The organism is Aliidiomarina maris (genome assembly GCF_003987335.1).
Classification (GTDB): Bacteria; Pseudomonadota; Gammaproteobacteria; order Enterobacterales; family Alteromonadaceae; genus Aliidiomarina; species Aliidiomarina maris.
This window is the reverse complement of record NZ_PIPK01000001.1, coordinates 115,344-173,014: the sequence shown is the minus strand read 5'-3', so window position 1 is coordinate 173,014 and position 57,671 is coordinate 115,344. Positions and strand designations below refer to the sequence as shown.

The 57,671-nt window shown below is 50.5% G+C and carries 52 protein-coding genes (2 of these 52 cut by a window edge); 39 read left to right on the top strand and 13 right to left on the bottom strand.

The features are described 5' to 3' along the window. The 3 genes in view from CWE07_RS00795 to CWE07_RS00785 are tightly spaced (at most 4 nt apart) and all read left to right on the top strand, a layout consistent with a single transcriptional unit that may run on beyond the window. On the top strand, positions 1-818 hold the 3' portion of the coding sequence (locus CWE07_RS00795; protein WP_111568032.1) for a lipoprotein-releasing ABC transporter permease subunit. 424 nt of this gene lie to the left of the window's left edge; the window shows 818 of its 1,242 coding nt (coding positions 425-1,242); its start codon lies beyond the left edge, outside the window; its stop codon occupies positions 816-818. 4 nt (positions 819-822) lie between these two features. After that, a complete protein-coding gene (gene lolD / locus CWE07_RS00790; RefSeq protein WP_111568031.1) occupies positions 823-1,506 on the top strand; it encodes a lipoprotein-releasing ABC transporter ATP-binding protein LolD in 684 nt (227 codons plus the stop codon). Then, complete coding sequence (locus CWE07_RS00785) at positions 1,503-2,747, top strand: lipoprotein-releasing ABC transporter permease subunit (RefSeq protein WP_111568030.1); 1,245 nt, start codon at positions 1,503-1,505, stop codon at positions 2,745-2,747. The genes lolD and CWE07_RS00785 overlap by 4 nt, the downstream gene beginning before the upstream one ends. A gap of 26 nt (positions 2,748-2,773) precedes the next feature. Here CWE07_RS00785 and CWE07_RS00780 read toward each other — a convergent pair whose 3' ends face one another. Further along, positions 2,774-3,316: a DUF2062 domain-containing protein gene (locus CWE07_RS00780; protein ID WP_111568029.1), complete on the bottom strand. Its 543-nt coding sequence runs from the start codon at positions 3,314-3,316 to the stop codon at positions 2,774-2,776. A gap of 30 nt (positions 3,317-3,346) precedes the next feature. Here CWE07_RS00780 and CWE07_RS00775 point away from each other — a divergent pair, with 30 nt between their 5' ends. From CWE07_RS00775 to kdsB, 5 genes are all read left to right on the top strand, one after another. Continuing rightward, positions 3,347-5,752 (top strand): DNA internalization-related competence protein ComEC/Rec2, encoded by a 2,406-nt coding sequence (locus CWE07_RS00775; RefSeq protein ID WP_111568028.1) that lies wholly within the window; start codon positions 3,347-3,349, stop codon positions 5,750-5,752. A 74-nt stretch (positions 5,753-5,826) separates the two neighbouring features. Then, the gene (msbA, locus tag CWE07_RS00770) at positions 5,827-7,581 is read left to right on the top strand and encodes a lipid A export permease/ATP-binding protein MsbA (protein WP_111568027.1); all 1,755 of its coding nucleotides are present in this window, start codon (positions 5,827-5,829) and stop codon (positions 7,579-7,581) included. A 21-nt stretch (positions 7,582-7,602) separates the two neighbouring features. Then, positions 7,603-8,652, top strand: coding sequence for a tetraacyldisaccharide 4'-kinase (gene lpxK, locus CWE07_RS00765; protein WP_111568026.1), 1,050 nt, complete (start codon positions 7,603-7,605; stop codon positions 8,650-8,652). Continuing rightward, complete coding sequence (locus CWE07_RS00760) at positions 8,636-8,836, top strand: Trm112 family protein (RefSeq protein WP_111568025.1); 201 nt, start codon at positions 8,636-8,638, stop codon at positions 8,834-8,836. Before lpxK ends, CWE07_RS00760 begins: the two co-directional genes overlap by 17 nt. Further along, the gene (gene kdsB / locus CWE07_RS00755; protein ID WP_111568024.1) at positions 8,833-9,603 is read left to right on the top strand and encodes a 3-deoxy-manno-octulosonate cytidylyltransferase; all 771 of its coding nucleotides are present in this window, start codon (positions 8,833-8,835) and stop codon (positions 9,601-9,603) included. The genes CWE07_RS00760 and kdsB overlap by 4 nt, the downstream gene beginning before the upstream one ends. On the opposite strand, the gene CWE07_RS00750 is transcribed toward kdsB, so the two are convergent. The 4 genes from CWE07_RS00750 to CWE07_RS00735 form a co-directional block, all read right to left on the bottom strand. Beyond that, positions 9,600-10,940 carry a KamA family radical SAM protein gene (locus tag CWE07_RS00750; protein ID WP_111568023.1) on the bottom strand — a complete coding sequence of 447 codons (1,341 nt, stop codon included), beginning with the start codon at positions 10,938-10,940 and terminating at the stop codon, positions 9,600-9,602. The two genes, kdsB and CWE07_RS00750, sit on opposite strands and share 4 nt — an antisense overlap. A gap of 100 nt (positions 10,941-11,040) precedes the next feature. Further along, complete coding sequence (locus tag CWE07_RS00745; RefSeq protein WP_111568022.1) at positions 11,041-14,088, bottom strand: efflux RND transporter permease subunit; 3,048 nt, start codon at positions 14,086-14,088, stop codon at positions 11,041-11,043. Further along, entirely contained in the window at positions 14,085-17,351 is a 3,267-nt protein-coding gene (locus tag CWE07_RS00740; protein WP_111568021.1) for an efflux RND transporter permease subunit, read from the bottom strand. The genes CWE07_RS00745 and CWE07_RS00740 overlap by 4 nt, the downstream gene beginning before the upstream one ends. 11 nt (positions 17,352-17,362) lie before the next feature. After that, complete coding sequence (locus CWE07_RS00735; RefSeq protein ID WP_157983191.1) at positions 17,363-18,430, bottom strand: efflux RND transporter periplasmic adaptor subunit; 1,068 nt, start codon at positions 18,428-18,430, stop codon at positions 17,363-17,365. A 336-nt stretch (positions 18,431-18,766) separates the two neighbouring features. Between CWE07_RS00735 and CWE07_RS00730 the strand changes: the two genes are divergently transcribed. Then, the gene (locus CWE07_RS00730) at positions 18,767-20,056 is read left to right on the top strand and encodes an O-acetylhomoserine aminocarboxypropyltransferase/cysteine synthase family protein (protein WP_111568019.1); all 1,290 of its coding nucleotides are present in this window, start codon (positions 18,767-18,769) and stop codon (positions 20,054-20,056) included. A gap of 3 nt (positions 20,057-20,059) precedes the next feature. Here CWE07_RS00730 and CWE07_RS00725 read toward each other — a convergent pair whose 3' ends face one another. Then, positions 20,060-21,046, bottom strand: a complete 987-nt coding sequence (locus CWE07_RS00725) for a homoserine O-acetyltransferase/O-succinyltransferase family protein (protein ID WP_111568018.1) — start codon at positions 21,044-21,046, stop codon at positions 20,060-20,062. Positions 21,047-21,139: 93 nt separating this feature from the next. On the opposite strand from CWE07_RS00725, the gene CWE07_RS00720 reads away from it, so the two are divergent. Next, on the top strand, positions 21,140-22,666 hold the full coding sequence (locus tag CWE07_RS00720; protein WP_111568017.1) for a sensor domain-containing diguanylate cyclase: 1,527 nt from the start codon (positions 21,140-21,142) through the stop codon (positions 22,664-22,666). Positions 22,667-22,682: 16 nt separating this feature from the next. Here the strand turns inward: CWE07_RS00720 and CWE07_RS00715 are convergent, their stop codons facing one another. After that, positions 22,683-23,156, bottom strand: coding sequence for a hotdog fold domain-containing protein (locus CWE07_RS00715; protein ID WP_111568016.1), 474 nt, complete (start codon positions 23,154-23,156; stop codon positions 22,683-22,685). A 159-nt stretch (positions 23,157-23,315) separates the two neighbouring features. On the opposite strand from CWE07_RS00715, the gene CWE07_RS00710 reads away from it, so the two are divergent. Next, positions 23,316-23,780, top strand: coding sequence for a CopD family protein (locus CWE07_RS00710; protein WP_126818948.1), 465 nt, complete (start codon positions 23,316-23,318; stop codon positions 23,778-23,780). 2 nt (positions 23,781-23,782) lie between these two features. Here CWE07_RS00710 and CWE07_RS00705 read toward each other — a convergent pair whose 3' ends face one another. Continuing rightward, a complete protein-coding gene (locus CWE07_RS00705; protein ID WP_111568014.1) occupies positions 23,783-24,265 on the bottom strand; it encodes a DUF2231 domain-containing protein in 483 nt (160 codons plus the stop codon). Between the two features lie 136 nt (positions 24,266-24,401). Between CWE07_RS00705 and coxB the strand changes: the two genes are divergently transcribed. From coxB to CWE07_RS00660, 9 genes are all read left to right on the top strand, one after another. Beyond that, the gene (gene coxB, locus CWE07_RS00700; protein WP_198679870.1) at positions 24,402-25,070 is read left to right on the top strand and encodes a cytochrome c oxidase subunit II; all 669 of its coding nucleotides are present in this window, start codon (positions 24,402-24,404) and stop codon (positions 25,068-25,070) included. Then, a complete protein-coding gene (ctaD, locus tag CWE07_RS00695; RefSeq protein WP_111568013.1) occupies positions 25,067-27,565 on the top strand; it encodes a cytochrome c oxidase subunit I in 2,499 nt (832 codons plus the stop codon). The genes coxB and ctaD overlap by 4 nt, the downstream gene beginning before the upstream one ends. Continuing rightward, positions 27,562-27,900 (top strand): hypothetical protein, encoded by a 339-nt coding sequence (locus tag CWE07_RS00690; RefSeq protein ID WP_111568012.1) that lies wholly within the window; start codon positions 27,562-27,564, stop codon positions 27,898-27,900. Before ctaD ends, CWE07_RS00690 begins: the two co-directional genes overlap by 4 nt. Next, entirely contained in the window at positions 27,900-28,712 is an 813-nt protein-coding gene (locus CWE07_RS00685; protein ID WP_111568356.1) for a cytochrome c oxidase assembly protein, read from the top strand. The genes CWE07_RS00690 and CWE07_RS00685 overlap by 1 nt, the downstream gene beginning before the upstream one ends. A gap of 128 nt (positions 28,713-28,840) precedes the next feature. Next, a complete protein-coding gene (locus CWE07_RS00680; protein ID WP_111568011.1) occupies positions 28,841-29,539 on the top strand; it encodes an OmpW/AlkL family protein in 699 nt (232 codons plus the stop codon). A 157-nt stretch (positions 29,540-29,696) separates the two neighbouring features. Continuing rightward, positions 29,697-29,999 (top strand): Rho termination factor N-terminal domain-containing protein, encoded by a 303-nt coding sequence (locus CWE07_RS00675; protein ID WP_111568010.1) that lies wholly within the window; start codon positions 29,697-29,699, stop codon positions 29,997-29,999. Positions 30,000-30,055: 56 nt separating this feature from the next. Next, positions 30,056-30,847 carry a glutamate racemase gene (murI, locus tag CWE07_RS00670; RefSeq protein ID WP_111568009.1) on the top strand — a complete coding sequence of 264 codons (792 nt, stop codon included), beginning with the start codon at positions 30,056-30,058 and terminating at the stop codon, positions 30,845-30,847. Next, on the top strand, positions 30,834-31,448 hold the full coding sequence (locus tag CWE07_RS00665) for a uracil-DNA glycosylase family protein (RefSeq protein WP_111568008.1): 615 nt from the start codon (positions 30,834-30,836) through the stop codon (positions 31,446-31,448). The genes murI and CWE07_RS00665 overlap by 14 nt, the downstream gene beginning before the upstream one ends. A 68-nt stretch (positions 31,449-31,516) precedes the next feature. Then, the gene (locus CWE07_RS00660) at positions 31,517-31,987 is read left to right on the top strand and encodes a hypothetical protein (RefSeq protein ID WP_111568007.1); all 471 of its coding nucleotides are present in this window, start codon (positions 31,517-31,519) and stop codon (positions 31,985-31,987) included. Positions 31,988-32,068: 81 nt separating this feature from the next. On the opposite strand, the gene CWE07_RS00655 is transcribed toward CWE07_RS00660, so the two are convergent. Both CWE07_RS00655 and CWE07_RS14445 read right to left on the bottom strand, forming a co-directional pair. Beyond that, positions 32,069-33,349 (bottom strand): citrate synthase, encoded by a 1,281-nt coding sequence (locus CWE07_RS00655; RefSeq protein ID WP_111568006.1) that lies wholly within the window; start codon positions 33,347-33,349, stop codon positions 32,069-32,071. A 269-nt stretch (positions 33,350-33,618) separates the two neighbouring features. Next, a complete protein-coding gene (locus CWE07_RS14445) occupies positions 33,619-33,810 on the bottom strand; it encodes a hypothetical protein (RefSeq protein ID WP_241974014.1) in 192 nt (63 codons plus the stop codon). On the opposite strand from CWE07_RS14445, the gene sdhC reads away from it, so the two are divergent. From sdhC to CWE07_RS00610, 9 genes are all read left to right on the top strand, one after another. Continuing rightward, positions 33,752-34,087 (top strand): succinate dehydrogenase, cytochrome b556 subunit, encoded by a 336-nt coding sequence (sdhC, locus tag CWE07_RS00650; RefSeq protein ID WP_241974003.1) that lies wholly within the window; start codon positions 33,752-33,754, stop codon positions 34,085-34,087. The two genes, CWE07_RS14445 and sdhC, sit on opposite strands and share 59 nt — an antisense overlap. Continuing rightward, entirely contained in the window at positions 34,081-34,428 is a 348-nt protein-coding gene (sdhD, locus tag CWE07_RS00645) for a succinate dehydrogenase, hydrophobic membrane anchor protein (protein ID WP_111568004.1), read from the top strand. The genes sdhC and sdhD overlap by 7 nt, the downstream gene beginning before the upstream one ends. A gap of 1 nt (position 34,429) precedes the next feature. Continuing rightward, positions 34,430-36,190, top strand: a complete 1,761-nt coding sequence (gene sdhA / locus CWE07_RS00640) for a succinate dehydrogenase flavoprotein subunit (protein ID WP_111568003.1) — start codon at positions 34,430-34,432, stop codon at positions 36,188-36,190. A gap of 12 nt (positions 36,191-36,202) precedes the next feature. Beyond that, positions 36,203-36,916, top strand: a complete 714-nt coding sequence (locus CWE07_RS00635) for a succinate dehydrogenase iron-sulfur subunit (RefSeq protein ID WP_111568002.1) — start codon at positions 36,203-36,205, stop codon at positions 36,914-36,916. 42 nt (positions 36,917-36,958) lie between these two features. Continuing rightward, positions 36,959-39,766, top strand: a complete 2,808-nt coding sequence (locus CWE07_RS00630; RefSeq protein ID WP_111568001.1) for a 2-oxoglutarate dehydrogenase E1 component — start codon at positions 36,959-36,961, stop codon at positions 39,764-39,766. A 13-nt stretch (positions 39,767-39,779) separates the two neighbouring features. Then, complete coding sequence (gene odhB, locus CWE07_RS00625) at positions 39,780-41,339, top strand: 2-oxoglutarate dehydrogenase complex dihydrolipoyllysine-residue succinyltransferase (RefSeq protein WP_111568000.1); 1,560 nt, start codon at positions 39,780-39,782, stop codon at positions 41,337-41,339. Between the two features lie 129 nt (positions 41,340-41,468). After that, entirely contained in the window at positions 41,469-42,638 is a 1,170-nt protein-coding gene (sucC, locus tag CWE07_RS00620) for an ADP-forming succinate--CoA ligase subunit beta (protein WP_111567999.1), read from the top strand. Further along, the gene (sucD, locus tag CWE07_RS00615) at positions 42,635-43,507 is read left to right on the top strand and encodes a succinate--CoA ligase subunit alpha (RefSeq protein WP_111567998.1); all 873 of its coding nucleotides are present in this window, start codon (positions 42,635-42,637) and stop codon (positions 43,505-43,507) included. The genes sucC and sucD overlap by 4 nt, the downstream gene beginning before the upstream one ends. A 124-nt stretch (positions 43,508-43,631) precedes the next feature. Beyond that, positions 43,632-44,399, top strand: a complete 768-nt coding sequence (locus CWE07_RS00610) for a DUF481 domain-containing protein (RefSeq protein ID WP_111567997.1) — start codon at positions 43,632-43,634, stop codon at positions 44,397-44,399. Here the strand turns inward: CWE07_RS00610 and CWE07_RS00605 are convergent. Further along, the gene (locus CWE07_RS00605; protein WP_111567996.1) at positions 44,396-45,298 is read right to left on the bottom strand and encodes a LysR family transcriptional regulator; all 903 of its coding nucleotides are present in this window, start codon (positions 45,296-45,298) and stop codon (positions 44,396-44,398) included. The genes CWE07_RS00610 and CWE07_RS00605 overlap by 4 nt on opposite strands. Positions 45,299-45,410: 112 nt before the next feature. Here CWE07_RS00605 and CWE07_RS00600 point away from each other — a divergent pair, with 112 nt between their 5' ends. The 10 genes from CWE07_RS00600 (at position 45,411) to katG (ending at position 56,383) form a co-directional block, all read left to right on the top strand. Beyond that, the gene (locus tag CWE07_RS00600; protein ID WP_111567995.1) at positions 45,411-46,643 is read left to right on the top strand and encodes an acyl-CoA dehydrogenase family protein; all 1,233 of its coding nucleotides are present in this window, start codon (positions 45,411-45,413) and stop codon (positions 46,641-46,643) included. After that, a complete protein-coding gene (locus CWE07_RS00595; protein ID WP_111567994.1) occupies positions 46,640-47,725 on the top strand; it encodes a phosphotransferase family protein in 1,086 nt (361 codons plus the stop codon). Before CWE07_RS00600 ends, CWE07_RS00595 begins: the two co-directional genes overlap by 4 nt. Then, positions 47,725-48,447 carry a histidine phosphatase family protein gene (locus tag CWE07_RS00590; protein ID WP_111567993.1) on the top strand — a complete coding sequence of 241 codons (723 nt, stop codon included), beginning with the start codon at positions 47,725-47,727 and terminating at the stop codon, positions 48,445-48,447. Before CWE07_RS00595 ends, CWE07_RS00590 begins: the two co-directional genes overlap by 1 nt. Before the next feature lie 36 nt (positions 48,448-48,483). Continuing rightward, positions 48,484-49,239 carry an SDR family oxidoreductase gene (locus CWE07_RS00585; protein WP_111567992.1) on the top strand — a complete coding sequence of 252 codons (756 nt, stop codon included), beginning with the start codon at positions 48,484-48,486 and terminating at the stop codon, positions 49,237-49,239. 122 nt (positions 49,240-49,361) lie between these two features. Next, complete coding sequence (locus tag CWE07_RS00580) at positions 49,362-49,742, top strand: hypothetical protein (protein WP_126818947.1); 381 nt, start codon at positions 49,362-49,364, stop codon at positions 49,740-49,742. A gap of 3 nt (positions 49,743-49,745) precedes the next feature. After that, entirely contained in the window at positions 49,746-50,492 is a 747-nt protein-coding gene (locus tag CWE07_RS00575; RefSeq protein ID WP_198679873.1) for a 5-oxoprolinase subunit PxpA, read from the top strand. A gap of 51 nt (positions 50,493-50,543) precedes the next feature. Further along, complete coding sequence (pxpB, locus tag CWE07_RS00570; RefSeq protein WP_111567989.1) at positions 50,544-51,248, top strand: 5-oxoprolinase subunit PxpB; 705 nt, start codon at positions 50,544-50,546, stop codon at positions 51,246-51,248. Continuing rightward, the gene (locus CWE07_RS00565; protein ID WP_157983190.1) at positions 51,248-52,186 is read left to right on the top strand and encodes a 5-oxoprolinase subunit C family protein; all 939 of its coding nucleotides are present in this window, start codon (positions 51,248-51,250) and stop codon (positions 52,184-52,186) included. Before pxpB ends, CWE07_RS00565 begins: the two co-directional genes overlap by 1 nt. 74 nt (positions 52,187-52,260) lie before the next feature. Beyond that, positions 52,261-53,943, top strand: coding sequence for a glutamine--tRNA ligase (gene glnS / locus CWE07_RS00560; protein ID WP_111567987.1), 1,683 nt, complete (start codon positions 52,261-52,263; stop codon positions 53,941-53,943). A gap of 247 nt (positions 53,944-54,190) precedes the next feature. Beyond that, positions 54,191-56,383 (top strand): catalase/peroxidase HPI, encoded by a 2,193-nt coding sequence (katG, locus tag CWE07_RS00555; protein ID WP_111568355.1) that lies wholly within the window; start codon positions 54,191-54,193, stop codon positions 56,381-56,383. A gap of 120 nt (positions 56,384-56,503) precedes the next feature. On the opposite strand, the gene CWE07_RS00550 is transcribed toward katG, so the two are convergent. Together CWE07_RS00550 and ygfZ are read right to left on the bottom strand one after the other, a co-directional pair. Next, positions 56,504-56,989, bottom strand: coding sequence for an FKBP-type peptidyl-prolyl cis-trans isomerase (locus CWE07_RS00550; RefSeq protein ID WP_111567986.1), 486 nt, complete (start codon positions 56,987-56,989; stop codon positions 56,504-56,506). Positions 56,990-56,999: 10 nt separating this feature from the next. Continuing rightward, positions 57,000-57,671, bottom strand: the 3' portion of a protein-coding gene (ygfZ, locus tag CWE07_RS00545) for a CAF17-like 4Fe-4S cluster assembly/insertion protein YgfZ (RefSeq protein ID WP_181452242.1). It continues 198 nt past the right edge of the window; 672 of the gene's 870 nt are visible here — the last part of the coding sequence; its start codon lies beyond the right edge, outside the window; it ends in the stop codon at positions 57,000-57,002.

Here is a 57,671-nt window from a genome sequence, read left to right as displayed (position 1 = left end):
TGCAAGCTGGTGAATTTGGCGTGATTCTTGGGCGGCCCCTTGCGTACCAGTTAGACGTGCAGGTGGGCGAGCAGGTGCGCTTGGTGGCGGCTAGTGGCGGTCAGTTTACCCCCGCAGGCGTGATGCCTGCGCAGCGTATGTTTCGCGTCATCGGCTTATTTGAGGTGGGCGCCGACATCGACCGTCAACTGGCGATTGCCCATGCAGACGATGTCGCACGCTTATTGCGCTACCCGCAAGGTGCAGTGGGAGGAATTCGCCTATATCTGGATGATGCATTCGCCGCTCAGCGGGTGGCAAGCCATTTACGTCAGCAAATAAGCCCGCAGCAAAGTTTGCAAGTAACCGAATGGAGTGAGCGTTATGGGCGCCTGTTTGACGCGGTGCGCATGGAAAAAGGCATGATGCTATTTATGTTGGCAATGGTGGTTATGGTTGCTGCATTTAACGTGGTGTCTGCTCTGGTGATGGTCATTCATGATAAGCGGTATGATATTGCTATATTACAAACCCTGGGCCTTAGCCGTGGGCAGGTCTATGCCATGTTAATGGTGCAAGGAGCCGCCAGCGGTCTCACCGGTGCATTGGTTGGGGTTTTGTTGGGCATCGCCTTGACGTTTGGTCTAAATCCAATCATGAACTTACTGGGGCTGCAAATTATGCTGTATACCGATGGCCAAGGCTTACCGTTTTTAATGCATGTGAGCCAAGTCGCCGCGATTGCAGGGCTCGCGGTCGCCCTAACTTTGATGGCAACTTTATATCCCGCCTGGCGTGCGTCGCGCGTGCAGCCAGCACAAGCTTTACGATACGAGTGATAGCATGACAGTATTATTACGGTGTAACCAAGTGAGTAAAACGTTCGACGATGCAGGGCGCTCGGTGCAAGTGCTGCAGGACGTTGATTTTAGTGTTCATTCAGGCGATATGATGGCAGTTATCGGCTCGTCTGGTTCGGGTAAAAGCACTTTGTTGCATATTCTGGGTAGCCTTGATGACGCCTCGTCAGGCCATGTTGAGGTCAATGGTCAGCCATTGCAGCAATTAACGGGTCGTAAACGTGCGCGCTGGCGCAATCAGAATTTGGGCTTTATTTATCAGTTTCATCATTTACTGGCTGAATTCAACGCGTGGGAAAATGTGGCAATGCCATTGTTAATCGCAGGGCAAAGCCCGCAGACAGCGAAACAGCGCGCATTGGAATTATTGCAACAAGTCGGCCTTGAACACCGAGCCGAGCATGCCCCGGCGAAACTGTCCGGGGGTGAGCGTCAACGGGTGGCGATAGCGCGTGCGCTGGTCAATAACCCTGCGCTGGTGTTAGCCGATGAACCAACGGGCAACTTAGATGAAGCCACTGCGCAAACGATTTACGAACTCATGCTGGCATTAAATCAACGTTTGCAAACTGCATTTATTGTGGTTACCCATGATCAGCAATTAGCTGCGCGCTTGCCGCGCCAAGCAACGTTGCACAATGGCTGTTTGCTTGAGGCGCAACCATGAGCAGTCTGGCTTGGACGCTGGCACGCCGTTTTCGCCGTAGTAAGCATAAAAATCGCTTCGTAAATTTTATCTCGGCCTCCTCAACCACCGGCATTGCGCTGGGCTGCGCGGCGCTGATTGTATTGTTGTCGGTGATGAACGGGTTTCAAAAGGCACTAGAGGAGCAACTTTTGTCCCTTGTGCCGCATGTAGAATTTCAAGCCGTACGCGACGGATTGCGAGATTGGCGAGCCATTGTCGAGACAGCAGAATCTCATCCGCAAGTGATTGCCGCTGCACCGGTGACTATCGTCAATAGTATGTTGCAGCAAGGGCGTACGTTTAAAGGCGTCAGTGCGCGTGCCATCGACACCGAGCTCGAACCCAAGGTGTCGGGGTTAACCCAATACACATCGAAATCAGACTGGGCACGTTTTGAGGCCAACCCAGACGGTATTTTGCTGGGTTATGGTTTGGCCGCAGACTTAGGTTTGCATGTCGGTGATAGAGTCACCTTACTAGTGCCGCGGGTTGAATCCGGACGCCAAAGCTTGCAAGCGCCACGCCGTGTGCACTTGGAGCTGGTGGGTACCTTTCGCTTAGGCGGTGAACTTGATTACCAGCAAGCCTATATTCACCTTGAACGAGGCCAGCAGGCCATGGGGCTTAGTAGTGAAGCCAATGGCGTGCGTTTGTTGCTGCGTGATGTCTACCAAGCGCCCATTGTGGCATCTCAGGTCGCTTCTGAACTGCGTGAGTTTGCTTATGTCAGTGACTGGACCCGCACCGAGGGGCATTTGTACCGTGATATCCAGTTGGTGCGCAGTGTGATGTACCTAGTGCTGGTGCTGGTGCTTGCGGTGGCGAGTTTTAATATTGTCTCGACGCTGGTGATGGTGGTGCAGGAAAAACGCAGTGCGATAGCGATTCTAAAAACCATGGGTGCTGATGACAGCGTCATTCTGCGCAGCTTCGTGCTGCAAGGCACCATGAATGGGGTGCTAGGCATTGTAATTGGTGGGGTTAGCGGGGTGTTGCTTGCGTGGCAATTGCCGACCATTTTTGTGTGGTTAGAGGCGACCTTTGGCTTTAGTTTATTGCCGGCCGACATTTACTTTGTCAGCGCAATACCAACGCAAATTCAACTCATCGATGTTGTTTTAGTGTTATCAGTAGCGCTATTAACCAGTGTCTTGGCGACCTTGTATCCGGCGTGGAAAGCGGCTCGGATTAACCCGGCGCGGGCATTATCCGGCGAGTAGCGTCATCCGCAATGTGGGGCAGAAGATTATTCGGAGCGCGCTTCCTTGCGTTTGCGCGCTCTTTCGCGTTGGCGTTCCCGCCATGCTTTGATAGCCGCTTGGCGCCATAAAATTCGAATTGTCACGAAAGACGTGATTGACGCCAACCCGCCCAGCAAAATACACCCTACAATGAAAGCCGGTGCGACAGAGCCCAGGCTTGCCATGAACCATGCCCATGACAACTCAAATAAGAATGGCTCGGTGTTGCGCCCTAGCACGAACGCGCCTGCTTGGTACGACGCATAAAATAGCGCAGGCATGGTAACTGGGTTACTAATCCAGACCAGTGCAACGGATAACGGCAGGTTTGCTTTGAAGTATATTGCTAAGGCGGCAGCCACCACCATCTGCATAGGGATCGGCAAGAAAGCCACAAATAAACCGATGGCGAACGCCCGAGAGGCGGAGCGGCGGTTTAAATGCCAGAGGTTGGCTGGTTGAGCAACGCTACCAAACATGCGTACTGCTTTCGAGGCAGCAATTTTACGCGGGTTAGGTAAAAAACGTTGGATCAGTTTTTTCGGCATGAATGCTAATACCTACTACGGGTTACTGCTATGGATGGGCTACTGTTTAGCTTCATACTTGGTATTTTTACATCACCTTGGATTGACCCGACCTGGCCATTGTGGCTGCTACCCGCAGGCGCAACCATATTTTGGGGCAGCGTGTGGGCGTGGCAGCGCATCTGTCCTTGCAAGCAGCAAGTGCAACAGCAATTAACTGTTTTCACTTGCTTAATACTGGGCGTATTGTGCGGCATGCAGTGGTCCTTAATCAATGCTAAATCGACGCTTTCTTGGAATTTGCCGGAATCTTACTTACGACAAACGATCTCTGTCCCAATTCGTATCACTAGCATAGTTGAAGATAACGGCCAGCGCTTGCGCTTTAACGCTGAAGTCGTTGCCTTAGCCGCACATAGCAAGGCCCCTGAAACTGCCGCGCTGCGCCCTGGTATGAAACTGCGGTTACAATGGTATGGTAGCCAATGGCACTATGGTGTCGAACCCAGCAGCCCCATGCCGACAGTCATCAACACCCCGCAATTGGGCGATATATGGTATGCGCAGCTGCGTTTGCGTCCGGTGTCCGGGTTACACAATCAAGTTGGTTTTAACTATCAGGCGTGGCTAACCAGGCAGCAGGTTGGGGCAACCGGTTATGTGCAGCATGGCGAGCTAATAGCGGGTAACCGTTTGGCCAAACGCCCCATTGATGCATTGCGACAACGTATTTTTGACCAATTTTCTGCAAGGAAACCTTGGTTACAGCACGCCGATATCTTACTGGCGCTAGCGATTGCCGAGCGACAATGGGTGAGCCCCGACACCTGGCAAGTATTACAGCGTACTGGCGTGGCGCACTTAATGGCGATATCAGGTTTGCATTTGAGTATGGTGTTCGCCGCCAGCACTTGGTTGCTACGTTGGTGGCTGGCAGCCTTGGTACGGCTATTGGCGCCCCGCTGGCAAGGTAATATTTGGCCTGCGGCGATCGTGCTAGGTTGGTTGTGCGCATTAGGGTATGCCGCACTGGCAGACTTCGCCGTGGCGACGTTGCGCGCATTGCTGCTGATCAGCGTGTTTATTATCCTGCGCTTCTATGCTTCCCATGTTTCACCATTACGCGTACTCATCAGAGCCGTTGCCTTGGTGTTGCTGCTCGACCCCATGGCTTGGCTTGATGCGGGATTTTGGCTCTCGTGTTTAGCGGTAAGTGCCATTTTCATCTGGTTGTGGCACCGTCCCGCACAAGGACTGATTGGATGGCGTGCCAAAACGTTACAGCTCTGGCGTTTCGAATTAATGTTGTGCGTGATGCTAATGCCAATAACGGTGGCGTACTTTCAAGGGGTCTCTTGGTTGGCGCCGTTAGTGAATTTGCTCGTGGTGCCAGTGTTTAGTCTGATGATCTTACCGTTGACGCTATTGGCTTTATTGTTATTGCCGATTTGGCCGGTGCTCGCCAGTACCTTGCTGAGTGTGGCCGATACCGTCGTAAGCTGGGTCTGGTGGGGGCTGCAAGGGCTTAGCGAGATTGCGTTTGTTGACACCCATCATGTTGTCGGAGCTTGGCTACTGGTACTGATCTTGGGTGTGCGACATTTGCCGGTACAACGTCATTGGCGGTGGCTATGGGCGCTACAGCTCAGTGTGAGTTGGACGCTGCTGACGTTAGTACAACCGCGCGTTGGTCAATTAGCCGACCCACGCTTATGGCTGCACATGCTGGATGTGGGGCAGGGCAGTGCCTTGGTGGTTGAGCGTCAGCGCCGCGCGATACTCTACGATACCGGTCCGGGCTATCAAGGCAGCCACCAGGGCCACAGCGTGATTGAACCATTCTTGCGACGACGCGGACTTGATTTGGATATGATAGTGCTGTCGCATCCGCACTGGGATCATATCGGCGGCGTCGATTATTTACTGACGCGCTATCCAAATGCCCTGCTGCTAGATACCGATGGGCGAGGTTTACCCTGTCAATGGGGGCAGGTATGGGGTTGGCAAGGTGTAACGCTTCGCGCATTGGCACCATTACCCATGGCGGTCTTTCAAGGCGTCAATAATCAAAGCTGTGTGTTGCAGCTTAGTTTTCAAGGGCGTCAGGTTTTACTGCCTGGTGATATTGAACGCTTGGGTGAGTTCCGGTTAGTCCGTTACTACCAGCAGCGCTTACAAAGCGATGTGTTGTTGGTGCCGCACCACGGCTCGCGCACCTCGTCACATCCGTACTTGCTCAATCAAGTACAGCCACACATTGGGCTAATTAGCAGTGGCTATTTAAATCGCTTTAATATGCCTCATCCTGAGGCCATCGCACGTTTAGAGGCGGCCAAGGTGACGCTTTACAATACCGCATGGGATGGTCAAGTGAGTGTATTGTGGTATCGTCAACGTTGGCATATCCGAACTCAACGTGGCGATTTTTCGCCCTATTGGTTCAATCAAACGCGCTAAACACCGCCAGTGCTGGTCACAAGGGGCTGGTTTCGGGTAAAATGCTGCGGACTTTTTCTATAAATGGCGAATGCATGGATTCAAAAACAGCAGTTCGACAGCAAACTTTCCGCCGCTTGATTGGGTATATGAAACCCTTTCGGATGGCTTTTATCACCGCTGTCATTGGTATGCTTGGGTATGCCGCAATCGACACGCTTTTCATTTCGAGCTTTCAACCCTTAGTGGACGACGGCTTGGGCGAAGGGAACTCAAGAATTCTTATCATCGGCGCAATTTTTGTGCCTTTCATGTTTATATTACGTGGCCTGTTTAATTTTATTTCGACGTATTTTTTAAGTTACGTCGGCTTCAAAGTGGTCACCGTGATGCGCCAGCAGTTGTTTGAGCACCTGATGCGTGTCCCTGTGTCTTACCATGACAAAGTGTCTACTGGTGATATGATTTCAAAAATCACTTACGACACCCAGCAGCTCGCAGAGGCTAGTAGCCGCGCCATTCTCACGCTGATTAAAGAAGGCGCATTTGTGATTGGCCTGTTGGCGCTGATGATGTATCACAGCTGGCAGTTGTCATTGGTGTTTTTGCTCATCGGCCCAGTGGTTGCCAAAGTAGTCACCGTGGTGTCAAAGCGTTTTCGTAAAGTCAGTAGCCGAATTCAAACCGCTATGGGGAATGTCACGACCACCGCTGAGCAAATGCTAAATGGGCATAAAGTGGTGGTGATGTTTGAAGGCCAGAAAAAAGAAGCGGAACGCTTTGGCGACATTAATAATGTGACCCGGCAGCAGAATATGAAGCTGGTTAACATTCGCGCGATTAGCACATCGGTGATTCAATTTATCGCCTCGCTGAGTTTATCACTGGTACTGATCATCGCGAGCTTCCCATCCATGCTTGAGCAACTGACACCTGGTGCTTTTGCAGCGTTAGTCACTGCGATGGTGATGTTATTGCGCCCCTTAAAGCAGCTTACCAATGTCAATGCTGACTTCCAACGTGGCTTGTCAGCAGCGGAAAGCATTTTTGCGGTACTTGACCAGCAAAAGGAAGTTGATACTGGCAAATTGGTGATTGACCGTGCCCGGGGTGACCTTGAATTTAAAGACGTGACCTTTAGCTATCAAGGCAGTGAAGGCCCAGCCTTAAAGCAGATTAGTTTCCGGGTTGAAGCGGGTAAAACGGTTGCCTTAGTGGGGCGTTCTGGCAGTGGTAAATCGACGATCTCGTCGCTGCTGACGCGTTTTTACGATTATGAAACCGGACGGATTGAGCTCGACGGTCATGATATACGCGACTACACATTGAAGTCCCTACGTCGTCAGTTCGCGGTGGTATCGCAAAGCGTGTCGTTGTTTAACGACACGATTGCCAATAATATCGCATACGGCTCGGCGGGTAAGGTCAGTCAAGAGCGGATTCAAGAAGCCGTGCGCTTGGCATATTGCGAAGAATTCATCAATAACATGCCCCAAGGTTTAAATACTGTGGTTGGCGAAAATGGCGTGATGCTATCTGGCGGGCAGCGTCAGCGTATTGCTATCGCCCGTGCCTTGCTGCGTGACGCGCCGGTATTGATTCTCGACGAGGCGACATCGGCGTTGGATACCGAGTCTGAGCGGCATATCCAAAAGGCTTTAGAAAACCTGCAGCAAAACCGGACGTCGCTGGTGATTGCACATCGCTTGTCCACCATTGAGAGCGCTGATGAAATTTTAGTGCTTGAGCAAGGGCGAATTCTGGAGCGCGGTGACCACGAAACCTTACTGGCCCTAGATGGGGCATATGCTCAACTTTATAATATGCAGTTTGGCGGCAGTGACGCGTAAACTCCACAAGGATTAAGGACAATGGCGCAGCTTTCAAATCGCGTGAATCGTTGGTGGTATCGGCGTTACTTACACCCCATGGGCTGGTTATTATTGCCGTTAAACTGGTTATTTGTATGCTTTAGCGGCTTGCGCCGTCTGGCGTTTTGGTTACGCTTAAAGCGTGTGTATCGCGCGCCGGTGCCAGTCATTGTGGTGGGTAATATCAGCGTTGGCGGTACCGGCAAAACCCCGTTAACCTTGGCCTTAGTCGATATATTGCAACGCCAGGGTTTGCGTCCCGGGATTGTCTCACGAGGGTATGGTGGGCAAGGGCCTTTTCCTCAAATGGTCAGTGAACACAGCGACCCCAGCCAAGTCGGCGATGAACCTTTGATGCTACACACCGTCAGTCAAGTCCCAGTGTGTGTGAGCCCTAAGCGTGCGCTTGCCGCACAGCACCTGTTGGCGCATAGCGATTGTAATGTGATTATCAGTGATGATGGATTACAGCACTACGCCTTGGCGCGTGATATTGAGTGTGTGGTGGTGGATCAATCACGCGGGTTGGGGAATGGCTGGCGCTTACCTTGTGGGCCGTTACGAGAACCGGCCAAGCGCCTGCGCAAAGCCGACTACGTGGTGTTGAACGGTTATACCAAAGCTAATGCCACCGCAGGCCGTCCAGTACCAGATAAATATTTAGGCACTAAGCAGGTTGCAATGCAGATTGCAGCCCAAGGTTGGCGTCGGGTGAGTAACAGCGAGCCGATTGAAACCCCCGATGGCGAGTCGGTGATAGCTGTGGCTGGGATTGGTAATCCGGCACGTTTTTTTGATTTGCTCGAGGCTGAGCAGCTGCATATTACAGAAACGCGGGTATTTGATGATCACCATGCGTATGTAGCGGCTGATTTCTTTGACGTAAGTAATTTATATCCTATTGTAATGACTGAAAAAGACGCAGTGAAATGTCGGCCATTTGCGCGCCCGCACTGGTATTACCTAAAAGTGGGTGCCAACTTGCCTAACGACTTTGAACAGCAAATTACGCAACAAGTGCAGGAGCTTATGCATGACAATCAACGCTAATTTATTGGCTGTACTGGCATGCCCTTCGTGCAAGGGTAAGTTGGTGTGGAATCAGCAAAAAACTGAGTTAGTGTGCCGCGGAGAACGCTTAGCTTACCCAGTGTCTGAGGGCATCCCTGCGTTGCTCGCCGACGCTGCACGAGAGTTAACGGCGCAAGAATTGGAAAAGGTAGATACATTATGAGTTTCACGGTAGTGATTCCAGCACGTTATGATTCAAGCCGTTTACCGGGCAAGCCGCTGGCGGATATTGCTGGTAAGCCGATGATCCAGCACGTGTATGAGCGTGCGCTACAAAGTGGTGCTGCGGAAGTTGTCGTGGCGACTGACGATAAGCGCGTTATGGATGCGGTGAAAGCTTTTGGTGGCAACGCCATGTTGACCTCAACGGAGCACCGCTCAGGTACTGAACGCTTAGCCGAAGTGATTGACTTGTTAGCCCTTGCCGATGACGAAGTGGTGGTCAATGTGCAAGGCGATGAGCCGCAGATCCCGCCGCAAATTATTCGTCAAGTGGCCGAGAACTTAGCCTCGCAGCGCAACGCGCCAATGGCGACCTTAGCGGTGCCAATTACCAGTGCAGATGAAGTATTTAATCCCAACGCGGTTAAAGTCGTATTAGATGGCAATGGTTATGCGCTGTATTTCAGTCGCGCGCCAATTCCTTACGATCGCGAGCAATTTATGACGCTACAGCCGTCTGAAGCCGGTCAACTAGCTATCAGTCAAGGGTATTTGCGCCATATCGGCATTTACGCGTATCGCGCTGGGTTTATTCATCGCTATGCGGAGTGGGACGCGAGCCCAATTGAACAGTTAGAGTCACTCGAGCAACTGCGGGTGCTGTGGTATGGCGAGCGTATTCATGTGGCGCAGGCGATTGCCGAACCAGCGGCAGGCGTAGACACACCTGCTGATTTAGAACGTGTGCGCAAAGCGCTGCAGGGTTAACCCTGCATCGCTTCGTACTCGTCTTGCCAGAAAAACTTGGTGTCGCCAAACGCGGGCACCAAGTCATTTAACCAAGTCGCGTTTTCATCAAACTTGGCGAAAAATGGGCGTTGCACCCAGTCAGGGTTGCGCGCTTGAATAAAGCGCAGCACGAACACCTTTTCGCCGTGTATTTCCGTCACGCCTTGTACTTCAACTTTACCCGGGCCTGCTGACATCGATGGTCCGCGTACGGTACGCGCCAACCCTGATACTTGCTTGTACGCATCGCGGAATATTTCCCAGCAACGATACAAGGGCACTTCAAAGTAGCGCTTCGCGCCGGTATCACGTTCCACAAACATATAGTAAGGCACCATACCTAAGCGCACTTGCTCTTTCCACATCGCGGCCCAGTCGTCTGGGTTGGTATTTAAGTGATTAAGCAATGGCGCCTGACAACGAATTTGTACCCCAGTCGCTCGAATTCGACGAATCGCTTCATGGGAGACATCCGTGCGCATTTCTTGCGGATGGTTGAAGTGCGCCATAAACGACACGTGCTTGCCTGCTTTAACGAGCTTCTCCAGCAAGGCTAAAAGTTCGTCGGCGTCTGGGTCGCTAATGTAGCGATATGGCCAGAAGGTAAGTGATTTACTGCCAATACGAATAGTTTGAATATGGTCAAAACGTGACTCAGTCAGTGGCTCTAAATATTGGCGCAGCTTTTTCGTGCGCATTACCATAGGATCACCACCAGTAACCAATAAATCGGTCACTTCATGGTGTTCAGCAAGGTATTCGTGTAACGCCTCGGCGTCATTTGAGTTCATGCGCAACGATTTGCCGACAAATTGAGCCCAGCGAAAGCAAAACGTGCAATATGAATGGCAGTATTGCCCTTGGGATGGGAAAAACAACACAGTTTCACGGTACTTATGTTGCATGCCATCGAGCGGCTCGCCGTCAATGGTGGGCACATTCATTTCGGTTTGACCTGCCGGGTGCGGATTCATTTCCGCCCGCAGTTGCTCAGCCAGGTTAAAAATTTCCTGGCTATTGGCGCCGCTTCGCATTAGTGCCGCCATGCGGTCATAGGCGCTCGGGTCTATCATATCGCGTTGCGGGAAAACTAACTGAAAGACTGGATCATTGGGTACTTTGTCCCAATCAATCAGTTCGTTAAACACATATTCATTAACCCGAAACGGCAGCACATTCGCGACCACTTTCATTTCGAACAGCATCTTTTCTGGAATGTGCTGTAACGCTTCTATCTTATCCAGCTGACGATGCTGATAAACCTTGAATTTGCGTGGCAAAAACTCTGGCGGTTGGATGTTAACTACTTGGTGCATAAATGCCTATCTTCCCCGTTTTAGTTTGCGTGAGCAAAATGACGTATAAAAGGATGAAGTAAATTAAGGCATGCTATTGTAGCAAATCTAACCGCGGTTATCAGCCTTTGGCCCCAGCCCTTGCTGCGCTTGGGGTTGCGCTGTATTGACCAACGCCATGCCAATGGGCTTTCCACGCGAGTAAGCGGCAATAGGCGTGGGGCACAAAATACAGGCTGGTCAGGGTGGAAAACAGCAATCCGCCAATGATTGCGATAGCCATCGGCGCGTAGGGTGGTCCGTCACCACCGATTTGAGCACCACCAAACGCAAGGGGCAGCAGGCCCAACATAGTGGTACTCACGGTCATCATAATCGGGCGCACGCGCTGATCAGCTGCCAGCAGCACGGCGTCTTGTAGAGGCATCTGCTCGCGTAACTGATTGATACGATCCACCAATACGATGCCATTATTAACCACCACGCCCATCAGGATCAGCATGCCAATCATTGCCATCATATCTAGCGGGGTATTGGTCACCCACAGCGCCCAAAATACGCCGCACAAGGCCAGCACTAAAGAGCCTATCACGGCATTTGGCAACAGCAGCGATTCAAATAACGCAGCCATCACCATATAAATCAGACATAGCGCCAGTAACATGTTGACCTGCATGATGCTGCTGGTTTCTGCAAAACTGCGAAAACCACCGTCAAGGCTCCAGCTATAGCCATCATCAAGAGATTGCTGCTGCATAAGCGTGGTGATAGCAGCGCGCGCCTGCTGAATCGAAAGCTCGTCCAGGTTGGCATTAATGCGCAGTGACGTCTGTCTATCATAGCGTCGAATGGTACTAATGCGCGGCTTGACGCTTACCTCGGCGAGCTGCTCTAAGCTAAATTGCTGACCATCAATACTGGCGACGATTAAACCTTGCAAACGCTCTAATGAGTACTGTAGTTGGTTATCGTAGGTTAGCTGAATGCGTATCTCGCCACTTGGGTGATGGCGAAACGAGCGCAGTTGGTCGCCGCGCAAAGCGGTGCTAATCACACCGGCGATGTGTTGCGTGGTGATCCCTAAACGCTGCACCCGTTCACGGTTCACTTCGACTTGAAGTTCGTACTGCGTGCCATCGGCTTCTGAACGCACATCGTCAAGGCCAGGGATCGCAGCCAATCGGGGCACCAGACCATCCGCTAATTGCTGTAAACGGGTGGTAGATGGACCGGTAAGGGTGACTTGGACACCGTTGTTGCCGCCGCGGAATCCAAATTGCGGCTCACTGCGCACTAAGGTAGGCCAATTTTCGCGCACGCGTTGTTGAATTTCCGCCACTGACAAGCGCCGATCTGGCTTTAATAGCAGCATGGAAAACGCATGGGTCGGAGCGAAATAGGAATACACATGGTCAACTTCAAATGCATCCTGGTTGGCATATAGGTAAGCTTCCATCTTTGCGACATCCGCTTGTACCTCGGCTAAGCGATACTGACCATTCAGATGATAATTTAGGTAAATGCGGTCATTAAACGCGACATCGGTTTGGTCGCCACTGACTTGCCCAAGGGGTATCACGGTGGCTACGAGTAACCCAAGTAGTACAAATGTGGTGACTTTAGGGTGACGTTGGCTCCACGCCAAGCTTTTCAGATACCCTTGCTTTAACCAGCTACGGCGTTCGGTAACGACAAAGAAGCGGGCCGGTAAACGGCTAACCAACAGGGGTATCATGGTCTTTGATACCAGCAAAGAGGTTAGCAACGAAATACAAATCGCGATAGCGACGTGTTCAAGCAGTACGGTGATTTCAACTTTGGCACCGAATATGGTGGGCAAAAATACAATGGCTGTGGTTAACGTACCTGCCAGCACCGCTAAGGCAACTTTCTCAACCCCACGTTCGGCATCGCCTTCCTGTTGAATACTCTCGGTCACCACCACGGCATTATCGACTAGCATCCCGACTGCAAGCATCAAACCCATCATGGATAGAATATTCAGGCTGTAGCCAAGTAGGTACATCACCGCAAGGGTCAGGAAAATCGCCACCGGCACTGACAATACTACGATTAAAGTGGTCGCCAACGAGCGTAAGAAGACGTAAAGCACCACCACAGATAAAAAAGCACCGAGTAATCCGGCCATCAGCAAGTCATGCAGCGAGGTTTTTACACTGGCGGCGGTATCGTCCATCAACATCAGATCAATATGAGCAAATTGTGGGTGCTCAGATGCCGCCTGCACCACTGCTAATGCACGTTCAGATACCTCCACCAAGTTGGCGGTTGATTCTTTAAACACGTCCATACCGATAGCATAGCTTTGATTAAAATGACGGCCATCGCGCCGCGGCGGCAATTCGTAACCAATTTCAGCAATGTCCTTCAATTGGATATGCTGGGTGATGTGCACCGCACCGATGTCGTCTAAGTGACGAAACTCACCCACAGGTTTAATCAATAAACGGCTGTCACTGGTGTCAAGGTAACCTGCACTGAGTGCAAAGTTAGCTTGGTTTAAGCGCTCACGCACTTGTGCACTGGTGATCTGCATGTGGGCCATACGTTGTTCGTCCAGGCGAATCACGATATCGCGCTTGTCTACACCGTACAGCTGTACACGTGACACGCCCTCGACACGCTCCATCGGGCGTTTTAGGTGACGCTCAAGTAAATCCCAGGCGAATTTTAAGTCTTGCTCACTGCTGATGCGCAACTGAAATACGGGCATATCGTCGGTATTGAACTGGTAAACAAACACGCGCTCGACATCCGCAGGTAATAACGGCCGGATACGGTCAATTTGTTCGCGCACTTCGAGGTTACGCGCGTTAATGTTTTCATCCCAGGCAAAGTCGAGTACTAAATCGACGCCATTTTCGCGCGAGAATGAGCGCATCTCCCGTACCCCTGTCATGCTTGCTAACGCCTCCTCCAACGGCCGCGTGATAAGGCGCTCAACTTCGGCGGGGGACGCGTCGGGGTAGGGCACTTGAATCATAATTTGCGGAATATCGACACCGGGAAACTTCTCCAGCGGCAGCAACCGTGTCGCCACCATGCCAAGTACCAGCATGCTTAGAAACACCATGCACACGGTGACAGGACGACGCAGCGCAAATCGGGTCAGCAGCACGGCAATTGAGGCTTGGTTCTGAGCGTTCATGCGGCGTCTCCTTGGCTGACAAACCGTTTGCGGTCAAATAGCGCATATAACACGGGGATGTACACAAGTGTCAGTAAGCTGGCAAACAGTAGGCCAAAAATGACGCTAATAGCCATTGGTGCACGCATTTCGGCGCCTTCACCTGCGCCTATCGCCAACGGCAATAAGCCTAGAATGGTGGTTAACGTGGTCATCATAATCGGGCGTAAACGTTGCAAACAGGCTTGAGAAATGGCCTCAAATTTTTCCATGCCAGCGCTGCGCAGCTGGTTGATGGTGTCAATCAGCACAATGGCGTTGTTGACGACAATACCTGCCAGCATGATAAGACCGATAAATACCACCACGCTCAACGGGGTCTGGGTCAGCCACAATCCGATGACCGAGCCTGCACCAGCCAACGGTAGGGTGAACATAATGAGTAACGGATGGCCCAAACTTTCGAACTGCGAGGCCATCACCAAGTAAACCAAGAAGATTGCCAGCGCGAGAGCGAACAGGAGCGACTGGTAAGCCTGTTGCTGCGCCTCGGTTTGCCCGGCGACTCTAGCGGTCACTTGGTTGGGCAAATCAAGGTGTGCCAGCATCTGGGCGACTTCGGCGCTTGCGCTACCAAGATCACCATGGGTCAAGCTGGCACTCACTAATGCAACACGTTGCTGCGCACTGCGGGTAATTTCGCCCGGCCCATACTGACGGGTGATCTCGGCCACGGCGCGCAATGGTAACTCGACCTGGTGGCCAGGGTTGATGATCAAATTCTCAATGTCATCGACACTACTGCGCTGCGCTTCATCTAAACGCACGCGAATATCGATTTGGCGGTCAAGCAAGTTATATTGGGTGGCGACGCGACCGCCGACCTGAAGCGCTAGCAATTGGCCGATATCGCCGGCGTTAAGCCCAAGACTGGCTAAACGTACATGGTCAAAACGAATTTCTAACTCGGGCTGCCCCTGACGCAAGGTGGTCTGGATATCGCTAAAGCGTGATTGCTGTGAAAGTGCATTCACAACCTGCTCACTAGCGCTTGCCAAGGCTTGTAAATCATAGCCGGCTAATTCAATCACCATGGGCTGAGCTAGCGTAAACAGCTCAGGTTCTGCGATGCGCGCACTCACCCCTGGGAAATTGTTGAGATGCTGGCGTAACAGGCTTTGTAGTTGTTGCTGACTGGCGTTTAATTGATGAGTATTCAAGTGGGATTGCATCACCACTTGTAAACGGCCCCAATAATCGCCGCCCTGATTGGGGGTTGGGTTAAGCAAGCTGCCAATCCCCGCAATACTGTAGGTGTGGGTGACATCCGGGTGTTCGACCAATAGCTGCTGCAAGCTACTCAGTACTTGGTCTGTTTGCTCAATCGGGCTGCCGTAGGGTAATTCAATATCAAAGTAAAACTCGTGTTGGGCCATATCGGGCATTAATGTGGTGCCAAGGCGCGGTAACAGCCCATAGCTGGCTAGCGCCACTGCCGTAATTGCAAGACACACCCCAACACGCTGTTTTAGCGCCGCGGTCAACAAGCGAGCGTAGCCTCTGCTCAGTATGTGATAGCCACGGTCAAATAGTTGTAAGCCCGGACGCGAGATCGCGCTGGCAAGCCAAACAATAGCGGCCCAGAAGCGGCGCAATCCAAAACCAATATAAATAGGTAGTGTCCAGGTCAACCAGCGTACAGGACGGCGCCATACCAGATTGATACCGCGTTGAAAACGACCGAGCTTAACCGGATGAGCAGGCACTATTGCGTGATTTGCGGTGGTTGAACTGGTCGCTGGCTGACGATGGCGTGCAGCCAACATTGGGATCAACGTCAGCGCCACCAATAGGGAGGCAAGCAACGCGAATGTAACGGTGAGTGCTTGGTCTTTGAATAATTGACCGGCTAGTCCGGTCACGAACATTAGCGGCACAAACACGGCAAGGGTGGTCAATGTTGATGCACTAATAGCGCCCGCGACTTCACGGGTGCCCTCAATCGCCGCGCTGTGATGGTCGTCGCCGAGCTCACGCCGCCGCGCAATATTTTCAAGTACCACAATGGCGTTGTCGACGAGTAAGCCGACGGCGAGCGCGATACCACCAAGTGACATAATATTGAGACTGACAGCGCTAGCGTGCATCAGCATAAAAGCCGCAATAATCGATACCGGGATGGCCAGCGACACAATAATGGTCGGCCAAAGCTTGCGCAGGAACACGAAGATCACCAGCATGGCTAAGGCGCCGCCGACCATGGCGTTACTTTTAACTTCGGCGATGGCGCTGGCAATAAACGTGGATTGATCGCTTATAATGATAAGTTCGTAACCCGCGGGCAGTTGCTCGCGCACTCGCGGTAGACGACGCTGTAGCGCGTCTGCAACAGCCACCGTATTGGCGTCGCCTTCTTTGTATAACGCGACTTCAACAGCTTCGCGCCCCTGCAGGCGGGTAATTGAGGTGCGGTCTTTGGCCCCACTTTGTACCGTGGCGATGTCCTGTAGTTGAACCAACCGACCATTACGCTCGGCGATGAATACCTGGCGGATGTCGTCGATACTACGGAATTGGTTGAGTGTGCGAACCAAGTAATCAAAGCGTTCAGTTTCAATGCGGCCGCCTGCACGGTTAATATTTTCTTCGCGCAAGCGTTGCATCACCGTGGTCATCGGGATATCAAGGCGGCTTAACGCATCCTGATCGACCAACACTTGAACTTCATCCTCAAGGCCGCCCCCCATGCGCACAGAGGCCACACCGGGCGTAGATTCTAAATTACGCTTCAGATCTTCATCTGCATACCGGCGCAACGCACTCAAGGTGTCGCTGTCTGCAGGTTGATTAGCAGGGAGCGCCAATGCTAAGCGAATAATCGGCTCCATGCTTGGGTTCAGGCGCAATATGACGGGCTTCTCAACGTCTAACGGCAACGTCACCATGTCGAGTTTTTCGCGCACTTCAAGCCCCGCCATATCCATATCGGTGCCCCATGCAAATTCCAGAATCACATCTGACTGATTGGCGCGGGCGATCGAGGTCAGTTGGCTCAAGCCTCTGGCTGTACCTAAGGCTTCCTCAATCGGACGGTTGATCAATTGCTCAATCTCTGCAGGCGCAGCCCCTGGGTAGTCGGTACGGATGGTTAAGGTGGGGTAGCTGAGGTCAGGTAGCAAAGTCACAGCTAAGCGATTCAAACTCACCATACCAAATAAAAGCACCGCCAAGGTAAACATCGCTATCGTCACTGGGCGTCGAACCGCAACATGTACAATACTCATATGACTTCGCCTTACTCAGCGGCACGTGGTGGCTGGTTAGCCGCAACAATGGCGACGACTTTACGGTTATCTTGAAGATTGTTTTGCCCGGTCACCACAACCTGTTCGCCTTCGTGCACACCCTCAACGACTTCCACCCATTGACCTTGGCGAATGCCCGTGCGAATCGCGCGGCGTTCGGAGTGTTCTTCCGCGATGACGTAGATATAGGACTTACCATCCAGCTCAACAATTGCGTCGTTAGGGATGCGCAAGGTGTCGATATGGGTTGCATAATGGACCTGCGCACGGGCAAACATACCAGCACGTAATCCCTGACTGCGGTTGTCGATATCAACTTGCACACGGAAAGTGCCTGCAACGCGATCAACGGCTGGGCTAATCCGGCTCACTTGTGCATCCACTTGCATATCGTTGAACGCAAGTACCACTGGATGACCGACACGAATGCGACTGATGTCACGCTCGGGAATGTGCAACGTTGCTTGCAGGTTATTTAAATCAACAATATGAAATAAACTCTGAGCGCTGTGTAGTTGGACCAAATTACCGACTTTGGCATAGCGGCGGCTGATCACGCCGTCAATGGGGGCGCGAATAGTGGCTGATTCTAAGTCAATTTGGGCAAGGCGTAAGCGCGCTTGCAGCGCATCGCGATTGGCCTGTAAACGTTCCAAGGCATCTAAACTAGCCAGTTGACGATTTGCCATGGTTTGCATGCGTTGTAATTCCTGCTCAACACCGCGTAATTCCGCTGCGACTTGATTGACAGCTTGAAGAAATCGCTCGCTATCAAGCTGTGCCAACACCTGACCTGCTGTGACTTGGTCGCCTTCCTCGACCAAAATGCGCTCAATCACGCCATTCACTCGTGGGGTCACATCGGCTTCATTGAGCGCCTCCAGCACCGTGCTGGTTTGAATGCTGGCATGCAATGTGGCGCGCGCCGCGGGCGTGACTTCAACTGCGACAGGCGGCACTTCAACTTGGCTTGGCTGGGTGGCATCTGCATTTTGGCAGCCGCTTAACAGACTACTGGTGACTAGCATCAAGCTAATGGCAAATAGTGGCGTACGCATAACAACGGTCCTTTCTTTTGTAGTGAACAGCGCCCAAGGCGCGTGCTTATTAAGTTGTATATGCATGATTTAGCAACTCGTGTGCCATCTTCATATTAATTATAAATTATTGAAAATAAACGAATTAATCTTACATTCTTGAAAGTCTACCGTTACTTCCGGCTAACTATTAGTGCTTCTGACTAACGGGTGGCGAAATTTTTAACTCGGTTAAAAATAAGAAAATGAATAAAAAACAATAAGGACGTGTAGACGTCTATACGCTTATATGATTATATATGTTTCATTCGGCTTCATTGCACATGTCAATGCACTTGTTTATCCAAAGGAGAGGTTATGTCAACGACCCAACCACAACGTTTAGAAACTTTAGCGCTTCACCATGGTTACCAGTCTGAGGCGCCAGTGCGCTCTGCGGCAGTACCGATTTACCACACCACGTCGTTCACCTTTGATAACACTCAGCACGGCGCTGATCTGTTCGATTTGAAAGTTGAGGGTAATATTTACTCGCGCATTATGAATCCGACCAATGCGGTGCTGGAGCAACGCTTAGCAGCGATTGAAGGTGGCATTGGTGCCTTGGCGTTGGCTTCCGGTATGGCGGCTATCACCTACACAATTCAGACGTTAGCCCGGGCAGGGGACAACATTGTCAGCATTAATAAGTTATACGGTGGTACCTACAACTTATTTGCGCATTCGTTACCGCAGCAAGGTATCGAAGTGCGTTTTGTGGACGAGGACGACACCGAAGCGCTGGCTCAGCTTGTCGATGAAAAAACTAAACTCGTGTTTTGCGAGTCGATTGGGAACCCAGCGGGCAATGTGGTGGATATTGAAAAATGGGCCGCAGCGGCGCACCGTTTAGGTGTGCCTTTAGTGGTCGATAATACTGTCGCGACCCCTGTACTATGTAAGCCGCTGCAATTAGGCGCGGATATTGTGATTCACTCGCTGACTAAATATATCGGCGGTCATGGCACCACAGTCGGTGGCATTATTATCGACGGCGGGCGTTTTAACTGGGCTGCGGAACCTGCGCGTTATCCGCAACTCAATCAGCCGGACCCTTCCTACCATGGCGTGGTCTACACCGAAGCGCTCGGTGAAGCGGCATTTATTGGGCGCGCACGGGTGGTACCGCTGCGTAACACGGGCGCGACTTTATCGGCGCAAAGTGCATTTAATTTACTGCAAGGCCTAGAGACTCTGGCGCTGCGTATTGAACGTCACTGCGACAACGCGCTAGCGTTAGCTAAGTATCTGCAACAGCATCCGAAAGTAGCTTGGGTACAATACGCAGGCCTTGAAGACAGTCCATATCATCAGCGTTTGCAACGAATTAGCGCTGGCAAAGCGTCAGGTATTCTTAGTTTTGGTTTGACCGGCGGTCGCGAAGCAGGGGTTCGCTTTATCGACCAACTGCAGCTGATTCTACGTTTGGTCAATATTGGGGATGCGAAATCGTTAGCTTGTCACCCAGCTAGTACCACCCATCGACAATTATCACCTGAGGAATTAGTCAAAGCTGGGGTCAGTGAGGACTTGGTGCGTATTTCTGTGGGTATTGAGCATATCGACGATATTATTGCCGACGTTGAACAGGCGTTAGCACACGCCTAATGTTTAGCGGCGAGTGACGGAGGTTAGCCAACTAGCCAACATGTTGGCCCCCGTCGCTTGCCAAATGCCAGCTAATTCATCGGATTGGTAGTCTGAATACCCAAGTGTCGCTGCCTGATTAGTGGGCGGCTTTGTGGCTGGCGATAACCGCTGGTCGCGCTCAAACTCAAGGGCAAGGGTCTCAGCCTCATACTCTGGGTGACCGAGCCAAAACATATTCCCTGTCGCCTCATCAAATAAACAACTGCATGCATCGTCTTCCGTCCGCAGTAATCCTTGTAACGGGTGGCGGGGGTTGGCGATCAGCGCGTCGAGCATTTCTGTTGCCGGTTGAGCGAAACGTGAATGGGGCATCACTAACGGGATAGATTGCTGGCGTAATTGCTGAGTTATTTGCTGACTCACTCCTGCTTCAAAACTTGGTATTTCAAGATGCTGCAGGAACACTCCACTGACTTTATGCTGCCTGCGCACGGTCGCTACCTGATGTTGGGTAAATAACGCCGCTTGCGCTGCCCAGCAAGAGTACAAGGTGGCAATCTTGGCGGCATTCAAATGCTGCATAATCGTCTGCAGTTGCTGCCAATAGCCGACCTGTTGGTATTCTAATTGCCCTAACGGCGCGCCGGTAATCACCATCACATCTAAATTCTTGAGTGTGTTAGGCTGACGCCACAATGTGTCAATGCTGCGGTAATAGCGTGCCATGTGTAACGGATCGCTATGGGTCGACTGCCAGTCTGCGAGTTTAAACCAAGTCAAACCTATGGACTCGACTGGTATCGACGGCGCCGCAAGCGCAATAAGGCGCAGCCACTGACGTTCAGTGACTTCTTTGGTTGGCATTAAATTGAGGAGTCCCACCCGCAACGTGGCAGTATCCGCTGCACCCTCGATAATTGGGCTCAGAGGCTCGCCTGCAAAGGGCTGCTGGTTGCTACTTAAGTTTGCGCACAAGGGCGGGAGCTTGGCTACAATAAGCTGTGTCATACCAATAACATGCTGCACGTCATATAGATGTTAGTTATAGTAACATTGTAACTTTGGCTTGAATACGCGTAGAAAATAATTAGGTAAGAAGCGATGTCTCAATTAGATCACGATTTACATACCCTGGCAAATTCGGTTGCCCATGCTGATGATATGGAGGCTTTAGTGCGGCCGATGCTCAAGCTTATATCGCGGTGTAGTGGTTTGGAGTCGGTGTACTTAACCTTAATTGACAGTGACAAAACTCAGCAACAAGTGTGGTTGGCTGAGAACTACGGCGAGCTACAAATCAGCGAGGGGCTCAAGGTTGATTGGGACGATACCTTGTGCAAGCGTGCGCTAGACGAAGGCCGTTACGTTGTGAAGAATGTGCCAAACTGTTGGGGCAGTAGTCAAGCCGCCAGCGAACTAAAAATACAAACCTACGCGAGTGTGCCAGTGCATCACGTGCATGGTGACCAGCAGTTGCTCGGAACCCTGTGTGGCGCGAGTCGTCGTGGGGTTGAAATTGGCGATGAGGTGACCGAGCTTTTGCATTTGTGCGGCGAGCTGATTGCATTGCAACTCAGTCGCAAAGCGCATTTAATGCACGCTCTGGAGCGTGCCACCCAAGCTGAAGCAAGACTCAACAAAGTTGAGCTCAATAGCCAAATTAGCCGCCAGTGTTTGGAGGCGCAGTCGCTACCAAGTATTTTAGCTAAAGTCGCTGAGTTACTCGATCAGGACTCAAGTTGGTCGGCTATTGATGCCTTTCACACCGTCCTGCAAGCAAATGGGGACTATACGCTGAGTGCACTGAATCAAGCCAATGACCACAGCATTGCCTTGGCTGAGCGTTTACTTCGCGACGAACACGAGTTACTGCAGGTTATTATTCGCAACCAGGCAGATCCATTAATTTGGGCTGACCCAGAAGAGCAAGTGCTGGCGCTGGTGGTAACATCTGATGATAGTGTGGATGCATTGTTATTGGTGTATTTACAGCAGGACCTCGCGCAATGCCAAGATAGTAAATTCTTACTGTCTAGCACCACCAACTCACTGTCGCTGCTCGCCTCGCGACTTGAAGATCACCGTCGACTGGAGGCGGCCAATCAGGTACTTGAGCACCATGCATTGCATGATGTCCTCACTGGGCTACCTAATCGTCGCTTTTTGATTGAAAAACTGGAAGACAAATTAAGCGAAGGCGAGCGTCTCGAAGTACCTATTTATATCGCATTTGTTGATTTAGATGGGTTTAAGGCAATCAATCACACCCACGGTCATGATTTAGGTGATGTCTTTTTACAGCTATTCGCTGCGCGTTTAACTCAGGTATTGCGCGGGCATGACTTAGTCGCGCGCTATGGCGGCGACGAGTTTGTGTTTGTGGGTGTCGGCAGCCCAGAAGATGATTTTAAAACGGTGCAACATCAGTTGATTACGCGCATTCGTGAAGCAACTTCAGGCGTTTACGAGCTTGGCCCCGAACGCTGTGAATGGCTCGATTACACGGGGCCTAGTGTGGGTTTAATTGAGTGGCAACCCGGCGACGTGTGCGACGCCGATATTGCGATAGCTAAAGCCGATGCGGCAATGTACGAAGATAAAAAACAGCGTCGAAACCAGCTCAAATAAGCGTCAGCCAACTAGCCTATTTGCGTTCAGGCTTGGCGGATACATAAATAATAATATCCCCTTCAATCACCACGGTGCCGTCGCTGCGCATGCCTTTGACTTGAATAGCGACATCACCTACTTGCCACGCATCAGGGTCGCAGCTGGCCTGAATGCAGATATCCGAATCAGCCTTGGCCGTGTAATTGACCTGCATACCCTTGGGTATCCAGCGTAAATGCTTAGGAATACTTGCTTCAGCGACCGCGCCCATCGCCATTTCCAGCCCATTACAAAGTGCAATGGCGTGTACTGTACCGATATGGTTGTGTACAGCCTTACGCTTGGCAAAACGTAGCTCACAAAAGTTTGGGCGCAGTTCAGTGATGAGTGGACGAATGGTTTTAAAGTAGGGGGCTTTGCGCGCAAACATCCGCGAAAAAACTTGTCGTCCGAGGGGTAACTTTAAGCATTTGTGATAAAGCCGCAGAAGATAATTTGTATCTGCCATCTGTATACCTTTGTCAATCTGGAGATAGATGTCAGCAGTATGCCTAGCATCCACTGGACGGACAAGTTTATTTCCCATGCAAACGCTTGAGAAACTTGAATTTTGGCAACTTTCTGCAAAGCTCAATGCACAACAATTCAAAATTTATCGAGGTAGCCGGTGCTTTGGGTTCTTTCTTTGCACATCATGACGTTGTCAGTATGGACTGCAGCGGCGTTATACGTACCTATTATTCTAGCTAACCGCGCACGTCAGCATCGGACTTTGCCAGCGGATAAAAGTTTTATTGATACGCCGCGTGGTATTGATTCGATTGCGCGGTTTGTATTTACCCATGTTGCCACACCAGCCGCGATTTTAAGTATTACTGCAGGCACCGCCGTCTTTTTGATCAACCAAAGCCATCATTTCTGGCTGCTGGCGAAGCTCACGTTAGTGACTTTTCTATGTATTGGTCAGGCGTTATTGGGTTTGCTAATTATTCGCGCCGAGCGGGGGCACTTTAAATATATGACGGCTGCTTGCTGGGGCTTAATTACGCTATTTTGCGTGCTGATGATAGGAATTGTCTGGATAGTATTAGGAAAGCCAGCGACCCCAGCTTGGGTGGAGTCGCTGCTATGAGCTTAGGGTTTGACATCGCGCGTCGTGGCTTCAACCACATCAACACCGACACCGTATTCGTAAACCAGTTGGCCACCCAGAAAGCCAGTAGCGCTAATCAGCAATGCAGTCAATGCACTAGTGTAAAGGCCCCATGGCAAAATCAAGGCACCGGGGTCTGGGCCCCAACGCAACATAAAGTTGAAAGCAGCCAGGCTCAACAACATTACCGCCAGAATGCCATGGGCCCAAGCAGTGACCAAACGGCGAATGCGGCCCACCGTGAACAGGTCAATTGCGCCGGCGAGTCCAGATACGCCACCCAAAATGGCACCAGTCGCTGCCAGGTAGTAGCCAGCGCGGGACCAAAAAGCATCTTCGGTGTACCAGTAAACCACATCGGTCAGCAGCAACATCATCAGGGCGGCGATTGGGAAATGGATCAGCACAGGGTGCAGTGGGTGGCCACGCAAAGCGGCACGGCTTTCAATTTTTGCGTAGGGCATGGGTGTCATTCTCTCCAGAATCTAACTACGTTGTCATTCATCGCATCACCAAAGGTAATTCATCATGATGCATAAGCTACTGCTTAGAATAAAAAAGTTACTCCCTAAGAGGTTAGCAAAGGTTGCTGTAATCGCCATGATTTTGTCATTAACAGCATGCAGCGGCCCTTATTCGACTCTCGACCCCGCGGGACCTCACGCCCAAAGCGTGGCCTATATTTGGTGGGGGATGTTCTGGTTTGGCACTTTTGTCACCATTTTTATGACCTTGTTATGGTGGCACGCAATGCGCCGTAACGGCACTGATACGCCTGATAACGAAGTTCAAGGGAAGCAAAATAGTTGGGTGATTTGGGGGGGCATTGCGCTTCCGGTTGGTGCAATCACGCTGCTACTCGCATTCGGGATACCAGCAGGGCATCGGATGCTGCCATTTGATGGTGATGATGTGGTGCATATTGAAGTCACGTCACATCAATGGTTTTGGCAAGTGTATTACCCAGACCTCGATATTACTTTAATTGATGAAATTCATATTCCAGTCGACACCCCGATTAATTTTCATATCCGCAGTGATGACGTGATTCACTCGTTTTGGGTGCCGCGCTTAGGCGGCAAGGTTGATGCAATACCAGGGAGTACCAACGTGCTGCGCCTGCAGGCCAGTGAAACAGGTCGCTTTGAGGGACAATGTGCCGAGTACTGTGGCGTGGGGCATGCGCATATGGACTTCGCTATTCATGCTCATAGCGCCGATGATTTCGCATCTTGGCAAGAGACTGTCGTGCAAGGAGATCGCCCATGACATTACACCAGCAGTTTGAAAAAGTTTGGGGCAATTTGCCAGGTTGGGGACAACTAGCGGCAGTGAATCACACCTCGATAGGTCGCCGTTTTATGTTAACGGGGGCCGTATTCTTTATTATTGGTGGCGTGCTGGCGATGCTTATTCGCACCCAATTAGCATTGCCAGCTCAGGATATCATTAACCCGGACGTGTACGGTCAAGTGTTCACCATGCACGGCACGGTGATGATGTTCTTGTTTGCGATTCCCATTTTGGAGGGCATGGCAATTTACATGATCCCCAAGCTGATTGGCACGCGAGACTTAGTGTTTCCTCGCATCAGTGCGCTTGGGTATTACTGCTATTTATTTGGCGGCATCATCATCATGTCGAGCTTGGTATTAGGCATGGCCCCTGATTCCGGCTGGTTTATGTATACGCCATTAAGTAGTGCAGAGTTTGCCCCAGGTCCTGGTTCGGACTTCTGGCTGTTAGGTATTACCTTTGTTGAGATTTCCGCGATGGCGGCAGGGGTAGAAATTACCGTATCAATTCTGCGTACGCGTGCTCCGGGCATGACGTTGAGTAAAATGCCGATTATGGCTTGGTATATTTTGGCCATGGCGCTGATGATCGTGTTTGGCTTTCCACCTCTGATTCTAGCCAGCATTATGTTAGAGCTTGAACGAGCCGCAGGCATGCCGTTCTTCGAGGTTGCGGCTGGTGGTGACCCGATTCTATGGCAGCACTTGTTCTGGCTATTTGGCCACCCTGAGGTTTACATCATATTTCTCCCCGCAGCGGGAATTATTTCGACCTTAATTCCAGTGTTCGCAGGGCGTCCGTTGGTAGGCTACCGCTGGATAGTTTTAGCGATTATTTTGACGGGCTTTATCAGCTTTGGGTTGTGGGTGCACCACATGTTTACCGTCGGTATTCCGCAATTAGCCCAAGCCTTTTTCTCGATAGCCAGTATGCTGGTCGCAGTGCCCACCGCGATTCAAATTTTTGCGTGGATAGCCACCTTGTGGCACGGCAGGGTCACTTATAACTTACCCATGCTCTGGGTATTTGGTTTCTTGATTATTTTTGTATGCGGCGGTTTAACCGGTGTAATGCTGGCATTGGTACCATTTAATTGGCAGGTTCATGATACCCATTTTGTCGTTGCACATATGCATTACGTCTTAGTTGGTGGCATGTTCTTCCCCCTGATTGCAGGTTTGTATTACTGGTTGCCGCAAATGTCAGGGCGAATGCCGTCCGAAAGCATTGGAAAGTGGGCATTTTGGTTAACCTTTATCGGCTTTAACGCCACTTTCTTGTTGATGCATTTAACCGGGCTACTGGGCATGCCACGTCGGGTTTATAGTTACTCAGGTGGGCTTGGTTGGGACTGGTTAAACTTACTCTCGTCGGTGGGCGGTTTTGTGATGGCTGCAGGCGTAGGGATGATTATTTTGGATGTTGCGTTGCACTTTAAATTTGGGCGCAAAGCACCGTTTAACCCTTGGAAAGCCGACACCCTCGAATGGGCGACTGGTACACCGCCCACGGCTTATAACTTCGCTAGTATTCCGCGGGTTGAAACTCGGCATCCCCTGAGGGAGCACCCCAATATTGCCAACACTATGGCTGAGGGGCAGCATGGTCTTGCAGACATCTCCCATGGCCGCCGTGAAATCTATGGCACCGATGCTATCACCGGCAAGCTAAAAGAGGTCATTCACCTGCCAACCAATTCCTGGTGGCCAATGATCAGTGCTGCATTCCTCGCTGGGGTATGTATCAGCTTACTGGTGCGAGTGTATCCGGTGGCGATTATGTTCGCGGTGTTGGCGGCTATCACGTTGTTGCGTTGGAGTTGGGAGAATGGCGGGCATAAAGCCATGGCGCCATTAACCGAGGAGGAATGGCAGCGCGATGAACCACCGTTAAATTCGCGGACGTGCGACGGCCCTGGCCTGTGGGGTATGAATGTTACGCTTCTGGCCGACGCGGCGTTGTATTTGTCGCTTATCTTTGGCTGGTTTTACCTATGGACGGTGTCGCCGAACTGGGTGGTGCCAGAAGATTCAGCGATTTCCTTACCCGGGTTATTACTTAGCGGTGTGCTGTTGACGGTAGGTACCTTATGGTATCGCCAAACCGTAAGGCGGTTATGTCAGGGTAACGATGTTGGTTTGGGTAAAAATCTTGCGGGCTGTGCGGCCCTCGCGATAGCTCATTTACTGGCATTATTGTGGTTCACCGTCAGTGCCGAGTTAAGCTTTACTGAAAACTCCCATGATGCGGTCTTGCTGTTAATGTTGATGTTCCAAATATTCCATAGTGTGCTGGTGGCAGTGACCACATCACTGCAAAGCCTGCGTGTGCGTTACGGGTATGTCAGCCACCGGTTGCCGTATGAGCCCGTGGTACTGAAGCCATTGTGGCTGTACACCACTGCGATTTTTTGGGTCAGTTATGCATCATTCTTACTACTACCCATGGTGTGGGGAGGTGGCGTATGAGCTTTAAACCGCATCCCCTGCACCTAGTGCTGGGTTTCACCTTATGGTTTGTTTACTTTAATTTTGTCTACGGCGGTATGTCCGTTGGCTGCAGCTTTAGTGACGCACGAGATAGCACCAACCCATTGAATTGGATTAACCTTTTTGTGCTGGGTGCTACCGTGGTGTTTACCTTGGCGTTCAGTTGGGCGGCATGGAAGTGCCACCAAGTGACGCCAGCTGAGCCGATACAAGCACGATTTTTTGCCCGGCTTTCAGCGGTGTTATACGCGATGGCTGCGTTTTCCACATTGGTGGTGGGGGCCGCGGCCTTGATTTACCCGCCATGTTTGTGATGTTTAAGACGTTATTGTGCGGCGTTACGTTACTGGCACTTTCAAGTGGCGTCGCACAAGCCGCGGACACCACGTTGCGCAGTGGCCCGAGCGAATGGCTGGTGAATGCCCTTGGCTTACTGCTGGTGGTGCTGCTGGCCATATGTTATGAGCGGGGGGCAAAACGCACACCGGTGAAACGCTGGCGTCTTTGGCTAATGCGTGCGGTGCTATTATTTGCAGTGTTCGTCATGCTGGGACCTATGGATCGCTGGGCCGAAGTCAGCGCAGCCATGCATATGGCGCAGCATATGTTGATTATCGCATGTATAGCCCCGTTGATTGCCTTGGCGCGACCACTCCCGCAGTGGTACGTGGGGGGCGGCAAATGGTTGCAAGGGGCATGGAAGCTAGGGTTTAAAGTCACACAATATCCAATGCTGTGTGCTTACTTGCATGGGGTAGTGATTTGGTTTTGGCATATCCCATTGTTTTACATGGCAGCTGTGCAGTCGTCTTGGGTGCATGCCCTTGCACATCTTTGCTTTTTGCTCAGCGCAGTATGGTTTTGGTGGGCGTGTTTGTACCCTGCGGCGCGTAAAATTCCCTTTGCGTTATTGGCGCTACTTCTCACCCTGATGCACACTGGCTTCTTAGGTGCGTTATTAACCTTTGCGGCGCAACCACTGTATAGCGAGGCGCGACACCTGCAAGACCAGCAATTGGCTGGGTTATTGATGTGGGTGATTGGCGGCATTCCTTATATTGCGGCGTCGATGTGGGCGGGCGTGCGTTGGTATCGACAACTGGAGCGACGCATGCAACCCTCCTAAAGCTTGATACAGCGCAAGGTCCTGACGCTTGCTCGCGTCTCGTATTGGCGGCTTTGATCATGCGCAACTTTCCTCAAGCGGTTCAGCATCACAATCACCTCATCCCATCCAGATGAAGAGGTTAAGTGATGAAAATCAAAGTCGTAGCAAGTGCATTGTTGTTGTCCGCTTTGACCGGACAGGCCCACGCGAATTGGGCGGTGAATGTTGGGCCTATTTATGCAGCACCCAAAGAGAGCAGCGGGTCGCTCGATGTGATTGAGCAAGTGGCAGGTTTACAGCCGGGCTCAACCGCAGTGGCGGTTAACGACGATTGGCAATTAGGCCTGACCATTGATTATAAAGTGACCCCGAATTGGGCGCTGCAACTGATTGCTGCGACGCCTTTTAGTCATAACATTCGGGTAGCAGGGTCTGCGGTGGATGGTTTGCAAGTGGGTAAAACCAAACATCTACCACCGACTTTACTGGCCCAATATCATTTCACCGAATTCCATTCCAACTGGCAGCCGTTTATTGGTGTTGGCCTGAATTATACTAATTTCTTTAATAGCAAAGCCGACGAGCAATTAGTGTCTACGTTGCAAGCACTTGAGGTTAGCACAAGCGATGACCATATTGGTTTGTCATTGTCTGACTCTTGGGGTTTAGCGCTACAGGCGGGTGTTAACGTGCAAGTAACACCTGATTTCGGCATTCATGCCATGGTCAGTAAGATAGATATCAGTACCACGGCGCGGGTGAGTGTAAACGGTGATACGATTCAATCGGTTGGGGTCGACATTGGCCCTGTCGTGGCAATGGTGGGTGTGCGTTGGCAGTTCTAATCCAATGTACCAGCAAGTGATTGAGTTAACACTGTGTAAATGACTTGCACCTGACTCAGGCTTGGCTATACGTAGTGATAGACTTTCGCTAAAAGCCGCAGCGTGTTGTGGGTAAAGCGAGTGACGTAAGCCAAGCCAATATCTTGAGGAGGCCAGTATGCCAAATGCATGGAGCGATAAAGACGAGCGTCAATACCAGCATGTGAAGTCCGAGCAACAGGACCGCGGCAAAAGCACACGAAGCGCGAAAGCGATTGCCGCGCGCACAGTGAACAAACAGCGGCGTCAAGAGAAGCGAACCCCGAACACAACCAGTCAAGGCACTGGTAATCCGAATACACCGTTAGAAAAGCGCACGCGTCAGGAATTATATAATCGTGCCAGTGAGCTCAAAATTAGTGGTCGCAGCCGGATGCGCAAGCAAGAATTAGTCAATGCAATTCGCCAACAGCAAAATTAACTCTGTATACTAAGCACTATCTTTGGGTGTGGTGAGTTAAGGTGTGATTGAGTTATATGCGCATTGCTTTTTTTGATTCCGGCATGGGTGGGCTCACGGTGCTACATGCAGCCGTGGAGCAGCAGCCTCAGCACCAGTATGTATATTTTGCCGATACACTGAATGCGCCCTACGGTGGCAAGCCCGCTGCGGAAGTGCGCGACCTCACCTCACGTGCCTGCGACTTTATTGCCACTCAAGCGCCAGACGCATTAGTGGTTGCCTGCAATACGGCGACAGCGGTGTGTATTGAGGTGCTGCGTCAACGCTATCCGTTTCCGGTGATTGGCATGGAACCTGCGGTAAAACTGGCCCTTGCGCAGACAGAGGCTCAGCGGGTGCTGGTGATGGCAACCTCGTTAACTTTGCAAGAGAGCAAGTTAAGCCAATTGTTACAGCGCTTTGACACCCGACGGCGTACAGATAAACTGGCGATGGATCGTTTAGTGAGTTTCGCAGAACAGCAACAGTTTGATACTGACGCAGTGCGAGCCTACGTGCAGGCTCAGCTACAACATTATGATTGCAGCCAATATGCGGCAGTTGTGCTAGGTTGCACGCATTTCGCCTATTTTACCCCGCTACTGCGCACTTGTTTCCCTGCCGATGTGCAATTTGTCGACGGCAGTCAGGGCACTGTGCGTCATTTATTCGATACCCTTAAGAGCCAGGCGAAAAAGCAGGATAAAACTAAAGACATTCTTTATTTCGTGTCTAAGCAGTCTGCAGATAGCCAGGCTTTCACACCGTATTTTGAGCGTCTGGCGTCCATTGACAAGGCGTATTTAAATACCTATGACAACGCGTAACGCTGACGAACTCGACACATTGCTAGCCGACATTCGGGCATGCCGGTTGTGCGCGCCTGCGTTACCACATCAGCCGCGACCGGTCATCCAAGCGAGTGACAGTGCGCCAATTTTATTGGTCGGGCAAGCACCAGGGCGCAAGGTTCAGCAGTCAGGGCTACCCTTTGACGACGCCAGTGGCGACCGGTTACGTACCTGGCTTGGGGTTGAGCGAAGCCAATTTTACGACCCCCGTTGCTTTGCGATTGCACCCATGGGGTTCTGCTATCCGGGCACGGGTGCGCAAGGTGATCTACCGCCACGCCCTGAGTGTGCGCCGTTGTGGCGTGAACCTTTGCTGAAGCAGTTGGGTGGCGTTCAATTGACTGTGCTCATTGGCCAGTATGCGATTCGCTGGCACAGTGACATTCGGTATTCACGTGTGCGTGATGCAGTGGTAGACTGGCGTTCGCACTGGCCGCAACAAATCGCAGTGCCGCACCCTAGTCCACGCAATCGACGCTGGTTTTCACAGCACCCATGGTTTGAAGCCGATGTAGTGCCAAGATTGCGCGAGCGGGTTGCTGAGTTGCTCAATCCAATACCACCACGCATCATATAACGTCTTGTAACCCCAGAACGTACCTGCTAATTTTAGGTTCCGTTTAATTTTTATTGACGCAATACCTTATGAAACCACAATTAAAACGATTTGCGATGGTGTTAGCACTTAGTAGCCTAATGACCAGCGTGAGCCACGCATCGACTTTGGACGGCTCAGATTACGATTTCACGCCGCCGGCGTTCCCACACACGGTAGGTGGTCAAGTTTTCCAGCATTACTTGCCTGCAGCGGATGGTTTTGCCGCCAACGTGAACCTTCAGATCCAGCCTTTTGAAGGCAGCATGGACGAGTACATTGAACTGAGCAATGAGCAGTTTGAGCAACTCGATTTCGCTGTAGTTGATATGAGCCGTGGCGATAACGAGGTCATTTATGAATACCGCGGACGTTTGCAAAACACCGACTTGCATTGGTATTCACGAGTGATTAAACAAGGTAATTATTACTATGTGGTAACTGCAACTGCGCTGGAGTCGCGCTGGGATACGGAACGTGACCAATTGATCGATTCTGTGAACTCTTTTAGCCTGCGCTAGGCGATAAGTTAACAGTGATACAAGCAAATAAAAACGGACACCGAGGTGTCCGTTTTCGTTTCAGTCAATCTATACGCGTGATTAGCGCTTAATTGGCGTGAAGTCGCGTTTGGTTTCACCAGTATATAGCTGGCGAGGACGACCAATCTTCTGGCCTTTTTCGCCTAGCATTTCATGCCAGTGAGAAATCCAGCCTACTGTACGCGACAGGGCAAAGATAACGGTGAACATGCTAGTCGGAATACCAATCGCTTTAAGAATGATACCTGAGTAGAAATCTACGTTCGGGTACAGTTTCTTCTCTACGAAGTACTCGTCTTCCAGAGCAATACGCTCAAGCTCCATCGCAACGTCCAGCAACGGATCATCGATGTTCAGCTCTTTCAGTACGTCGTGACAGGTGTCACGCATCACAGTTGCGCGTGGGTCAAAGTTTTTATAAACACGGTGACCAAAGCCCATCAGACGGAACGGGTCGTTCTTGTCTTTAGCTTTTTCAATGAACTCAGGAATACGATCAACTGAACCGATTTGGGCTAACATTTTCAAACATGCTTCGTTCGCACCGCCGTGTGCAGGTCCCCACAATGACGCGACACCTGCTGCAATACATGCATAAGGGTTAGCACCAGAAGAGCCAGCTAAACGCACGGTCGAGGTTGACGCGTTTTGCTCATGATCAGCATGCAAGGTGAAGATACGGTCCATCGCTTTGGCGATAGTTGGGCTAATTTTGTATTCTTCAGCAGGTACTGAGAACATCATGTTCAAGAAGTTCTCTGCGTAGCTTAGGTCATTGCGTGGGTAAACAAACGGTTGACCAATGCTGTGCTTATAGCACATTGCCGCAATAGTCGGCATTTTCGCAACTAAGCGATAAGCGCTGCGTACGCGTTGCTCTGAATCAGAAATATCTAAATCGTCGTGGTAGAACGACGACAACGCACCGACGATGGCACATAACATGGCCATTGGGTGCGAATCACGGCGGAAACCGTTGAAGAAATTGTGAATACCTTGATGCACCATAGTGTGCTTGGTGATGGTGTTCTTAAATTTCTCATATTGCTCTGCGTTTGGTGCTTCACCATGAATCAGCATGTAGCACACTTCCAAGTAATCGGCTTTGGTTGCTAGCTGATCAATCGGGTAGCCGCGGTGTAATAGCACACCTTTCTCACCATCAATGTAGGTGATTTTAGATTCGCATGAACCGGTTGCTAAAAAGCCTGGGTCAAAGGTGAAATAGCCGTGTTTGCCAAGGGTACGTACGTCTACAACATCGTATCCTGCGGTAGGCGACAAGACTGGAAGCTCAATGCTTTTGCCGTCGATTTGCAGGGTGGCTTTACGGTCAGCCATAAGGAGATCTCCTTGCTTTCGTTAGGTTTCGAAATGGTTTCGAATCAAAAAAGTGCGCTAGTTTTACTCGATCTGACGGTGCTTTGTCAATTTTGGGTAAACACCTGTTTAGAATTTAACACCGTATTAGTGTAGCAGTTTTAGGCGTACTTCACGGTATATTCATAGTAATAGTTTTTATGCTGAAAAGTTTGCATCTAAATAATCGACTTTAGTCGTATATTAACCCGGCAGCGTGCGTCCATCCCTTAGAAACTGTACGCCGAGGATTAAAAATCCGAAGGTGTAGGGAATTGTAATTGTGTGCTGCGCTGGATATACTTCACGGACTCTTCATTCTGTGCTTTTAAAAAGGCAACAATCGTGAAAAAACAAAGACCTGTTAATTTAGAACTATCTACAATGAAGTTCCCGCCGTCAGCGATCGCTTCAATCTTGCATCGCGTCTCGGGTGTCATCATGTTAGTGACCGTTGGCTTTTTGGTGTGGTTGTTCGCAATTTCACTCTCATCGCCGGAAGGTTTTGCGCAAGCTCAGCAAGTTTTCGCAAACCCTGTGGTTAAGTTTGTAGTCTGGGGGATTCTGACTGCATTCGGTTATCACCTGCTGGCTGGTTTGCGCCACATCATGATGGATTTGGGCTATTGGGAAGAACGTGAGTCAGGCAATCTGAGCGCGAACATTTCAATTGCATTAGCCATTGTATTATCAGTCCTGGCCGGAGTTTGGTTATGGTAAAAGTTGCATCTACTTTTGGTCGTAGCGGCACGCACGACTACGTTTTGCTGCGCGCGAGCGCGGTAATTTTGGCTACTTATTTGCTGTTCTTAGTCAGCTTTCTGGTAGCGACACCCAATTTGACCTTCGAAGTGTGGACCGGACTGTTCGGTAACCTTTGGATGAAAGTTTACACCTTACTCGCATTGACTGGTTTGTTGGTGCACGGCTGGATTGGTATCTGGCAGGTGTTGACTGACTATGTCAAAAATTCCCTAGGTCGCGGTGTATTACAATTTATCGTCAGTGTGGCGTTAATTGTGTACTGGTTAGTCGGCCTATTTGTGTTGTGGGGTGTATAAAATGAAAGAACTTAGCTTTGATGCTGTAGTAATTGGTGCTGGTGGCGCGGGTATGCGTGCAGCACTCCAGATCTCACAGCAGGGCATGACCTGTGCCTTGATGTCGAAAGTATTCCCGACCCGTTCGCACACGGTGTCTGCGCAAGGTGGTATTACCGTTGCTTTAGGCAATGCGCACGAAGATAACTGGGAATGGCACATGTTCGATACCGTAAAAGGTTCGGATTACATTGGCGACCAAGACGCAATTGAGTACATGTGTAAGACGGGTCCAGAAGCCATTCTTGAGATGGAAAACATGGGCTTGCCATTCTCGCGTTTCGAAAACGGTAAAGTGTACCAGCGTCCATTCGGTGGCCAGTCAAAAGAATTTGGTGGCGAGCAGGCTGCGCGTACTGCGGCTGCAGCTGACCGTACCGGTCACGCTTTATTGCACTTGTTGTATCAACAAAACGTGAAAAACAAAACCACCGTATTTTCTGAGTGGTACGCACTTGACCTGGTTAAGAACCAAGATGGCGCAGTGGTTGGTACTACGGCGCTACACATTGAAACCGGTGAAGTGTATTTCATTAAAGCTAAAGCAGTTGTACTAGCGACTGGTGGTGCAGGGCGTATTTATGCGTCTACCACGAATGCTCACATTAACACAGGTGATGGCGTCGGTATGGCGTTGCGCGCAGGCGTGCCATTACAGGACATGGAAATGTGGCAGTTCCACCCAACCGGTATCGCCGGTGCGGGCTCGTTAGTGACTGAAGGTTGTCGTGGTGAAGGTGGTTACCTGTTGAATAAAGACGGGGAGCGCTTCATGGAGCGTTATGCACCGAACGCCAAAGACTTAGCTGGTCGTGACGTGGTTGCTCGTGCAATGATGAGCGAAATCCGTGAAGGCCGTGGCTGTGAAGGTCCTTGGGGCACGCACATTAAACTGAAACTTGATCACTTAGGGCGTGACGTACTTGAGTCTCGTTTGCCAGGTGTATGTGACTTAGCGAAAACCTTCGCTCACGTTGACCCGGCAGAAGAGCCGATTCCAGTGATTCCAACCTGTCACTACATGATGGGTGGTATTCCAACGGACGTAAATGGTCAAGCGCTACAAATTGATGCGAATGGCCAAGCGACGCCAATCCAAGGCTTGTTTGCATGTGGTGAGATTGCCTGTGTATCAGTGCACGGTGCGAACCGCTTAGGTGGTAACTCATTGCTTGACCTAGTGGTATTCGGTCGTGCAACGGGTCTGCATTTAGGTGAAGCGTTAGCAGCAAACGTAGAAGCACGCGAAGCTTCTGCCAGCGATATTGAAGCTGCCATGGCACGTACTAATCGCTGGGAAAACACCCAACAAGGTGAAGACCCTGCACAGATTAAGAAAGATCTGCAAAATTGCATGCAAATGAACTTCTCGGTATTCCGTGAAGGTGACGCCATGGAAAGTGGCTTGCAGGAATTGAAAGAAATTCGTGAGCGCTTAAACAATGCTCGCTTGGACGACACCAGCTCTGAGTTCAACACTCAGCGTATCGAGTGTTTGGAATTAGACAACTTGATGGAAACTGCCTATGCAACAGCGGTTGCAGCAAACTACCGTCAAGAAAGTCGCGGTGCGCACAGCCGTGCTGACTTCCCAGACCGTGATGATGAAAACTGGCTAGTACACACAGTGTTCCGTCCAGAAAATGATTCTATGGTGAAGCGTGAAGTGAATATGTCGCCGAAGACTCGCGAAGCGTTCCCACCTAAAGCGCGTACTTACTAAGAGGGCTTAACGATGAAAAAAATTACCTTTTCGGTCTATCGTTACAACCCTGATGTCGATGCTAAGCCTCGCATGCAGGATTACACCCTGGAAATGGAAGAAAACCAGGACATGATGGTATTGGAAGCGCTGATTAAGCTGAAAGAGCAAGATCCAAGCTTAGCGTTTCGCCGCTCATGCCGTGAAGGGGTGTGTGGGTCTGACGGCTTTAACATGAACGGTAAGAACGGCCTTGGCTGTATTACGTCAGTGTCGTCATTGAAATCAAACAAAATTGTCGTGCGTCCATTACCTGGCTTGCCGGTCATTCGTGACCTTATCGTTGATATGGAGCAATTCTATCATCAGTATGAGCGCGTCAAGCCGTATTTGATTAACGACAGCAAGACGCCGCCTGCGCGCGAGCATCTGCAGAGTCCAGAAGAGCGTGCTAAGCTTGATGGTCTGTACGAGTGTATTTTATGTGCATGTTGTTCGACGTCGTGTCCATCATTTTGGTGGAATCCTGATAAATTCGTCGGCCCTGCAGGCCTGTTGCATGCGTATCGCTTCTTAGCGGATAGCCGTGATACAGCGACTGAGCAGCGCTTAGACGAATTGGACGACGCCTTTAGCGTGTTCCGTTGCCACGGCATCATGAACTGCGTTAACGTGTGTCCTAAAGGATTGAACCCGACCAAAGCAATCGGTCACATTAAATCTATGCTATTGAGCCGTGCGGTGTAATCCACCGCCGTTTTTTGCTAGTTTCAGATGAAAGGAAAAGCAATGCAAGATGGTGCAATGCAAGCCTGGATCGAGTCTTCTCACTTAGCTGGTGGCAACATCGGCTACATTGAGGACCTCTTTGAGCTGTATTTGGATGACCCGAGCGCCGTCGGGGATGAATGGCGCGAATTCTTTGATGGCATGCCAACTAGTGGTGTGGATATCAAACACAGCGAAGTGCGTGAACAGTTTCGCGAGATGGCTAAAAATAAGTTGAAGCTTTCAGGCTCGGCGAATGCCGGCAACTCTGAAATGTCAGAGAAGCAAGTGAAAGTTTTGCAGCTAATTAATGCCTATCGGTTTCGCGGTCACCAACACGCCAATCTCGACCCTCTAGGCTTGTGGAAACAAGAGCAAGTTGCAGACTTAGCTCTTGAGCACCATTCGCTCAGCAAAGATGATTACGCGACTGAGTTTAATGTTGGATCTTTGGCAATTGGCAAAGACACTGCAAAGCTTGGCGACATTCACGCTGCACTTGAGAAAATCTATTGTGGTTCGATTGGTGCTGAGTACATGCATATCGTGTCCACTGAAGAGAAACGTTGGATTCAACAGCGTTTGGAATCTCAATTAGGCCAGCCTAAGTTCGACGCAGACATGCAAAAGCGTTTGCTTCAAGAACTTACCGCAGCAGATGGCTTGGAAAAGTATCTTGGTTCTAAATTCCCGGGCGCCAAGCGCTTCTCCCTTGAGGGTGGCGACAGCTTAGTCCCGCTTATCAAAGCCTTGATCCATCGCGGCGGCGAGAATGGTGCCAAAGAAGTGGTCATCGGTATGGCGCACCGTGGTCGTTTGAACGTCCTGATCAACGTGCTGGGTAAGCATCCCCAAGAATTATTCAATGAGTTTGCCGGTTTAGGTATCAAATCAGAGAAATCTGGTGATGTGAAATACCATATGGGCTTCTCTTCAGATTTTGCCACCAAAGGCGGTAACGTCCACCTTGCACTAGCATTCAACCCGTCACACCTGGAAATTGTGAACCCGGTTGTTATGGGCTCTGTGCGTGCACGCATGGAACGCCGTGGCTGTCAGGACGGTAGCCAAGCGTTACCTATCACAATCCATGGCGATGCGGCGATTGCGGGCCAAGGTGTGGTACAAGAGACCTTTAACTTGTCACGCACTCGCGCCTTTGGTGTCGGCGGTAGTATTCGTATCGTGGTCAACAACCAGGTTGGCTTTACCACGTCGAAGCAAGAAGACGCGCGTTCAACGCAGTATTGTACGGATATTGCGAAAATGGTGCAGGCTCCGATTTTCCACGTCAACGCCGACGATCCTGAAGCGGTTCTGTTCGTGTCTCAACTAGCCGTTGATTACCGCAATGCGTTCAAGCGCGACGTGGTGATTGATTTGGTATGTTACCGTCGTCATGGTCACAATGAAGCGGATGAGCCGAATGCGACTCAGCCACTGATGTATCAAAAGATTAAAAAGCACCCAGTTCCACGTGAGCTGTATGCAAAACGTCTTTTAGAAGCCAAAGTGATTGACGACAAGTTCGCCAAGCAGTTAGTGGCGGATTACCGTGACGCCCTGGATAAAGGCGATTGCGTAGTCGAAGAGTGGCAGCCAATGAAGGCCCATTCAGTGGACTGGTCGCCGTTTGTCGATAACGACTGGGACGTCGACTACGACTCACGTATGACTGTTGAAGAACTTGAAGACTTAGCCTTGAAGGTGAGTCATGTACCTGAAGGCTTCAAGTTGAATTCACGCGTGGCCAAAGTGTACGAAGAGCGTGTCAAAATGGCCAACGGTGAGCGTAAGCTCGACTGGGGTATGGCTGAGATGCTGGCGTACGCGAGCCTGGTCAAGCACGGTCATGGTGTGCGTATGGTTGGTCAAGATAGCGGCCGCGGCACATTCTTCCACCGTCATGCGGTTCTGCACAACCAAAAAGACGCGAAAACCTATATGCCGTTGCAGCACATTGCTGACAATCAGGCCAAGATTGAAATCTATGATTCTGTCTTGTCTGAAGAAGCGGTTATGGCGTTTGAATACGGTTACGCCACGGCTGAGCCGAATACATTGCCAATTTGGGAAGCGCAATTTGGTGATTTTGCCAACGGTGCCCAAGTGGTGATCGACCAGTTCTTGAGCTCAGGTGAGCAGAAGTGGGGACGCTTGTGTGGCTTAACGTTGTTGTTGCCGCACGGTTACGAAGGCCAGGGCCCTGAGCATAGCTCAGCGCGTCTCGAACGCTTCTTGCAATTGTCAGCGGATCACAACTGGTCCGTGTGTACACCGACAACACCTGCGCAGGTGTACAACATGATTCGCCGTCAACAAATTCGTCCGGTTCGCCGTCCGTTAATTGTGATGACGCCGAAATCGTTGTTGCGCCATGCCGATGCCGTGTCTTCCCTTGAAGAATTAGCCGATGGTGTGTTTTATAATGTAATCGGTGAAATCGACGAGCAAGACGCGAAGAAGGTGGAGCGCGTTGTTTTCTGCGGTGGTAAAGTGTATTACGACTTGCTGAAACAGCGTCGCGAGCAAGAACTGAATAATATTGCGATTATTCGCATTGAGCAGCTGTATCCTTTCCCGCATCAGGAAATGGCCGATGTGTTGAAGCAGTACCAGCATGTGAAAGATTTTGTTTGGTGTCAGGAAGAGCCTCAAAACCAAGGCGCTTGGTATTGTTCACAGCATCACTTCCGTGAAGCAATTCCTGAAGGTGCCAAGTTGTCTTACGCTGGTCGAGCCGCTTCTGCGTCTCCAGCCGTAGGCTACGCCTCAGTGCACAAAGAGCAGCAAGAAAAATTAGTCAACGATGCGCTAACCATTAAATAGGTGAAATTTAACGATGGCGATTGAAATTAAAGTACCTGAATTACCTGAATCCGTTGCAGACGGAACGATTGCGACCTGGCACGTGAAAAAGGGTGACAAAGTCACTCGTGACCAGAATCTGGTAGACATCGAAACTGACAAAGTTGTATTGGAAGTTGTCGCAGAAGCGGACGGTGTGATTGGCGAAATTAACGCCGAAGAAGGTGACACTGTTGAAAGTAAAGCCGTGATTGGCACTATCGTTGAAGGCGACGGCGAAGCTGCTGGCTCAGACGACGATGCTGACGATGCCGAAGACGCAGAAGCAGACAGCGCTGATGATTCAGACGAAGAAGCGGAAGACGAAGGTGCAGAAGCGTCTGGTGAAAGCATTGAAGTGAAAGTGCCTGAATTACCAGAGTCAGTGAGCGATGCGACGATTGCTACATGGCACGTAAAAGCAGGTGATAGCGTGAGCCGCGACCAAAACTTGGTCGATATCGAAACCGATAAAGTGGTGCTTGAAGTTGTTGCTGAAGCTGACGGTGTATTGGCTGAAATCATTCACGACGAAGGTGCCACTGTGGGTGCCAAAGACGTGATTGGCGTGATCACCCAAGGTACTGCGAAGCCAGCTAAGAAAGCGTCGAAGTCTGCGAGTAAAGCAGAGACTTCGTCTGCATCTGATAGCGACAAAGACAGTTCAGACGCTGTGAGCCCATCGGTTCGCCGTTTGCTTAAAGAGCATGATTTAGACGCGTCTGATGTCAAAGGTACGGGTAAAAATGGTCGTTTGACCAAAGAAGACGTGGAGAAGCACGTGAAGAATGCAAAAGACGCCCCAGCTAAGCAAGAATCTAAGCCAGCGTCAGCGCCTGCATCTGCGGGCGGCGACCGTACCCAGAAACGTGTGCCAATGACACGTTTGCGTAAGCGTATTGCAGAGCGCCTGTTAGGTGCTAAGAACGATACCGCGATGTTGACCACGTTCAATGAAATCAACATGAAGCCAATCATGGACTTGCGTAAGAAGTATCAGCAAGAGTTTGAAGAGCGTCATGGTACGCGTCTAGGCTTTATGTCGTTCTATGTGAAAGCTGTGGTTGAAGCATTGAAGCGTTTCCCTGAAGTAAACGCGTCAATTGACGGCGACGATATCGTGTATCACAACTATTTTGACGTCAGCATTGCTGTGTCAACGCCGCGTGGTTTGGTCACTCCAGTACTGCGTGATTGCGACAAAATGAGCTTGGCTGATATCGAAAAAGGTATCAAAGACCTAGCAATTAAAGGTCGTGACGGTAAATTAACATTGGATGAAATGCAGGGCGGTAACTTCACTATCACCAATGGTGGTGTGTTCGGTTCGTTGCTATCGACTCCAATTTTGAATCCACCGCAAAGCGCAATCTTGGGCATGCACAAAATCCAAGATCGGCCAATGGCGGTAGATGGCAAGGTCGAAATCCTGCCAATGATGTACTTAGCGTTGTCGTATGACCACCGCATCGTTGATGGTAAGGAATCGGTTGGCTTCTTGGTCACCGTGAAGAACTTGCTGGAAGACCCACAGCGTCTGCTTCTGGACGTTTAAGGGGAAGACCGCAGCCGCAGTGTAAACTGCGGCTGTTATTTTTGCGTCCAAGGGCTTATAATCCGACGCGAAATTCGGGTAAGCAGCTACGGCTGCTTTCATTTTGAATGAACAGATGGAAAAAGCATCATGAATTTGCATGAGTATCAAGCAAAGCAGCTATTTCGTGAGTTCGGTTTGCCAGTATCAAATGGTGAAGCGGTAGACTCAGCGGATGCAGCTGTTGAAGCAGCCAAAAAAATTGGCGGCGACAAGTGGGTAGTTAAGTGTCAGGTTCACGCTGGTGGCCGCGGTAAAGCGGGCGGTGTGAAGCTGGTTTCAAGCTTGGACGAAGTTCGTGGCTTTGCGGATAAGTGGCTAGGTCAAAACTTAGTGACCTATCAAACAGACGAAAATGGTCAGCCAGTAAGCAAAATTTCAGTGGAAGATTGCACTGAAATCGCTCAAGAGCTTTACTTGGGTGCTGTGATTGACCGTGCAACTCGCAAAATCGTTTTCATGGCCTCGACCGAAGGTGGCGTGGAAATCGAGAAAGTTGCAGAAGAAACTCCAGAGAAAATCTTAAAAGCAATTATCGACCCAACGGTTGGCGCATTGCCTTACCAAGGTCGTGAGCTTGGCTTCAAGCTAGGTTTGAACCCTGAGCAAGTGAAGCAATTCACCAAGATTTTCCTAGGCCTTGCGAAAATGTTCGAACAGTACGATTTCGCGTTGTTAGAAATCAACCCATTGGTTGTGACTGACAAAGGCGACTTGCACTGCTTAGATGGCAAAATCAACATCGATAGCAACGCATTATATCGTCAGCCTAAAATCAAAGAATTCCACGACCCTTCACAGGAAGATTCTCGTGAAGCGCATGCAGCGAAGTTCGAACTGAACTATGTAGCCCTTGACGGCAACATCGGCTGTATGGTCAACGGTGCTGGCTTGGCGATGGGTACTATGGACATCGTTAAGTTAAGCGGTGGCGAGCCAGCTAACTTCCTTGATGTTGGTGGCGGAGCAACCAAAGAGCGCGTTTCTGAAGCGTTCAAAATCATCCTGTCTGACGACAACGTGAAAGCGGTGTTCGTTAACATCTTCGGCGGTATCGTTCGTTGTGACATGATCGCAGAAGGTATCATCGGTGCGGTTGAAGAAGTCGGCGTAAAAGTACCAGTGGTTGTTCGCCTTGAAGGTAACAACGCAGAACTAGGTACTGAGAAGCTGAAAGAAAGCGGCCTGAACATTATCGCTGCTACCAGTCTGACTGACGCAGCACAGAAAGTAGTTGAAGCTGCAGGAGGCCAGGCATGAGCGTATTAATTAATAAAGACACTAAAGTCATCTGTCAGGGTTTTACTGGCGGTCAGGGTACTTTCCACTCTGAGCAAGCGATTGCATATGGCACGCAAATGGTCGGTGGTGTGACGCCAGGTAAAGGCGGTCAGACTCACTTAGGTTTGCCAGTGTTCAATACAGTTGCAGAAGCCGTCGAAAAGACTGGCGCAACCGCGACTGTTATCTATGTGCCTGCACCTTTCTGTAAAGACTCTATCATCGAAGCGGCTGACGCGGGTATCGAATTGATCGTTTGTATCACCGAAGGTATTCCAACTATCGACATGCTGTACGTGAAAGAGTACTTGGATAACAAAGGCGTACGTATGATCGGTCCAAACTGCCCAGGTGTGATCACGCCGGGTGAGTCTAAGATTGGTATCATGCCAGGTCATATCCATAAGCCAGGTAAAGTGGGCATCGTTTCACGTTCTGGTACTTTGACCTATGAAGCAGTTAAGCAGACTACGGACGAAGGTTTCGGCCAATCAACCTGTGTTGGTATCGGTGGCGACCCAATTCCTGGCTCTAACTTCATCGACATCCTGGAGATGTTCGAAAAAGATCCGCAAACTGAAGCTATCGTCATGATCGGTGAGATCGGCGGTACAGCTGAAGAAGAAGCGGCAGAGTACATCAAAGCCAATGTAACTAAGCCAGTGGTTTCTTACATTGCGGGTGTAACTGCGCCTCCAGGTAAGCGCATGGGCCATGCCGGTGCAATTATCGCAGGTGGTAAAGGTACCGCTGACGAGAAATTCGCAGCCCTTGAAGCAGCTGGCGTAAAAACTGTACGCAGCTTGGCTGATATCGGTAAAGCATTACGCGAGAAGACTGGCTGGTAAGCTTGTTCCGAATGCGAAAGCTTTCATCTAAGCGCTTCTTCGGAAGCGCTTTTTTTCACCTAAAAATTGAATAAAAACGTGGTTTCAGCGGACGAGGGCACGTGAATAAAAGCTAAGGTGCAACATGAAGTATGCTTTAATTTGGCCAGCAATTGGGCTTCTTTCGCTTGCCAGCTTACCTGCTCAAGCAATTATTAACATCGAAGAAATGCGCATGGATGAAACTAAACCAGGGTGGGCTTCGAGCAGTACCTTAACGTTTAGCGGCAAGCGCGGAAATATTCGTGAAGACAAGCTAGCCCTGAATGGTGGTGTGCAATGGAACCGTGACGACCTGCAAGTGCGTAATTTGCTATTGTTCACGCTAAATCGTTCGAGTGCCGAGGGCACAACCTTCTCGCGTGACTCATTTGTCCATGTACGCCACACTCGACAGCTTGATGAAACTATCGCGTGGGAGCTATTTGCACAGCATCAAGATGAACCACTGAATGACGACTATCGTCGCCAGTTAGCGGGTACCAACGCAAGGTTTCGTGTTGATCAACGCTTTATTCATGGGTATTTCGGTGCGGGTGTGATGTACGAAGAGCGCCGAGTGGTGCCCGGCGCCAACGTTGAAGTGAGCCGTGAAGACTGGCGTTTTAACTTTTACCTCAATTCCCGCTATCAACTGAGCGATAACGCCGAGCTCGCCGCAAGTTTCTATGTACAACCCAAAGCCAGTGACGTCAGTGACATTCGCAGTATCGTCAATGTGGGTATCACCAGCCGTGTCACACGTTTGTTTTCACTGACGTTAGACATGAGCTATAGCAATGAAAGCGAGCCATTATTTGGCCAAAGCCATGACGAATGGACCTATAGCATGGGCGTCAACCTACGTTTTTAGTCCCGCGCAATATCCACCAACGTTTGGCGTAACCAAACGTTGGCTGGGTTATCATGGTCGCGCTGATGCCAGTACAGGTGCAGGTCAATAGCTGGCTGGGTAAACGGCAATGCCTGTAAGTGCAACTGGTACTGGGCGGCCAAGCGCACGGCAACCGAGCTCGGTGCGGTCAAACACAACTGACTTTGGGCAACAATTTGCGCTGCGCTTTGATAGCTTTGGCAGCGCATCACAATGTCGCGCTCTATCCCTGCTTGTAAAAAGCTTATATCTTCTAACACGATACCGTGTGCGCGACCCGACACGGCTATGTGCTGTTGTTCAATATACTGAGTTGCACTATACAAAGTGACCGGTTGTGCGCTCAATATCATCAGTTTATCTTGGATCAGACGCTGATGTTGCACTGGGCTTGCAACAGGGCGCGCAACGTCAATAATCACATCAAGTTCTCGTCGTGCCAATAACTCACTGGCCTGTTCACGCACAAAAGGTACGCTACGCAGTTGGCAGTGAGGCGCCTGTGTCTGTATGTAATGGTGCAACGCGGGCAATAGCGTCGCTTCGAGAGCGTCAGGCATACCAAGCTTAAATGTGACCTGTGCTTGATGAGGGTTGAACGACTGCGGACTTGCAAATAACGTTTGCATGGCATCCAAGTGCTCCACCAACGTAGGCGCGATGCTGGCACATAAGGCGGTGGGCACCAAGCGCCGGCCATGGCGCTCAAACAAGGGGTCGTCAAAGTAATCACGTAAGCGCCGCAATGCGTGACTTACTGCAGAAGCTGACAATGCCAAATGATCAGCCGCCAAGCTCAATTGGCGCTGAATATACACTTCACGTAATACCCGCAATAAATTTAAGTCGAGTTGATTAAAACGCTGTTGGGTATCCATGATGTCTCCGTAATAACATGAATAGAATTCAAGTCTACACGTTAATGAAATTCACTTCATTCATTAAGTCAATGGCAGTAGGATGCAGTAAACACGCAGCAGAGGTCTGACCATGAATTTTGAGCAGGATTCAACAACGCAAGCATTTAGCCAACGTATTCAATCGTTTATGCGCGAACATATTGAACCCTTTGAGGCTGAATATCACCAGTGGAATCATGTCAATGAACATGGCGATTGGCGACAGTGGTCGTTGCACCCCAAAATAGCTGAACTCAAAGCCAAAGCGCGTGAGGCAGGGCTGTGGAATTTGTTTTTACCGGATGCAGAACTTGGTCAGGGGCTCAGTACGATTCAATACGCACCGTTGGCTGAAATGATGGGGCATAGCCTGATAGCACCGGAGATTTTTAATTGTAATGCGCCTGACACCGGCAATATGGAAGTTTTGTACCACTTTGGCAGTGACGCCCAGAAGCAACACTATTTAGTCCCATTATTAGCAGGCGAAGCACGCTCCGTGTTCTGCATGACAGAGCCCGAGGTCGCCTCTTCCGATGCGACCAATATGGCAGCGACTATTGTCGAGCAAGGCGACGAGGTGGTGATTCATGGGCGTAAATGGTGGTCCACAGGGTTAGGCCACCCAGACGCGCAATTTGCAATTGTCATGGGGCTGTCGCGACCACAAGCCGACAAGCACCAGCGTCACTCTATGGTGATAGTGCCGCTGAATACCCCAGGGGTAAAAATACAACGCATGTTGCCAGCCTTTAACAGCTTTGATGCGCCTTATGGCCATGGCGAAGTGGTCTTCGATAATGTGCGGGTCGCCAAGTCGCAGGTGATTGGTGATCTTGGAATGGGCTTCGCGATTGCCCAAGGGCGTTTAGGCCCTGGCCGCATTCACCATTGCATGCGTGCGTTAGGCGCAGCAGAACGTGCGTTGAGTTTAATGATTCAACGCGCAATGGCTCGCCAAGCCTTTGGGCGACCTTTGATTGAACTTGGCGGTAACGCGGAGCGTATCGCGCAGCACCGCATGGCTATTGACCAAGCGCGGCTTTATACCCTAAGTGCGGCAGATAAAATTGATCGCTTGGGCGTGCGCCACGCGATGAGTGAAATTTCAGGTATTAAAGTGGTGGTGCCCAACGTACTGCAGCAAGTAGTCGATGATGCGATTCAAATGCATGGCGGCGCCGGTATGAGTAATGATGTGCCGCTCGCCGCTTTATATACGGTGGCGCGTGCGCTGCGTTTAGCCGACGGCCCGGATGAAGTGCATCGTGCAATGGTGACTAGAACCGAGCTAAAACGTTATCGCCAAGGAGGTGGTGAATGAACTCTGTGATTGACCAAGGGCAGCAAGTCCGCAGTGCCGAGGCCTTTGATCCTGCGCCAGTTACGGCATGGTTACAAGGCAAGGTTGAGGGTTTACAAGGTGAACCTGAAGTGACTCAGTTTACCGGTGGTGCGTCAAACTGGACGTACCGATTGGATTACGGCACACCAGCCCATGATTATGTGTTGCGAAGAGCGCCGGCTGGCACGAAGGCGCGCTCAGCCCATGATATGCAACGTGAATATGGGCTGCAAAAAGCGTTGCGTGAGGTATTTCCATGGGTACCAGAGATGGTGGGCTATTGCGCTGATCCTGAGCTGATTGGCACCGACTTCTACGTGATGCAGCGCATTGCAGGGGTGATTCCGCGGAAAAATTTACCCAAAGGACTAAATTTGAGCAGTAGCCAAGCGCAGCAATTGTGCTATGCCATGTTGGATAAATTGGTGGCGCTGCATCAAGTAGACATTCATAACTCAGGCTTGCAGGAGTTCGGTAAAGGCGAAGGTTATGCGCAGCGCCAGATTGAAGGTTGGGCAAAACGCTTTCAGCAGGCGCGTACCTGGAATGTCCCATCCGGCCAACGTATTATAAATTGGTTGCGAGCGAACATGCCTGAGACTGAGCGTCTGTGTATGACGCACAACGATTATCGCCTGGATAATTTGATTCTGAACCCAAATGACGCGACCGATATTTTAGCGGTGTTAGACTGGGAGTTAGCCACCATTGGTGACCCGCTGATGGAGGTTGGCAACATGCTGGCCTATTGGACTCAGGCGGATGATGACCCGATTGCACGCTCAATTCGGCGCCAACCCACACATCTACCAGGCATGCTGACACGCCAGCAAATAATTCAGTATTACTGTGACAAAGCTGGGGTTGAAGTCGATAGCTTTGCCTTCTACGAAGTGTACGGATTATTTCGTTTGTCAGCTATCGTGCAGCAAATCTACTATCGCTATCACCATGGGCAAACACGCAATAAAGCATTTAAAAATTTTTGGTTCTTAGTGCATTACTTACACTGGCGCTGTCGCAAGGTGATGCGCGCGCACCAACGCCAAGGGCGACGTTAATGCCAAGTATTTATTTAATGCGTCACGGCCAAGCATCATTTTACAGCGCCGATTATGACCAACTGAGCCCAGTAGGCGAGGAACAAGCGCGTTTCAACGGCCGCTGGCTGGCACAACAGGGCAAGGTGCCCAAGCTTATTTTTCACGGTAGTTTAAAGCGTCAACGGCAAAGTGTGACAGCCTTGCTGGAAGGGCTGCAAGCAGGCGGTCATGCTTCGCTACCTAGCGTGTATGAAGACCCGGCATGGAATGAGTTTGATCACTTGGCAGTGTTGCAAGCGCATGCGCGGCATGCGGGGCCGTTAGCACAGTTGATGGACAGCATTCCCGAAACGGCGGTCGCGCAACGTGAAGCAGCATTTAGCGATTACTTTAGTGCAGCGATGGCTCGCTGGGTCACACATCAGACAGCAGCAGGGGAGCAAACCCTGTACCCTGAAACGTTTAGCGCCTTTGAAACACGGGTGAAACAAGCGCTGCAAAAAGTACATCAACATAACCAAGATCGCATGCTGGTGGTTACCTCCGGTGGGCCTATCAGTATGGTGGCAAAGCAGCTCATGCAATTGGATACACGTGCAGCCCTTGAGCTTAATTGGCGTTTGGTGAATGCAGGGCTGACTAAGTTGGGTTGGCGGGCAGGGCGAGCACCGCAACTGATTAGCTTGAACGAACACATGCATTTTAGCGGCAAGCAGGCGCACCTGCTGACGGCTCGCTAAGTCGTTTATATCTATGGACACAGAACAGGATTGATCATGCCAACGTTACGTAAAAATATCATTATTACCGGCGCAAGCTCTGGCTTGGGCGAAGAAATGGCACGCCAATTTGCCGCCAAGGGCCGCAATTTGGGCTTGTGTGCCAGACGCACCGAGCGTTTAGATGCATTAAAACATGAGCTGGAACAAGCGTATCCGGGCATTCAAGTGCTGGTGAAAGCACTGGATGTCAATGATCACGATGCGGTGTTTCGTGTGGTCGAGGAATTTAAGCAGGAAATGGGTTACATTGACCGTTTTATTGTGAATGCGGGTATGGGGAAAGGCGTTGGTATCGGCAAGGGCGGTTTTCATGCCAACAAACAAACGGCGATGACCAATTACATTGCAGCATTGGCGCAGTGTGAAGCGGCGATGGCGGTGTTTCGAGAGCAAAACGCGGGTCATTTGGTGACCATCTCATCGATGAGTGCAGTGCGTGGGATGCCAGGGGCGATGACGGCTTATGCCTCAAGCAAAGCAGGGCTTGAGTCATTGACTGAGGGCATTCGCTCTGACGTACTACGCAAACCGATTGAAGTCAGTTGTATCATGCCTGGGTATATTCGCTCTGAGCTGAATGATAAGGTCAAAGACACCCCATTTATGATAGATACGGTGCCTGGGGTGCGGGCGATGGTAAAGAGTATCGAGAAGGAAGTGCCAAGTGCTGCAGTGCCTTGGTGGCCATGGGCACCGCTTGGCTTTGTGATGCGTCGCATTCCATTGACTTGGATGCGCAAGCTATTTTAGCCTTTGAGTTAGTGTCTTGTAACGATGCCGAAATCAAATAAAGCCGACTGCGACCATAGTCGGCTTTGTATTTTGTTCAGCCTTTGGCATCATAGTAACTCCTTAGCTTTGAAGCGATGATTATGAATATACAAAAGACCATTGCAGCAGTGACTGCGCCTATCGGGATGATTTTCTTACTCAGTGACCCACAAGACTTAGCCAACCTGATTGCGAGTACTGGGCTGAATTGGCATGGAGTATTTATGCCCATCGCCATCGGTATTATTTTTGGTTGCTTAGCGGGGTTGTTGAAATTTGACCGCGTGCAAAAGCTTGCAGTGCCAGTGGTGTATGTGACCACAGCGTTAGTGTCCTTCGGTATCATTGCTTCGGTGGCGATTTACTTCGAGCACGGACATTGGTTTTTAGCCCAGCCTACTCTATGGTTAGTGGCGGTTGGCTTTGGTTTGTATGCGTTTATTCGCACACAGGCGCAGTTCTCACAAAAACGTGAAGCATAAATGTTGAAACTAAATTGCGATTTAGGCGAAAGTTTTGGCGCTTGGTCGATGGGGTTGGACGCCGATATTATGCCGCTGATAGACCAGGCTAATATTGCCTGCGGTATGCATGCATCAGACCCCGATACTTTATTGCGCACGGTACGCTTGGCTCAGCAGCATGGGGTTGAAATAGGCGCGCATCCCGGTTATCCGGACAAGCAAGGGTTTGGACGCCGTCCGATGGGCTTAAGTGCCGACCAGGTGTACGCCACTGTGCTGTATCAAATTGCTGCGATTGCAGGGGTTGCGCAAGCACAGGGTGCACAGGTCGGGTATGTTAAACCGCATGGTGCGCTGTACCATGCAATGATGAATGATGAGCCGACACGCCGCGCGATATATCAGGCCGTAAGTGATTATCCAACGCCGTTAGCTTTAGTGATGTTAGCCAACCCCAATCGCACTCACTTCATTGATGAAGTCGCGAGCGGCGACTATCCAGGTTTAACGTTACGTTTCGAAGCCTTTGCAGACCGGGCTTACGCTGATAATGGTCAATTGCTTGCACGCGATCAGCCAGGCGCTGTACATCAACACTTAGACGCCATTGTTGCCCAAGCAAAGACTATTGCAGAGCAGCAACAAGTGACAACAGCGACTGGGAATACCATTGCGCTAGCTGCCGACACATTATGTGTACATGGCGATAATCAGGCGGCTTTGGCGGCAGTGAAAGCCATTCGCCACATGTTACAAGGCCCATCATAATTCGGCTGACCATTAGGGTCGGCCCTGATTTTTTATCAAAGGGATGACCCAATGCGTGTTAACCGCCCGCCTTATAGCTTTGAAATTGCAGGAGTCAACGCACTGCTGATCCGTTTTGGTGATCAGTTGAATCCGAACTTGCCTGTTTATTTGCAAGCGTTACGCCAGCACTTATTAACTCAATATGGGCATATCGTTGCCCAGGCTGTGCCTGCCTATACTACGCTGCTGGTTGACTACGACCCGCGCCAATGTCGAATGTATGATTTGCAGCAGCTACTCGAGCGGGCAATTACCGAGGTAGACGATATCGCGCCGCAGCCGGAGAGTCAGCGCAGTATCGATATTCCTGTGGTGTATGGCGGCCAGCATGGCCCAGACCTAGCCTATGTGGCCGAGCAAACAGGATTAAGCGAAGAGGATGTGATTCAAGCCCATAGTAGCGCTGAGTATTTGGTGTACGCATTAGGCTTTGCACCTGGGTTTAGCTATTTGGGTACGTTGCCAGCCGAGCTACAATTACCGCGCCGAGCGACCCCTCGCCAGCAAGTGCCTGCCGGTAGTGTCGCCATTGCAGGACAACAAACTGCCGTCTACCCGCAAGCATCGCCTGGTGGTTGGCATATATTAGGTTATAGCCCAATACGCTGGTTTGATCCTGACAGCGAACCGATGACGCCGTTACAAGTCGGTGACCGTGTACGCTTTGTCGCGATCGCCGAAAATGATATTGCAGCATGGAAGGCAGCGCACTGATGAAAGAGATAGCAACTGGATTTCGGGTCTTAAAAAAAGGCTTTTTTGCGTTGGTACAAGACCCGGGGCGCTTCGGTTACGAACATATTGGAGTTACCCATGGTGGCCCTATGGACGCGCTTGCAGCAAATTGGGCCAACCGCTTATTGGATAACCCTGCCAGTGCCAGCGTGCTGGAGATAACCGCTGGTGGGCTTGAGCTTGAAGCGCGCACCAACTGCATGATTGCGCTCACTGGCGGGGATTTAAACTTAACCATCAATGGTCGTCCGCAGGTGCCATGGCGCAGTGTATGGGTATGTGTCGGCGATAAGCTTAAATTTGGTTACCCGCGTTTAGGTTTTCGCGCTTATTTAGGCGTGAAAGGTGGTTTTCAGGTGAAGCCTCAACTTAGCAGTTGCGCCACTGTGCCGCGCGATCAGCTTGGCGGCGTGCATGGCAATGGTGAGCCATTGCATGAAGGTGATATGTTGCCGGTGGCGATGCAGCACGAAGAGGGCATTGCAAGGCAATTACCGCAACGCTTCATGCCGGATTATAGCGGCGCACTGACCATCCATATTATTCCAGGTTATCAGCAACAAAAATTTAGCCGCAGTGCCTGGCAGCAATTGCTGACCCAACCCTTTGAGTTAGACAAGCGCAGTGACCGAATGGGCGCTCGCATGCAAGGCGAAGCGATTACTAGCCCGGCCATAGAATTGTTGTCCGAGCCATTGAGTTATGGCGCGGTGCAAATTCCGCCAGATGGGCAACCGATAGTGATGCTGAATGATCGCCAGACCCTTGGCGGTTACCCCAAAGTAGGTAATATCCTGCCGTTAGATGGTTTTGCGTTAGCGCAGCGACAGCCAGGCACACGGATTTACTTTAAACCGATTGGGTTAACCACAGCACAGCAGCAAATGCGCCGATATCTGCGCTTTTTCGGCTTGTAAGCGAAGCGTTTTGTTGCGATCATATCAATCATTTTTGTGACTTAGACAGTTTTGGTAGTCGGAGACCATTTTTCATGGCAGATAGCGCGCCTCGAGCAAGCAACTTTATTCGTAAAATTATCGACCAGGATTTAGCCTCAGGTAAGCACGCAAGCGTGCACACACGTTTTCCACCTGAGCCAAACGGCTATTTACACATTGGCCATGCGAAATCGATCGTATTGAACTTCGGTATTGCGCAAGATTATCAAGGTAAGTGTAATTTACGGTTTGACGACACCAACCCTTTGAAAGAGAGCGTAGAGTACATCAACTCGATTAAGCGAGATGTGCAGTGGCTTGGTTTTGAATGGGAAGGTAAGCCACGCTTTTCTTCAGACTATTTTGACGCCTTACACGGCTTCGCTATTGAGCTGATTGAAAAAGGCTTGGCGTATGTCGATTTCTCGTCGCAAGAAGATATGCGGGCGATGCGTGGAACTTTGACCGAGAAAGGCACCAATAGCCCATATCGTGATACTGCAGTGGCGGATAATTTGCAGCATTTTGCCGATATGACTGCCGGTAAGTATCAGGAAGGTGAATGTAGTTTGCGCGCCAAAATTGATATGGCGTCACCGTTCATGTGTATGCGCGACCCAGTTATTTATCGTATTCGTCATGTGCATCATCATCAAACCGGTGACACTTGGTGCGTGTACCCGATGTACGATTTCACCCATTGTATTTCGGACGCCTTAGAGGGTATTACCCATTCGCTATGTACCCTTGAATTCCAAGACAACCGTCGTCTTTACGATTGGGTGCTGGACAATATCAGCATTGAATGCCACCCACAGCAAATTGAGTTTTCGCGACTGAACCTTGAATATACGGTAATGAGTAAGCGTAAACTGAATGATTTAGTGGTGGAAGGGCATGTCGAAGGTTGGAACGATCCACGTATGCCGACCATTGCAGGCTTGCGTCGACGCGGCTATACCCCAGCATCAATGCGTGAATTTGCGCACCGCATCGGGGTGACCAAAATGGATAACCAAGTCGAAATGGGTATCCTTGAAGCCTGTGTCCGCGACGACTTAAATGAAAATGCGCCCCGCGCAATGGCCGTTTTGGATCCGATTAAAGTCGTGATTGAAAATTACCCGCAAGACAAGGTTGAAACCTTGGTGGCGCCGAATCATCCAAATAAGCCAGAGATGGGTCAACGTGAAGTGCCATTTACCCGTGAAGTCTACATCGAGCGTGAAGATTTCCGCGAGTCCGCGAATAAGAAGTTTAAGCGTTTGGTGCTGGGCAAAGAAGTACGCTTGCGCAATGCCTATGTCATCAAAGCAGAACGCTTTGACAGCGATGCTGAGGGCAATGTGACTACCGTATACTGTAGTTACGACCCTGATACTTTAGGTCAGGATCCTGCTGACGGCCGTAAAGTAAAAGGCGTCATTCACTGGGTCTCAGCCAGTGAAGGAGTGGCTGCGGAAATCCGCTTGTATGACCGCCTTTTCCAGGTTCCAAACCCTGCGGCGGAAGCGGTGTTTGCCGATGCGCTGAACCCGAACTCTTTGCAAATTGTGCAAGGCATAGTAGAGCCTTCACTTGCATCTGCGGCGCCGGAAGCGGGATACCAATTTGAGCGTACCGGTTACTTTTGTGTCGACAGTGAGTTTGCGGCAGAAGGTAAGCTGGTGTTTAACCGCACAGTGGGCTTACGCGATAGTTGGGCGAAAATGGATCAAAGTGACAACGACGCATAACGGATTGTTACGCTCAGTTGAAAGCCTTTACTGTGAAGTAGGGGCTTTTTTATTGGCCGCTTGCGCCATATCAATAAAACCAATCTAGTCATTCGAAACAAGTGGTTGTACAAACCTCAGCTTTTTAGTTAGTTTAATCTCACTTAACTTAATTAAGTCTTAATTCATTATTGAAGTTTGATGTTTCTGTATTAGATTTAGTGCATCGACCTTCAAGCTTTATTTGAACATGACCAGTGAGGGATTTATGACAACTGAGCTTAAAAAGACAAATAGCGGTGGTAAGTGTCCCGTCATGCATGGTGGCAGCACCTCAGCATCCAAAGACAATATGTCTTGGTGGCCCAATGCATTGAACCTCGATATTTTGCACCAGCATGACACCAAAGTGAATCCGCTGGGCGACGATTTCAATTACGCTGAAGCCTTTTCAAGTATAGACCTGGAAGCTTTGAAACAGGATTTAAAAGATTTAATGACCACAAGCCAAGCTTGGTGGCCTGCAGACTGGGGTCACTATGGTGGTTTAATGATCCGTATGGCTTGGCACGCGGCCGGCTCATATCGGGTATCGGACGGGCGTGGTGGTGCTAACACGGGCAACCAGCGTTTCGCACCGCTCAACAGTTGGCCAGATAACGTCAACTTAGACAAAGCGCGTCGCTTGTTGTGGCCGATCAAGAAAAAGTACGGCAACAAGTTATCCTGGGCCGACCTGATGATTCTTGCCGGTAACATGGCGTATGAGTCAATGGGCCTTAAAACTTTTGGATTTGCCGGCGGACGCGAAGATATTTGGCATCCTGAGAAGGATGTCTATTGGGGCTCTGAGACAGAATGGCTGGCAGCTACCAAAAACCGCTATGACAGCGATGATAAGCGCGACTCGTTAGAGAACCCTCTAGCTGCTGTGCAAATGGGCTTAATTTACGTCAACCCTGAAGGTGTTGATGGCAATCCAGACCCGTTAAGAACGGCCAAAGACGTGCGCGAAACCTTTAAGCGTATGGCGATGAACGACGAGGAAACTGTCGCATTGACAGCAGGCGGTCACACCGTGGGTAAGTGTCACGGTAACGGCGATGCTGCCAAGCTAGGCCCAGAACCAGAAGCTGCGGGTATTGAGGAGCAAGGTTTTGGTTGGCGTAACCCGCAAGGCAAAGGTCATGGTGGCGATACCATTACCAGCGGCCTTGAAGGCGCCTGGACCACCAACCCGACACAGTGGGACAACGGCTATTTCTATCTGCTGTTAGAGCATGAGTGGGAGCTGAAGAAGTCACCTGCAGGTGCGTGGCAATGGGAACCTATCAACATTAAGGAAGAGGACAAACCTCTGGACGCCCATGACCCAAGCAAACGTCGTAACCCAATTATGACCGATGCGGATATGGCAATGAAAATGGATCCTGAGTATCGTAAAATTTCTGAGCGTTTCTATAACGACCCTGAGTACTTCTCAGACGTCTTTGCCCGCGCTTGGTTTAAGCTTACGCACCGTGATTTGGGACCAAAAGATCGTTATTTAGGCCCAGACGTACCGGCAGAGGATTTGCTGTGGCAAGATCCCGTGCCAAAAGTTGACTACACATTGTCAGATGACGAGGTTTCAACGCTTAAGCAGCAGCTGCTCGCTATGGACGTCGCACCGGCAGACTTGATTGCAACCGCTTGGGACAGTGCACGCACTTTCCGTGGTTCGGATTTTCGTGGTGGTGCCAATGGCGCGCGGATTCGCCTAGCCCCAGCTAAAGATTGGCAGGGTAATGAGCCTGAGCGTTTGCAGCGTGTACTCAATGCGATTGCGCAAGTGCAGCAAGGCTTAAGCAAACCTGTCAGCTTGGCTGACTTGATTGTCCTGGCGGGTAGTGCAGCGGTAGAGCAGGCAGCGCATAAAGCAGGTGTCAAAGTGAATGTGCCGTTCCTAGCTGGACGCGGCGACGCAACCCAAGAGCAAACGGACATCGAATCGTTTGAGCCTCTGGAGCCGATTCACGATGGCTTCCGTAATTACTTGAAGCAAGATTACGCTGTGGCGGCCGAAGAGTTACTGGTGGATAGAGCCCAGCTACTGGGCTTAACGGCACCAGAAATGACGGTGTTAGTTGGTGGTATGCGTGTCTTGGGTGTGAATTATAAAGGTAGTAAAGACGGTGTGTTTACCGACCGTGTTGGCGTGTTAAGTAACGACTTTTTCGTTAACCTGACAGATATGGCCTATACATGGAAGCCAGTCAACGACAACCACTTTGAAGTACGCGAACGTGACAGTGGCGCAGTGAAATGGACCGCAAGCCGAGTTGACTTGGTATTTGGCTCTAATTCAATTTTGCGCTCTTATGCTGAAGTTTATGCTCAGGATGATGCCAAAGAAAAGTTTGTGCATGATTTTGTTAAAGCTTGGACCAAAGTGATGAACGCTGACCGTTTCGACGTATAACACGGGCTATGTATTGGTACTAAAAAGTAGCTAACAAAAAACCCCGCGGCGAAGGCTGCGGGGTTTTTTTATGCTGAATCATTCAAATCATTCAGTTTGGGCTCGGCACTTAGTGTTCGATTAGTGCTCGACGCCGCCTTTACCATGTACGTGACCATGGTCAAGTTCTTCAGCAGTTGCTTCACGCACGTCAACAACTTCAACGTCAAAGCTTAAATCAACACCTGCTAAAGGATGGTTACCATCAACGGTCACAGTTTTTTCGTCAACTTCAACGACTAAAACCGATTGCTCACCGTGATCAGTACTTGCACGGAATTGCATACCTGGTTGTACGTCGTTGTCGCCAAACATTTCGCGTGGTACAGCTTGTACCAAACCGTCGTGACGCTCACCGTAAGCTTCAGCCGCAGCTACGTCAGCAGAGAAAGTGTCGCCTGCTGTTTTGCCTTCTAATGCTTTTTCCAACCCTGGAATTAACATGCCACGGCCAAAAATAAAGGCAAGCGGCTGCTCTTCGCTAGATTTATCAAGAACTTCTCCAGCTGGGTTTTTAACAGCATAATGGATAGTTACGGCTTTATCTGCGCTAATTGCTTCACTCATTAGATATTTCCTAATTGTCGAATTTGGGGCGTAAAGTTAGAACACTTTGCTCATCGCCCTTGATGCGAATATTGGTGTCGTCTTGTATATCAGCCGGTAAAACAGCTAACACGCCCACCTCGCTACTATCATAACGCACTGCGTTAATAACTGCACCCGCACGGCGCCAGTTGTCGCCGAGTTTTTGCTCTAACACGGTGCCGGGTGCGGGCATTGTGTGGTTGCTCTGACCTAAACTACCGGTTAACAGACGCGGGGCGCGTTTGTTCTGACCTAAGTAATGCATACGCGCCACGGTTTCCTGGCCAATATAGCAACCTTTTTTAAAGTTAATCCCACCTAAGCGGTCAAGACCTACCATCTGCGGCACATATTCCGCGATAGTTTCTGGCGCTAGCCTCGGTACGCCAGTTTCGAGTTCAAAGCGCTGCCAAGCGTCAAGATGTTGCGAACCATGGTCGGCCGCAACGGCTTGCGGTGCTAAATCAATGTGCAGACTACTCGGGCCAAAACCGATTGCGAGTACCTGAGCGTGTTGCTCAACCTGATGCAACGGCAGCGGACTTGTGGTCTTGAACACAGCACTTACTTCACCGCTTATGTCGCTAAAAGTAACTTGACTAAACACGCTAAATTTCTTGAGCTGGGTAAGCGACGCGTCACTGCTTTCAGGGTCGATGAG

Excerpts from the sequence above, each read along its gene's own strand:
- CWE07_RS00680 (WP_111568011.1), top strand. The coding sequence starts at position 28,841 with ATGAAAATCAAAGTCGTAGCAAGTGCATTGTTGTTGTCCGCTTTGACC.
- sdhA (WP_111568003.1), top strand. The coding sequence starts at position 34,430 with ATGAAAGAACTTAGCTTTGATGCTGTAGTAATTGGTGCTGGTGGCGCG.
- CWE07_RS00580 (WP_126818947.1), top strand. The coding sequence starts at position 49,362 with ATGAATATACAAAAGACCATTGCAGCAGTGACTGCGCCTATCGGGATG.
- CWE07_RS00775 (WP_111568028.1), top strand. The coding sequence starts at position 3,347 with ATGGATGGGCTACTGTTTAGCTTCATACTTGGTATTTTTACATCACCT.
- CWE07_RS00715 (WP_111568016.1), bottom strand. The coding sequence starts at position 23,156 with ATGGCAGATACAAATTATCTTCTGCGGCTTTATCACAAATGCTTAAAG.
- CWE07_RS00750 (WP_111568023.1), bottom strand. The coding sequence starts at position 10,940 with ATGCACCAAGTAGTTAACATCCAACCGCCAGAGTTTTTGCCACGCAAA.
- CWE07_RS00705 (WP_111568014.1), bottom strand. The coding sequence starts at position 24,265 with ATGCCCTACGCAAAAATTGAAAGCCGTGCCGCTTTGCGTGGCCACCCA.
- CWE07_RS00600 (WP_111567995.1), top strand. The coding sequence starts at position 45,411 with ATGAATTTTGAGCAGGATTCAACAACGCAAGCATTTAGCCAACGTATT.
- lpxK (WP_111568026.1), top strand. The coding sequence starts at position 7,603 with ATGGCGCAGCTTTCAAATCGCGTGAATCGTTGGTGGTATCGGCGTTAC.
- CWE07_RS00630 (WP_111568001.1), top strand. The coding sequence starts at position 36,959 with ATGCAAGATGGTGCAATGCAAGCCTGGATCGAGTCTTCTCACTTAGCT.
- CWE07_RS00565 (WP_157983190.1), top strand. The coding sequence starts at position 51,248 with ATGAAAGAGATAGCAACTGGATTTCGGGTCTTAAAAAAAGGCTTTTTT.
- sucD (WP_111567998.1), top strand. The coding sequence starts at position 42,635 with ATGAGCGTATTAATTAATAAAGACACTAAAGTCATCTGTCAGGGTTTT.
- CWE07_RS00655 (WP_111568006.1), bottom strand. The coding sequence starts at position 33,349 with ATGGCTGACCGTAAAGCCACCCTGCAAATCGACGGCAAAAGCATTGAG.
- coxB (WP_198679870.1), top strand. The coding sequence starts at position 24,402 with ATGATTTTGTCATTAACAGCATGCAGCGGCCCTTATTCGACTCTCGAC.
- CWE07_RS00605 (WP_111567996.1), bottom strand. The coding sequence starts at position 45,298 with ATGGATACCCAACAGCGTTTTAATCAACTCGACTTAAATTTATTGCGG.
- CWE07_RS14445 (WP_241974014.1), bottom strand. The coding sequence starts at position 33,810 with ATGATGACACCCGAGACGCGATGCAAGATTGAAGCGATCGCTGACGGC.
- CWE07_RS00745 (WP_111568022.1), bottom strand. The coding sequence starts at position 14,088 with ATGAACGCTCAGAACCAAGCCTCAATTGCCGTGCTGCTGACCCGATTT.
- CWE07_RS00660 (WP_111568007.1), top strand. The coding sequence starts at position 31,517 with ATGAAACCACAATTAAAACGATTTGCGATGGTGTTAGCACTTAGTAGC.
- CWE07_RS00550 (WP_111567986.1), bottom strand. The coding sequence starts at position 56,989 with ATGAGTGAAGCAATTAGCGCAGATAAAGCCGTAACTATCCATTATGCT.
- kdsB (WP_111568024.1), top strand. The coding sequence starts at position 8,833 with ATGAGTTTCACGGTAGTGATTCCAGCACGTTATGATTCAAGCCGTTTA.
- CWE07_RS00590 (WP_111567993.1), top strand. The coding sequence starts at position 47,725 with ATGCCAAGTATTTATTTAATGCGTCACGGCCAAGCATCATTTTACAGC.
- CWE07_RS00740 (WP_111568021.1), bottom strand. The coding sequence starts at position 17,351 with ATGAGTATTGTACATGTTGCGGTTCGACGCCCAGTGACGATAGCGATG.
- CWE07_RS00730 (WP_111568019.1), top strand. The coding sequence starts at position 18,767 with ATGTCAACGACCCAACCACAACGTTTAGAAACTTTAGCGCTTCACCAT.
- pxpB (WP_111567989.1), top strand. The coding sequence starts at position 50,544 with ATGCGTGTTAACCGCCCGCCTTATAGCTTTGAAATTGCAGGAGTCAAC.
- katG (WP_111568355.1), top strand. The coding sequence starts at position 54,191 with ATGACAACTGAGCTTAAAAAGACAAATAGCGGTGGTAAGTGTCCCGTC.
- odhB (WP_111568000.1), top strand. The coding sequence starts at position 39,780 with ATGGCGATTGAAATTAAAGTACCTGAATTACCTGAATCCGTTGCAGAC.
- CWE07_RS00735 (WP_157983191.1), bottom strand. The coding sequence starts at position 18,430 with ATGCGTACGCCACTATTTGCCATTAGCTTGATGCTAGTCACCAGTAGT.
- CWE07_RS00785 (WP_111568030.1), top strand. The coding sequence starts at position 1,503 with ATGAGCAGTCTGGCTTGGACGCTGGCACGCCGTTTTCGCCGTAGTAAG.
- CWE07_RS00690 (WP_111568012.1), top strand. The coding sequence starts at position 27,562 with ATGAGCTTTAAACCGCATCCCCTGCACCTAGTGCTGGGTTTCACCTTA.
- sdhD (WP_111568004.1), top strand. The coding sequence starts at position 34,081 with ATGGTAAAAGTTGCATCTACTTTTGGTCGTAGCGGCACGCACGACTAC.
- msbA (WP_111568027.1), top strand. The coding sequence starts at position 5,827 with ATGGATTCAAAAACAGCAGTTCGACAGCAAACTTTCCGCCGCTTGATT.
- CWE07_RS00610 (WP_111567997.1), top strand. The coding sequence starts at position 43,632 with ATGAAGTATGCTTTAATTTGGCCAGCAATTGGGCTTCTTTCGCTTGCC.
- CWE07_RS00720 (WP_111568017.1), top strand. The coding sequence starts at position 21,140 with ATGTCTCAATTAGATCACGATTTACATACCCTGGCAAATTCGGTTGCC.
- CWE07_RS00675 (WP_111568010.1), top strand. The coding sequence starts at position 29,697 with ATGCCAAATGCATGGAGCGATAAAGACGAGCGTCAATACCAGCATGTG.
- CWE07_RS00760 (WP_111568025.1), top strand. The coding sequence starts at position 8,636 with ATGACAATCAACGCTAATTTATTGGCTGTACTGGCATGCCCTTCGTGC.
- CWE07_RS00665 (WP_111568008.1), top strand. The coding sequence starts at position 30,834 with ATGACAACGCGTAACGCTGACGAACTCGACACATTGCTAGCCGACATT.
- murI (WP_111568009.1), top strand. The coding sequence starts at position 30,056 with ATGCGCATTGCTTTTTTTGATTCCGGCATGGGTGGGCTCACGGTGCTA.
- CWE07_RS00780 (WP_111568029.1), bottom strand. The coding sequence starts at position 3,316 with ATGCCGAAAAAACTGATCCAACGTTTTTTACCTAACCCGCGTAAAATT.
- lolD (WP_111568031.1), top strand. The coding sequence starts at position 823 with ATGACAGTATTATTACGGTGTAACCAAGTGAGTAAAACGTTCGACGAT.
- glnS (WP_111567987.1), top strand. The coding sequence starts at position 52,261 with ATGGCAGATAGCGCGCCTCGAGCAAGCAACTTTATTCGTAAAATTATC.
- sdhC (WP_241974003.1), top strand. The coding sequence starts at position 33,752 with ATGAAGTTCCCGCCGTCAGCGATCGCTTCAATCTTGCATCGCGTCTCG.
- CWE07_RS00685 (WP_111568356.1), top strand. The coding sequence starts at position 27,900 with ATGTTTAAGACGTTATTGTGCGGCGTTACGTTACTGGCACTTTCAAGT.
- CWE07_RS00585 (WP_111567992.1), top strand. The coding sequence starts at position 48,484 with ATGCCAACGTTACGTAAAAATATCATTATTACCGGCGCAAGCTCTGGC.
- CWE07_RS00595 (WP_111567994.1), top strand. The coding sequence starts at position 46,640 with ATGAACTCTGTGATTGACCAAGGGCAGCAAGTCCGCAGTGCCGAGGCC.
- sucC (WP_111567999.1), top strand. The coding sequence starts at position 41,469 with ATGAATTTGCATGAGTATCAAGCAAAGCAGCTATTTCGTGAGTTCGGT.
- CWE07_RS00635 (WP_111568002.1), top strand. The coding sequence starts at position 36,203 with ATGAAAAAAATTACCTTTTCGGTCTATCGTTACAACCCTGATGTCGAT.
- CWE07_RS00725 (WP_111568018.1), bottom strand. The coding sequence starts at position 21,046 with ATGACACAGCTTATTGTAGCCAAGCTCCCGCCCTTGTGCGCAAACTTA.
- ctaD (WP_111568013.1), top strand. The coding sequence starts at position 25,067 with ATGACATTACACCAGCAGTTTGAAAAAGTTTGGGGCAATTTGCCAGGT.